This is a genomic window from Pantoea sp. B_9 (assembly GCF_008632015.1).
Lineage (GTDB): Bacteria > Pseudomonadota > Gammaproteobacteria > Enterobacterales > Enterobacteriaceae > Pantoea > Pantoea dispersa.
Map to the genome: position 1 here is coordinate 508249 of NZ_VWVL01000003.1, position 57671 is coordinate 565919.

Consider the following 57671-nt stretch of genomic DNA (forward strand, 5'->3'; position numbering starts at 1 on the left):
TAAAACGCATAACCTCAAAAGGTGTTTATTAACCCTACCGGCATGATGATTCACCGTGCGCTTTGCCGGAATGTATAAACCAATAAACAACGATCTCAGGATCGGTTAATTCACTTCCGGCTCTGTTGTTATTTTTGAGGAGTAAGACCATGAAAGCGTTAATTAACGATGTGATTTCCATTTTTACGCCGCAAAATGTTAAACCGGTTTTAATTCGCGCCGATTTGACGCACCGCGAATTATCTTCAATCCATCCAGCGGGTGTGACCTCCGTAAGCTGGGCCACGTCAATGGAAGAGTTAACAGACGCCATTGTGAAAAAAGCCCAGGCGGCCGGAGCCGTCGGTTATCACATCACCGACGTTGAATCACATGAGCCGGGCCACGACGGCCAGCACGTGATGGCTGCCACCGCCACGCTGTATCACATCAATGACAAGGTGGCTTACGGCTGATGCTCGGATTAACACGTTTTTCTGCTTATGGCCTGCCCGTCATTTCCGGCAGGCTTTTTTTCATTAAAATAGGCAGCGAGAAAATCGAGAAAAACTTTAATACGCTGCGATTCTGCGGCGCGTTGCGTATACACCGCCCAGATATTGGCTTCCTGATACCACTGCGGTAATACCGCCACCAGCTCGCCCGTGGCCAGATACGGCGCCACATCCCACGCTGAACGCAGCGCAATACCATGCCCCTGCAACGCCCAGTGCAGAATCACCTTGCCGCTATTGGAAGAGTAATGGCTGTTCAGGCGACACAACACCTGCTGCTCGCCATTGGTCAATGCCCAGTTACCAAATGAATTATCGCGTTCATTAATGATCAGACAGCTGTGATGAATTAACGCATCCAGCGAGGCTGGCATACCGGCGCGGGATAAATACGCCGGCGCGGCACATAAAATACGCCGGTTAGCAATCAGCCGGCGGGCAATATAGGAAGGATTGAGATCGTCGCCAACGCAGATTTCCACATCCGTGCCGCTCTGTAGCAGGTCGAATGCCCGATCGCTTAGCATCAGTTTAATATTCAGCGACGGATGCTGGTGAATAAATGCCGAAACCGCATCCGATAAATAGTCCTGACCGAAACCAAATGAGCAGCCGACGGTAATTTCCCCGGTCAGCTCGCCGCGCCACTGACGGAAATTATTGAGAAAGCCATCCATTTCCTGCACTACCTGCAGCGCGCCCTCCAGCGCTTTTTCACCTTCCGGCGTCAGGCGCATCACGCGGTTAGTGCGGAAAAACAGCCGCGTCTCCAGCTGTTTTTCCAGAATGGCGATGCGTTTACTGATGTAAGACGGTGACTGACCCAGCTCAATCGCCGCGCGGCCGAAACCGTCATGCCGCGCCACGCTGATAAACACGTACAGGTCTTCGATCGACGGCCAACCCTGTAACGGCTTCTGATAACTTTTTCCGGCAAGCAGTATTTTCATAACAGCACATGGTGAGTGAACGCCACGTGGTTATAACACAGATCCCAGAAAGCGCTGAAGCGAGTGCAGAAACCGCTCTGGCACCTCTTCCTGCGGTGAATGGCCGCACGGTAACGCCTCGCCCTGCACCTGCAACGCCTTGTCCTGCCAGGTGTGCACCACATCATACAGCTGACCGACCGTGCCCTTTTCGCCCCACAGCAGAAACAGCGGACAGGCAATGCGCCGGTCGCTGTCAGCGGCATCGTGTTGCAAATCGATGCTGGCGGCGGCGCGATAATCTTCACACACCGCGTGGATCATCGCCGGATCCCGATAGCAGCGCAGATAATCTTCGAATATCGCCGGTTCGGTCGCATCCGGCGTTTTCAGCTGGCCATCAATGTGTTTACGCAAAAAGAACGCCGGATCGTGACTAATCATGGTTTCCGGCAGCGGATGCGGCTGAATCAGGAAGAACCACCAGAAGTAGCGCGTGGCGAACGCCTGATCGGTCAGCGCGTACATGGTGGCAGTCGGTGCGATATCGACAAACACGCAGCAGCTGACTTTCTCCGGATGATCGAGCGCCAGCCGGTGCCCGACGCGCCCGCCGCGATCGTGGCCGACAAACGCCACGCGCTGCAGGCCGAGCGCGTCGATCAGCTGACTGATATCCTGCGCCATGCTGCGTTTGGCATACGGCAGATGTTCAGCGTCACTGGCGGGCTTGTCGCTGTCACCGTAGCCGCGCAAATCCGGCAGGATCACCTGATATTGCTGCGCCAGCTGCGGTGCGATTTTACGCCAGGCCAGATGATTTTGCGGATGGCCGTGCAGCATCAGCAAGGGCGTGCCCTTGCCGCCGCTGGCCACGCGTAGCGTAACGCCATTATCCAGCGTCACATCCTGCAGGGTAAAACCGGCGATAAACGGCGACGGGCCGCGGTCGATAATCTTACTCATGGTTGCTCCCTGGTGCGCTGTAGCCACGGACGCTGCGCAAAGTGCTGCGCTTCAAACTGGCTGATATCCGCTTCATATTGCAGCGTCCAGTCCACCGCGCTGCCGCCACCGATCAGCATTTCGCGCTTCAGGGCACTCACCGTAAAGTGAATCACTTCATCCGCGAACTGAATGGTTTGCTGCTCCAGCGACACGCTGATGGTGTTGCGCTGCGCATCGGCGGCCACCGCGCTCAGACGCTGATAATCCGCCTCGCTCAGGCTCAGCGTCAGCACGCCGTTACGCTGGCAGTTGTCGTCAAAAATGCCGGCGAAGCTGGTGCCGATAATCGCGCGAATGCCCAGCTGATTCAGCCCCCACACCGCATGTTCGCGGCTGGAGCCGCAGCCAAAATTGGCGCCAACCAGCAAAAACGTCGCGTTCTGCCAGCCCGGCTGATTAAGGATGAAATCAGGGTTTGGCGCACCGTCGGCCAGAAAGCGCAGGTCAAAGAACACGCCGCGATCCAGCCCCTGCCGGTCAATGCCTTTGAGAAACTGCTTGGGCATAATCACATCGGTATCGATGTTAGCAGCCGGCAGCGGTGCCAGCTTGCCGGTGATGGTAGTGAAAGCTTGCATATTACACCCCGGATTGCAGATAGTGACGAACATCAACCAGATGGCCCGCCAGCGCAGCGGCGGCGACCATCGCCGGACTCATCAAGTGAGTACGCGCGCCCGCGCCCTGACGGCCGGCAAAGTTGCGATTGGTGCCCGATGCGCAGCGATCGCCCGGTGCCAGCACATCCTCGTTCATCGCCAGACACATCGAACAGCCCGACTGACGCCACTCGAAGCCAGCGTCGATAAAGATGGCCGCCAGCCCTTCCGCCTCCGCCTGCTGCCGTACCTGGGTTGAGCCCGGAACGATGATGCCGCGCACGTGCGGCGCGATTTTGCGGGTACCAATCACCGCTGCCGCAGCGCGCAAATCTTCAATGCGCCCGTTGGTGCAGGAGCCGATAAACGCGTGGGTGATGGCAATGTCGGCCAGCGGCGTGCCGGCTTGCAGCCCCATGTAGTGCAGTGCATTTTTTATCGCCTGCTGTTTCACCAGATCGGGTTCGTCAGCCGGATTAGGCACGTGGCCGCTGATGGCGCAGGCCTGATCCGGGCTGATGCCCCAGGTGACTTTCGGTTCCAGATCGCTGCAATCAATGGTCAGTTGCCGGTCAAATACCGCATCATCATCGCTGCGCAACGTGCGCCACTCGGCCAGCGCCTGCTGCCACAGTTCGCCCACCGGCATTTGCGGTTTGCCGGCAATGTAAGCGTAGACCTTGTCATCCGGCGCGATAATCGCCCCGCGCGCACCGGCTTCCACTGCCATGTTACACAGCGTCATACGCCCTTCCATGCTCAGCGCATCGATCGCGCTGCCGGTAAACTCAATCGCATATCCCGTAGCGCCGGATGCGCCAATCTGTTCGATCAACGCCAGCACGATGTCTTTGGCGGCACAGCCAAACGGCAGCTCGCCGGTGACTTCAACGCGCATGGTTTTCAGCGTGCGATAAATCAATGTCTGTGTCGCCAGCAGGTGCTCGATTTCCGAGGTGCCGATGCCGAACCCCAGCGCGCCAAACGCCCCGTAAGTGGTGGTATGGCTGTCACCGGCGGCAATCACCATCCCCGGCATCACCAGCCCCTGTTCGTGTGCCACCACATGTTCAATGCCCTGTCGCGGGTCGAGCACGTCAAACAGCTCAATGCCAAAGTGCTCCGCATTTTTGCGGAAGTAATCGACCTGCAGCTGACCGCCTGCGTCGGTCATCGCCGCATCGCGCACTGGCCGCGTCGGGTTCACGTGATCAACGTTGAGTAGAATGGTGGCCGGATGGCGCACGCGACGCGACCGGTCGCGCAGACCGCTAAACGCCTGCGGGCTGGTGTATTCATTGAGGATTGACCGGTCGATATAGAGCAGCACGTGCCCCTCATCGTCCAGGTGACGTACCACATGCTGTTCGATCAGCTTTTCATACAGGGTTTTGCCCGCCATGCTCATGTCCACGCGAAAGTTAAACAAGTCATCAGAGACCTTAGGGTAAACCCATTCGGCGTCAGATCATCAACACGCTCCGTGCAGTGATAGTGCATGATTTGTCATCGCGCCGGCGGATTTAATTTGACCTAAGTCTTGCCCGTGGTTATAAATAATAACCGCGCTCCGTTAGCGGATATATTGTTGCTTTTTCCCGCACTGCTGCTGTATTCCTGCCGTTTATTTCGCCATCCCGCTTTTATGAAAGTTAATTAATTGCCATCAATAGTTAATTAACTAAAAACAAGTTAATCTTTTCGTAACAATCTTTTAATTTGCCAACCGAATTTTTAACGTTCATCTGCAAAGAATAAACAGGACTGGCATGACTCAGACCAAAAAACTTGTGTCCGCGCTTTCGCTGACGGCACTGCTTGTCTCTTCAGCGGTTCACGCTGAGAACGCACCAGAAAAAACCGACGTGCTGCTGATTGGCGGCGGTATCATGAGCGCCTCGCTCGGTACCTGGCTGCAGGAGCTGCAACCGGGCTGGAAACAACTGATGGTTGAGCGTCTCGACGGCGTCGCGCTGGAATCCTCCAACGGCTGGAATAACGCCGGTACTGGCCACTCTGCCAACATGGAGCTGAACTACACGCCAGAGCGTGCAGACGGTTCCATCGATGTGAGCAAAGCGCTGGAAATCAATGAATCGTTCATGATTACCCGCCAGTTCCTGACCAGCCAGGTACAGCGTGGCGTGCTGCACGATCCGCGTTCGTTCATCAACTCCACCCCGCACATGAGCTTTGTCTGGGGCGACAAAAATGTCGAATACCTGACCAAACGCTATGCGGCGCTGCAGAAAACCACCCTGTTCCAGGGCATGAAGTTCTCTACCGATCACAAACAGATCGAGCAGTGGGCACCGCTGGTGATGGAAGGTCGCGATCCGAATCAGAAAGTGGCCGCCACCTGGACGCCGGTGGGTACCGATGTGAACTACGGTGAAATTACCCGTCAGCTGATCGGCAGCCTGCAGAAAGATCAGAACTTCAAGCTGGAAACTTCCTCTGAAGTCACCGATTTCAAACGCAACAGCGACAACTCCTGGCACGTCACCATCAAAGACGTGAAGAGCGGCGCAAACCGTGAAGTGGATGCGAAATACGTATTCATCGGCGCGGGCGGTGCGGCGATTAAGCTGCTGCAAAAAACCGGTATTCCTGAAGCCGATAACTACGGCGGTTTCCCGGTGGGCGGTTCGTTCCTGATGACCGAAAACCCGGAAATCACCAGCCGTCACCTGCAGAAAGTGTATGGTCAGGCTTCCGTAGGCGCACCGCCAATGTCGGTACCGCACATTGATGCCCGTAACCTCGACGGTAAAAAAGTGGTGCTGTTTGGGCCGTTCGCCACGTTCTCGACCAAATACCTGAAGAACGGTTCGCTGTTCGATCTGCTGAGCGCTACCACCACCAGCAACTTCATGCCGATGACGCACGTGGGCATCGATAACTTTGACCTGGTGAAATACCTGATTGGTCAGGTGATGCTGAACGATGATGACCGCTTTGCCGCGCTGAAAGAGTACTACCCGAACGCGCGTAAAGAGGACTGGAAACTGATTCAGGCCGGCCAGCGTGTGCAGATCATCAAGAAAGATGCTGAGAAAGGCGGCGTGCTGAAGCTGGGTACCGAAATCGTGACCGATCAGCAGAAAACCGTGGCGGCCCTGCTGGGTGCTTCACCGGGTGCATCTACCGCGGCACCGATCACCCTGAACGTGATGCAGAAGCTGTTCCCGCAGCAGTTCGCGTCACCGGAGTGGCAGCAGAAGATCCGCGCTATCGTGCCAAGCTTCGGCCAGAAGCTGAACGGCAACACCGCGCTGACCCAGCAGGTATGGGATAACACCGCATCCGTGCTGCAGCTGACCAAACCGCCAGTGATTAACATGGACGATCAGCAGTCGGCACCTGCGCAGGCCAAACCGCGCGAAGAGTCCGCGAAGCAGGATATGGCGCTGTAATAGCGCCATCGCTGAGTCAATCGAACCGATGCCGGTGCGCGAGCCATCGCCCACCGGCATTTTTTTGTCTGAGGATTGGCTGATTGCGGTGTCAGGTTGCGCAATAAATTGCGCCGCTACGGTTTGTGCGCGTTGTGATTACTGCACCCTCCAGCCGCACCTTATGTAGCGGCACGATTTATCGTGCTAATTCAAAGGTTGCAAGGCAACAGTACGTGCGGGCTTTGTGAATCTTCCGTAAGGTGCGCATTCATGCGCACCTGGAAAATAATTACGACTTCACGTAATCCGAATAGGCATTTTGCAGCGCGATGTGGTCGGCAATATATTTCGCATCGTGCCACACGCCGTAAATAAACGACGACGCCCGGTTGACCAGATTGGGCAGGCCAAGGAAATAAATACCGCGCTCGGCAGAAATACCGCGCTTGTGGAATGGCAGGCCCTGTTCATCAAACGCATCCACCTGCAGCCAGCTGAAATCAAATTTAAACCCGGTAGCCCAGATAATGGTGCTGATGCCCGCCGCCTGCACTTCCAGCTGCATCAGCGGATTTAACAGGCATTCCGGATCCGGCAACAGCTCCCACGCCTGCGGCTCGGCCGGTAAATCCAGCCCGTTGCGTTCTATGTACGCATCCGCATCGCGCAGCACCTCGAAATAAGCTCTGTCACCTTCGGCGATATTCTCTGCCAGCCCCGGCGCAAAGCGCAGCACGCCGTTATCCCAGCGCTCGGTGATGCCGACCAGCGTAATGCCCATATGGGCCAGCCGGCGGAAATCCACGGTTTTACCGCCTTCATAGCCGCTGACGGCAAAGGCCACGTGCTGTTTCTTCGGCTTGATTTTCACTTCGTCCCACAGCCCCAGCGCGCCAAGCCACCAGCAGTAATCACGGTCGCGATAGGCGCGTGGCGGGCGGTAGTGCTCACCGACCGACAGAAACACCTCGCGGCCGGCCTGACGCAGCTCCTCGGCAATCTGGGTGCCGGACGCACCCGCACCCACCACCAGCACCGCTCCGGGCGCCAGCTGCTGTGGATTTTTGTACGCCGATGAGTGGATCTGCTGCGGCACCGCGCCTTCAGGCACGATGGCCGGGAACGCGGGCTTCTGAAACGGCCCGGTGGCAGCCACCACATTGTCCGCGTCGAATTCTCCCACCGACGTCACCACCCGGAAGCCACTGCGTCCGGGCAGCCGCGTCACCTGCTGTACTTCAACCCCGGTGCGCACCGGCGCGTTGAGCATCTTTGCGTAATCCTCGAAATACTGCGCCATGCGCTCTTTCGGCGGAAACGCCTCCGGTGAAATGTTATCAAACTTCAGCGAAGGAAAGCGGTCGTGCCACGCCGGGCCGTTGGCCACCAGCGAGTCCCAGCGTTCGGAGCGCCAGCGCTCGGCAATGCGGCTGCGCTCCAGCACCACGTGCGGGATCTGCATCTGCGCCAGATGTTCGCTCATGGCGATACCCGCCTGGCCCGCTCCGACAATCACGGTATTGATTTTTTCTACTGACATAGGTCATCCCCGAATAGTTGGCATGCCACCAGCGCGGCGCAAATATTACGCCGCTGGCGATTAACACCAGGTTGTCATGTTTAACGGCGGCCCGATGGCACAGCGAATTTAATGCCCGGCCTCAACGTTTAATATTTTTCCCAGCCCGAAAAATTTATTGGCGATTATTAACATCGCGGCGGTCACCACAATATAAATAACCGACAGCGCCGCCAGCGTCGGGTCGGCAAATTCACGCACGTAGTTGTACATCGCCACCGGCAGCGTCTGCGTCGCCTGGGTGGTAATAAACAGCGAGGCGGTAAATTCATTGAAAGAGAGAATCGCCGCGAACAGCCAGCCACCAAACAGGCCCGGCAGAATCAGCGGCACGGTAATGGTCCATACCACGCGCAACGGCGATGCGCCGAGGCTGGCCGCCGCCAGTTCTATCCGCTGCTCGAGATTTTTCAGCGATACATAGACGCTGCGCAGCACGAACGGCAGCACCAGCACCACGTGGCAGAAAATCACCAGCGCGTAGCCGCGTCCCAGATTGAGCTGCGACACCAGCATCAGCAGGCCGAGGCCAATGGTGAAATGCGGAATAAACAGCGGCGACAGCAGAATACTCTCCAGCACCTGTTTGCAGGGAAAGCGATAGCGCTCGATGGCAATCGCCAGCGTGGCACCGATGACCACCGCCAGCGTTGACGCCCATGCCGTGACAATCAGTCCGGACCAGAAGCCGTGACGAAAATCGTCGTAGCTCAGCGCCCGCTCAAACCAGCGCAGCGACCAGCCTTTCGGCGGGAAGAACAGCACGGAGGTGCTGCTGAACGACGAAATAAACACCACGACGGTGGGCAACATGACAAACGTCAGAATGGCGATCACCAGCAGTTTACCCAGCAGCGCAATCAGTTTGTCGTTGTGAGAACGGGTCATATTAGTGCCCTCCCATGGCGTGCAGGAAGCGCGTCATGCGCTTCAGCGCCAGCAGCAGCAGAATGGTCAGCAGCAGGCCAGCAATGCTCAGCGCTGCGGCAAACGGGAAGTTCATCGAGGAGAAACCCAGCTGATACACCAGCGTAGCCACGGTACTGACGCGCCCGCCGCCAATCAGTTGTGGCGTCGCGAAAGCGCTGAAGGTCCAGGCAAACGCGGTGGTCAGGCTGGCGATGATGCCGGGAATCGACAGCGGAATGGTCACCGTCAGCAGCGCGCGTACCGGCCCGGCACCAAGGCTGGTGGCGGCTTTTTCGTAGTCCGGATTGATATGTGACAGCGCCGTCGCCAGCATCAGCACCATGATCGGCATGGTGACATGCACCAGCGCGACCACCACGCCGGTCTGGGTAAACATAAACTGGATTGGCTGGCTGATGATGCCCAGCGCCAGCAGCAGGCTATTAAGAAAGCCGCTGTTACCCAGCACGATAATCCACGAATAGGTGCGCACCACTTCCCCCAGAAACAGCGGGGTAATCGCGATGATCAGAATGGTGGATTTGATCCACGCAGTGCGGGTGCGCACCAGCGCATAGGCCAGTGGGTAACTCATCAGCAAACCAAATAAAGCCGTTTTGGCGCTGAGCAGCACGGTATTGAGAAACGCATCGCCGTAGATGCGTTTAAACAGGCCACTGAAATTGGCCAGCGTAAAGCCGCCGACATCCAGCGAGCCGGGGATGTATGCACGCACGCTGAACTGCATCACCGCAAACATCGCGACGACCAGCCCCATCGCGGTCAGCGTGGCGGGAAGAATGAACCAGGGTAAAAATGTCGGTTTTTTCGTCATGGACGTTACTGCCTGCATAGGTGTTACCGGCTACGGCGAGGCACCCGCCCCGCCGCAGCACCAGGACAATCAGTGAGACATGATGTTTTCAGAGAACCACTGACGCCACTCGGCGGTTTTCTCCGCACGCAGTTGGGGATCGGTATTGATGGTGGCATTCCACTGCGCCGGCGTGGTCAGCATGCCTGGCAGTTTCGCCAGCTCCGGATCGATATGCGCGTTGGTCACCGTCGGGCTACCGCGATAGATCTTCGCCACCTGCTGCTGAATTTCCGGTTTCAGTGCGATGTTGATGAACTTGTACGCCAGATCGGCATGTTTGCTGCCTTTATTGATGCCGACGGTATCCACGCCGAGGATCGCGCCCTCTTTCGGTATCGCCAGCTTAATGTTGACCCCTTCCGCAATCATGCTGTAGGCGTTCATTGACAGCATCACCTGCACCGGCGTTTCTCCGGTGGAGATCAGCTGCTGGCTGTTGGCATCATCGGTGTAGAACGATTTGATGTTAGGAATCAGCGCTTTCAGCTTCGCCTGGCCCTGCTGCCAGTGCGCCGCATCGCTGCCGGAGAGTTTGGCGGCCACGGCGATGATGTGGCTTGGATCCCAGTCGGGCAGCGCCAGCGTACCTTTCAGCTCCGGCTTCCACAGGTCGTTCCAGCTGGTGAAAGTTTCCCCTTTTGGCACCAGATCCGGTCGGTAGCCGATGGTGTAGACGTAGCCCCACACGCCCAGATGATACGGGCTGACTTTCGCCTGCTGCACCAGATTGACCGCATTAGGAATTTTGCTCATGTCGAGCTTCTCGAACAGGCCGCTGTTGGCATACAGATAGCCGACGTGCGCGGTGGTAAAGGTCACGTCAGTTTCCGGCGAACCGCCCGCCAGTTTGGCTTTGTTGAGGCGATCGATGGTGCCGCCGGTGACGAACTGCACTTCGACGCCGGTCTCTTTGGTGAACTCCTTAGCGATGGTTTGATCGATCAGATCTTTAAAGCTGCCGCCCCAGGTGCTGACAATCAGCTTGTCGGCGGCCATGGCATTCCCTGCGCTCAGAATTCCCGTGGTTAACAACGTTAAGGCACACATCTTACGCAACATATTTTTGTCCCCAGTCAATGAAAAGGCTGTTATCGCTGCTCTGAACCACCGTTGATTCGCCACGGCGCGCTGCGCCAAAACAGTGCGAAAGTGAAAAGCAGGTGTCACAGCGATTCTGCCGCTGGCCGATGCTGCGGTAAAACAGCCTTTTCCTCGCCGTTGCATCGGAATTTCTGACGCTAAAAAAGTCGCTGCTTTGCAACGGATTTTCTTAAGCCCTGGTGAGGCAGAAGCGAATGGGCGTGAAGCGTCAGGCAGGGGATTATGCTGCTATTCGCTGTCCGGCATGATAAATGCATGGAAACAGGGGTAAATAGAAAAGCCGGCGCGACAAGATCGCGCTGGCGACACCAGGAGAATCTGCATGCTCAGTCGCATCACCCAGCGCCAGCTGGAATACTTCGTCGCGTCCGGCGAAGCCGGCAGCATTATTGGCGCATCCGAACGTATTCACGTGTCGTCACCGTCGATCTCTGCCGCCATTACCCACATCGAATCCGAGCTGGGGGTGCAGCTGTTTGTGCGCCACCACGCGCAGGGCGTATCGCTCACCGCCATTGGCCATCAGGTATTAAAAGAGGCGAAGCTGATCCTGGAACAGATGTCGAATCTGTATACCATCGCCTCAGAGTCGCTGAATAACGTGCGCGGCCCGCTGCGCGTCGGCTGTCTCGACACGCTGGCCCCGATGCTGACGCCGGAGCTGGTGTTTGGCTTTGGCCGTGCCTTCCCCGGCGTGCGCATCACGCTGGTGGAGGGCAATCATGAACAGCTGCTGAAACAGCTGCGCGCCGCCGATATCGATATCGCGCTGACCTACGATCTGGTGCCGGCCAGCGACATCGCGTTTCAGTCGCTGGCGCAGCTGCCACCGTATGTGATGGTCGGCGAACATCATCCGTTTGCCAGTCAGTCTGCGGTGACCATTCAGGATCTCGCTACGGTGCCGATGGTGCTGCTGGATATGCCATGGAGCCGCGAATATTTTCTCAGCCTGTTTAGCGAAGCGGGCGTGACGCCCAACATTGTGATGCGCTCCGGCAATATGGAAGTGGTACGCGCGATGGTGGCCAACGGCGTGGGATTTGGCATCGCCAATGTGCGGCCCAAAGCCAATCTGTCGCAGGATGGCAAACGGGTGATCCGTGTGCGCCTTGCCGGCGTGAACCGGCCGATGTTGCTGGGATACGCCACGGTGGCCCACGTGCAGCAGTCAATGGTGGTCAACGCCTTCGCCGAACGCTGCCGCATGTTCATCTCCGATCAATACATTCCCGGTATGGCCGCGCCAAGCTACTTCGACCCGCAGGTGGTGCGCGTCGCCTGACGCGCTCAGTAACCCCGCGCGGGAAACACCTGGTTGAGCACCGGCTCGCCGCGCATCACTCGCTGGATGTTATCAGCCACCTGACGCGCGGCGCTGGCCGGGATCGCCACCGACGCCAGATGCGGGGTGATCAGCACATTCTCCATGCCCCACAGCGCATCGTCGGGCGGCAGCGGCTCACGATCGAACACGTCTAATGTGGCGTGGGCGATCTGTCCGCTCTGCAGCGCCGCGGTCAGCGCGGGCTGATCGACAATCGCGCCGCGCGACACGTTGATCAGTGCGCAGCCCGGCGGCAACCGTGCCAGACGCTGCGCATCCAGCAATCCGTGGGTTTGCGGCGTGAGCGGCAGCATCACCACCAGAATGTCGCTGCTGGCCAGAAACGCATCCAGCGCCTGCATACCTCTGACGCAGTGAATGCCGTCCAGCGCTTTGGGCGACCGTGACCAGCCGCGCACGTCGAAGCCCTGACGCGCCAGCTCGCGCGCCGCGTACGCACCCAGTTCGCCCAGCCCCAACACGCCCACGCGAATCGACGCCGGCTCGCGCGGATGCAGATAATGCCAGCGACGTTCACGCTGTGCGCGCTCAAATGCCGGTATGTCACGCGCGTAACGCAGCACGGCAAACAGCACGTAACCGGCCATCATGCGCGCCATATCCGGGTCCGATAGCCGGACGATCGGGATGTCAGGCAGGTCGTCGCGCCCCACCAGCGAGTCGACGCCCGCGCCCAGATTCACCAGCAGTTTCAGCTGGCGATACGGGGCAAAAAAGCCGCGCGGCGGCTTCCACGCCAGCGCAAACTGCACGCTATCGGCATCCGCAACCTGATCGGCACGGCAGATAGTGACATCCGGTAATTGTGGTGCCAGCAGCGCCGACCACGCCTCGAAGCTGTCGAACTCGCTATAAAACACCAGCGTCGTCATGCGCTGGGCTCCTGTAGCAGCGTCGCCAGCGCATCGATAGCCAGTTCATAACCCAGCGCGCCCAGCCCGGCGATCACGCCGGTGGCGGCTTTCGACACCAGCGACTGATGACGAAACGGCTCGCGCTGCCAGATATTGCTCATGTGCGCTTCGATGATCGGGCCATCAAACATCAGCAGCGCATCCAGAATCGGTACTGATCGGTACGATAATCCGGCGGCATTGATGATCAGCCCGTTTGCCTGCTGGCGCGCTTCCTGAATCCAGTCCACCAGCACCCCTTCATGGTTGCTCTGACGAAACTGCAGCCTGAGGCCGTGCGCGTCGGCGCGCCGCTGACAGCGCTCGCCGATGCTGGCGAAACTGTCGCTGCCGTAAGTGCCGTGGCGATCCATGCCGTAAAGATTGGCATTGGGCCCATTAAGAAAGAAAATCTGAGACATGGCGGCTCCGTTACAGGTGCGGGCGCGTCGCGGCCATTGCCGGGTGCGCGTCAAAAAGGGCAAACCAGGCGGCGCTCTGCGGATGTGTGGCGCGCCAGTTGAGTTCAGCAAAACGAAAGTCGAGATAGCCCAATCCGCAGCCGATGGCGATCAACCCGAGATCGTCGGGCGTGCGGCTGAACGCCTCCGCCTTCTGCTCAATGGCCGCCAGCGCCGCCGCCACTTTGGTCAGCTGCGCATCGCGCCACGCTGACCACTGCTTTTCCAGCGGGCGGGCGCTGGTTTCGTAGCGCGCCAGCAGCGCGGCGTCCAGCAGCCCATCACCCAGCGCCTGGCGCGTGAGGCACAGCCAGCGCGCCTCGCCGTCTGCCGGCAGCAACTGGCCCGCGGCGCGGTGGTTAAGGTATTCGCAGATCACCCGGCTGTCGTACAAACATAGTCCCTGTTCGGTGCGCAGCGCCGGCACTTTGGCCAGCGGATTAAACGCGGCAATGCGCGCATCGCGCTCGACGGGGTGCGCCGCCGACGCCAGCAGAGTGATCTCCGGCGCCAGACCCAGCAGCTGGGCGCACACCATCACTTTTCGCACGTAAGCCGAGGTAGAGGCGTAATAGAGTTCCATCATGGCATGGCCTCCGCATCTGGCAGCAGCAGCACTTTGCCGATATTGGCATTGGCTTCAAGGATGTGGTGCGCCTGCGCGGCGGCCGTCAGCGGCAATCGCTGATGCACCTGCGGCGTGATGCGCCCGGCGGCCAGTAAAGGCAGCAGATGGGCGCGCACGCACTGCGCCAGACGCGCTTTTTCCGCCGCGCTTTTCGGTCGCAGCGTGGAAGAGGTCAGGCTTAAGCCTTTGCGCATGATTAATTGTAAATCGATCTCCACCGTGGCCCGCTGCATAAAGGCGAGGCTGACGTGCCGCCCGCCCGCTGCCAGCACGCTGAGGTTGCGCGCAATGTAGTCGCCGCCGACGTTATCCAGCACCACATCCACGCCGCGTTCCCGGGTCAGCGTCTGAATCACCGCCACAAAATCTTCGCTATGGCGATCGATGGCGCGCCACACGCCCAGCTGCTGCAGCGCGGCAATTTTTTCCGCACCGCCGGCGGTGGCAATCACCCGCGCGCCACAAGCCTGGGCGCACTGGATCGCCAGCGTGCCCACGCCGCTGGCCGCGCCGTGAATCAGCACGCTGTCGCCCGGCATCAGACGCCCCAGCTCAAACAGGTTGTGCCAGACGGTAAACGCGGCTTCGGGAAACCCCGCCGCGTGGCTGAGCGGCAGCGTGTCCGGCACCGACAGGCACAGGTCGGCGCGCGCCACGCAGTATTGTGCATAACCGCCGCCGCTCAGCAGCGCCATCACCGCCATGCCCGGCTGCAGTTCGCTGACGCCTGCGCCGAGTGCAACGATGACGCCCGCCGCTTCCAGCCCGAGAATATCGCTGCAGCCTGGCGGCGGTGGCATGCCGTTGCGCTGCAGAATATCGGGCCGGTTAACCCCTGCGCTGACGACGCGCAGCAGCACTTCGCCCGGTCCCGGCTGCGGCACCGGGCGCTGCACCGCAGTCAGCACCTCTGCACCACCCGGCTGTGCGGCGATGATCGCCGTCATGGTTTCCGTTGCCATGCGCTAACCCTGTGCGTCGCTGGCGAAGGCGCAAACGCCCTCGTCATCAAACGTCAGCCCTACCACGCTGCCGACCGGCCAGCGCGTCAGCGCCTCCAGTCCGGACTGCCGGGCAAACAGTGAGGCACTGCCGAGCGCCGGAATGTCGAGGTGCACGTCAACGTGATCGCCCTGAAACACATGCGTCAGCACCGTGGCGCTGAGCAGCGCCTGCGGACCGAGCGGCGCCAGCTGCACATTTTCCGGACGCACATACACATCGAGCCGGTCGCCGACGCTGGCCTGCACCCGTTTGGCCGGCAGGCGCAGCGTGTTACCGCCCAGCTCCAGCAGCGCGCTGGTGTCGCGGCCGGCGTAGCGGCCCGGCAGAATGTTCACGTCACCGACGAAGCTGGCGACAAACGGATCCTGCGGGCGGCGATAGATCTCATCCGGCGGACCGATCTGGCGCACGTGCCCGGCCGACATCACTACCACGCGGTCGCTCATGCTCAGCGCTTCGCCCTGATCGTGGGTGACGAAGACCGTGGTCACGCCAAGTTTGCGCTGAATCGCTTTCAGCTCGACCTGCATGGATAACCGCAAATTTTTGTCCAGTGCGGAGAACGGCTCATCCAGCAGCAACACTTTCGGGCGAATCACCAGTGCACGCGCCAGCGCCACGCGCTGCTGCTGCCCGCCGGACAGTTCACGCGGCTTGCGCTGGCCGTAACCCGCCAGCTTTACCAGCGCCAGCGCCTGCCCGACCCGCTCGGCGATTTCCGCTTTCGGCACGCCGCGCATACGCAAGCCGTAGCCGACGTTTTTCTCCACCGTCATGTGCGGAAACAGCGCGTAGTTCTGAAACACGATGCCGATCTCACGCTGATAAGGCGGGATTTCTGTCACCAGGTCGCCATCGATAAAAATCTCACCGCCGTCGGCTTCGGCAAAGCCGGCCATCAGGTTCAGCAGCGTGGTTTTGCCGCAGCCGGACGGGCCGAGCAGCGTAATGAACTCACCTTCGTGGATGGTGAGAGAAATTTTATGCAGCGCGATGGCATCACCAAAGCGCTTCAGGACGCCATCCAGCTGCACCGCCACGTTGGCCTTATGCGGCGCCGATGACAGCGGCTGCGGAAACGGGGTTACTTCTGCACTGACCATACAATCTCCGGATTCGGACGGGGTGGCTCGTCGCGGGTTCATTCGCACATCCAGGTCGCCAGCCGGCGTAACAGGCTGTCACAGGCGTCCAGCTGTGCGAGGGTGATAAATTCGTCGGGCTTATGGCCCTGCTCCATACTGCCGGGACCACACACCACACAGGGGATGCCGGCGGCGGCAAACAGTCCGCCTTCAGTGCCAAACGCCACGGTGCCGAAGCTGTCGCTGCCGCTCAACCGGGCAATCAGCTGTGCCGCGGCACTGTGCGCGGCGGTATCCAGTCCGGGATAGGCGCTGAGCGGCGAGAAGCGGATGGCGCTGGCGGGCTGCACCGCGCGCATCTGCGGCTCCAGCGTCTGCTGCGCATACGCCACCAGCTCCTCTGCCACCTGCTGCGCATCCTCCTGCGGCAGCGTGCGCACTTCGAAATCAAAACTGCAGGCGTCTGGCACGATATTCAGCGCGCGTCCGCCGTGGATCACCCCGGTTTGCACGGTGGTAAATGGCGGATCGAAGCGCGCATCCTGTCGTTCCGGCGCCGCCAGACGTTCACCGATGACGGTTAAGCGCTGGATCAGCTTCGCGGCGTATTCAATCGCATTGACGCCCTGCGGCGCGTACGCCGAGTGGCAGGCCGCGCCCTGCACTTCGCAGCGCATTGCCAGCTTGCCTTTGTGGCCCAGCACCGGACGCAGTTCTGTCGGCTCGCCAATCAGGCAGATCGCCGGTCGATCGCTGCGCTGCGCCAGCGAATCCACCAGCGAGCGCACGCCGAGGCAACCCACCTCTTCGTCATAGGAGATAGCCAGATGCAGCGGCTGACGCAGCGGCTGGGCGAGAAAATGCGGCACCGCAGCCAGCATGCAGGCGAGGAAGCCTTTCATGTCTGCCGTGCCGCGTCCGTACAGCTTGCCGTCACGTTCGGTGAGCGCAAACGGCGGCACCGTCCACGTCTGGCCATCAACCGGCACCACATCGCTGTGGCCCGATAGCATCACCCCGCCGCTGCCGGCTGGCCCGAGCCGCGCATAGAGATTGGCCTTGCTGCGTTCTGCGTTGTGCATCAGTTCACAGGTCACGCCCAGCCCGCTGAGGTAGCGCCAGCAGAAATCGATCAGCGCCAGGTTGGATTCGCGGCTGGTGGTGTCGAAAGCCACCAGATGTTCGAGCAGGTTACGGCTGGTCAGCATCGCGTCTCCTCTCGCTTATTCATCGCCCGGCACGCCGTAACGGGGTGCCAGCGTAGGATTGAGCGCGCGCGTCAGGTAATCCTGCATCTGCGGCTGATAGGCCAGCCACAGCTGATGAAGTTCCGCGATGGGATCGCCCTCCGTCCAGTCAACGCGCAGATCAACCAGCGGCCACGACGGTTCGCCCACCACTGCCAGCGCCGCCGAATGAACCGGCCCGGCTTCGCCTCCGGCGGCCATCCCGGCCTGCATGGCCGCGATTAACCGTGCGGCCAGTTCGCCCGGCTGCTGCGTAAACGCGCTGACCATCGCCGCAATCACCTCGGGATTCGCCAGCAAATTACCGGCCGCTACGCAGTCGCTGCCGCACAGCGCGTGATTCACCCCCAGCGTGTGCGTTCCGCTGAAGCAGGCACTGCTGCCGTCGGCCGCCAGCACCGTAAGCTGGCGATAATCAAAAAAGTCATCGCTGGCAAGGCCGCTCTGCAGCGCCTGCTGCGCCGTCTCGCCCTGACTCAGCCGATCAAGAATGCGCGGGCCCAGCGCCGGCAGCGTGATGTTCTGTGTGGAGACCGCGCCGACGCCGGCGCGCAGCCACGGACAGCGTGCGCCGACCGCAATACTCGACGAGCTGACCGCAATGCCCAGCTGGCCGGTTTTCGCACAGCGTCCAACAATCGATAACGTCATGATGCGGCGCTCCTTATTGCGGCTGCCAGTCGTCGGGGATCACCGCAATCACGTCGATCTCCATCAGCCACTGCGGCTGGCCCAGTCCCGAGATCACCAGACCGGTGGAGATGGGAAACACGCCTTTCAGCCACTTGCCCACCACCTGATACACCGGCTCGCGATAGCGCGGGTCGATGATGTAGGTGGTGGTTTTCACGATGTGCGACAGGTCGCTGCCCGCTTCTTCGAGCAGTTGCTTCACGTTTTTCATCGCCTGCTCGGCCTGCGCTGCCGGATCGCCCAGCCCCACCAGGTTGCCTTCGAAGTCGGTGCCAATCTGGCCACGCACGTAAACGGTGTTGCCGGCGCGCACTGCCTGACACAGGTCGTTGTCCAGCGACTGATTAGGATAGGTATCTTTGGTGTTGAATTTGCGGATGCGGGTATGGGTGCTCATGATGCCTGCCAGCGTTTAATTGGTTTCCGCAAGGTATACCGGGCTTAGCGCAGCAGGGAAAACAGCATTAACTGAGGTGTTGCTTTGAAAAATCCGAAGGAGTGCGGCAGGCCTGCTGGCCCGCCGATGAGTGATTAATGCGCAGCCTTACTTAGCCGCATAAACCGCATCACAAAATGCTTTGCGCGCGCCCAGTTTGGCTGACAGGCGTGCAGCCGCTTCGCGCATCAACACGCCTAACTCTTCATCTTTGCGATTCAGCGTCAGACGCGAAACCGGGCCGGTCAGCGCCAGCGCAGCGGTTAGCCGGTCATTTTCGGCGAATACCGGTACGGCAAAGGCCGCGATGTGCGGATCGCGCGCGCCCGAACTGAATATCGGCAGCGACGGCAGCGCATCGAAGAGATTTTCATTCATGCCCCAGAAACGCAGCACCTTACTGATGGCTGAGTTATCGAGCGGAAAAATTGTCCCCGGCAGGCGCGTATGACGCAGGCCATCAGACGATTCAGCACGAAACAGGCACAGACGCTGGCCGTTATCCAGTACGTACCAGCTGGCGCTCTCGTTGGTCGCCGTTGCCAGCGCCTGCAATTCCGGCTGCACCACGCTGGCCAGATGGAATGATTGCTCATAAAGCTTGCCGAGGTATAACAGACGCGGGCCGAGCGTGTAGACACCGCTGTCACTGCGCACCACATAGCCCATCCTTTCCAGCGAGTTCATCAGACGATAGACAGTGGTTTTGTGATAGCCGGAAAGCTGCGACAGCGCCGTCAGCGACAGGCTCTCTTCGCCCGGCTTAAAACAATCCAGCAGCGACAACGCCTTCTCCACCGCATTAACGCCTTCATTTCCCATTTTTTCCTCCTGATTTGTGCCGTCCTGAGTGTACCTGAAAACTGTGAGTCACATCGTGTTTACATCACAAACACCTTCGTAACACTGGCATGCGGCGTCAGATCGTCGATATAGTTGTTTTATATTGTACAACAATGTTGTACCAGGTAAAACAAACCACGAGGTGAATTATGTCTGTGTCTGCAAATAACCTGATCAACCGCAACATCGAGCGCGTCAGCGCCCTGTCCGTCAGCCAGGCCGCCGCATTTCAGGCGGCGATTCTGGCCGATGTCGCCGGTCGTCGCGGCACCCTGCATGGCCGCGTTAAGCCGCTGTCGCCGCAGATGAAAGTCGCCGGGCCGGCCATCACGGTGGAAGTGCGTCCGGGCGATAACCTGGCGATTCACGCGGCGCTGGCGATTGCCCAGCCGGGTGATGTGCTGGTAGTAGACGGCAAAGGCGACATCAGTTGCGCGCTGCTGGGTGAAATCATGGCAACCCAGGCCGAAGCGTCCGGCATCGCCGGCATCATCATTGATGGTGCGGTGCGTGATGCTGACGCCCTCGCGCAGGGCAGCTATCCGGTGTTTGCTGCCGGCCTCAACCCAAGCGGCCCCACCAAAAGTATTCCCGGACGCGTGAACCATCCGGTGTCGGTGGCCGGTGCGTCGATTGAGCCGGGCGACCTGGTGGTCGGCGATGCCGATGGCGTGGTGGTGATCGCTAAACAGGATGTGGAACGCATCATTGCCCTGGCGGCGAAGAAGCTGGACGCCGAAACGCGCCGCATCGCGGGTATTAAGCAGGGCGATTTACGTCCGGGCTGGCTGGAAGGTGCCCTGCGCGCGGCGGGTATGTTAGCAGAAGGAGAATCGCTGTAATGAGCAACGTAAAAACTATCCTCATCACCGGCAGCGACCTGGCTGCTGAAGCCGTCGAGCTGCTGCAGGACTATCAGCTGATTTATGCCGGACGCCAGCCGCAGGAAGCCGATTTGATCGCGCTATGCGAGCGCCATAATCCTCAGGCGATCATTGTGCGCTATGGCAAAATCAACGGGCGCATCATGGACGCCGCGCCGGCGCTGCGCGTGATCTCCAAGCACGGCAGCGGTATTGACGTTATCGATCAGCAGGCAGCGGCGGAACGCCAGATTGCGGTCCGCGCGGCAGTGGGCGCCAATGCCGCTGCCGTGTCGGAGCATGCCTGGGCGCTGATCCTCGCCTGTGCTAAATCCGTGCCGCAGCTGGACCGCCGGATGCGCGACGGACACTGGGATAAAGCGCAGCATAAATCACTGGAGCTGGAAGGACGCACGCTCGGCCTGGTCGGCCTGGGTGCCATCGGCAGCCGCGTGGCGCGCATTGGTCAGGCCTTCGGTATGCAGGTGCTGGCCTACGATCCTTATGCGCAAACCTTGCCGGCTGGCTGTGAAGCGGTTGAATCACTGGATGAACTGTACAGCCGTGCCGATGTGGTGTCGCTGCACTGTCCGCTGACGGACAGCAATCACCAGATGATCAACGCGGCCGCCCTCGCCCGTTTTAAGCCTGGCGCGATTCTGGTCAACACCGCACGCGGCGGACTGATTGACGATCAGGCGGTGGCGACCGCGCTGCAAAACGGCACGCTGCGTGCCGCCGGACTGGACAGCTTCACCAGCGAGCCGCTGACTGCACCGCATCTGTGGCAGTCGCTCAACAATGTGATTATCACGCCGCACATTGGTGGCGTGAGCGACAATGCTTACGTGCGCATGGGCACCGGTGCCGCGCGCAACGCGTTGCAGGTTCTGCAGGAGCAGGAGGCGGTATCATGACCGTGCTCACCGTACCGGAGGTGCGCGAGTTAACGCTGTTTTCGCGCCTGCCGGAAGCGTTTCGCCGGCCGGACGCCGGCAATGTCTGGGCTGCCGCCAATCGCGGCGGCCAGCTTACCGACTCCTTTCTCGAAGGCCCGGTGTGGCATCCCTCCGGCTGTCTGTATGTCACCGACATTCCCTATGGCCGCATCTTTCGCGTTGATATGAGCGGCAACTGGGAGCTGGTGGTGCAGTATGACGGTGAGCCCAACGGCATGAAGCTGACCGATCCGGACACGCTGATCATCACCGATTACCGTAACGGCCTGATGAAGCTGTCAATCAGCAGCGCCACTATCACGCCGTGGCTGACGCGGCGTAATAGCGAAAGCTTTCGCGGCGTCAACGATTTAACGCCTGACAGTCGCGGCAATCTCTATTTTACCGATCAGGGCCAGACCGGGCTGCACGATGCCAGCGGACGCGTCTATCGGCTCAGTCCGGATGGCCGGCTGGACCTGCTGCTGGATAACTGCCCGAGCCCGAACGGCCTGGTGCTGTCGCCGGATGAGAAAATCCTCTACGTGGCGATGACGCGCGGCAACTGCGTGTGGCGCGTGCCGTTGCTGGCGGATGGTTCGGTGAGCAAAGTTGGACTGTTCTTTACCTCGCACGGACCCAGCGGGCCGGACGGGCTGACCATCAATCAGCGCGGCGAACTGCTGATCGCCAATCCCGGCCTGGGGCGCGTCTGGCGTCTTAACGATCTGGCTGAACCGGAAGAGATTCTGCTCAGTCCGCTGGGTCGCTCCACCACCAACCTGTGCTTCGGCGGGGCCGACCTTAACCAGCTGTTTATCACCGAATCGGTCAGCGGCAGCATCCTGACCTGTACCCAGAACACGCCAGGCCGCGCGTTGCCGGCCATCGATACCTCGTTTCTCTGACTACAACTCTGCGTCATCCGAACGCACCGGAGATTACTATGACCCTGCACTCAACATCCAGCCCTGCGCCGGCTCAGCCGGCTGCGTTGCCACCCCGCCATGAAACGCTCAGTGAACAGGATTTCCAGGACAGTGAGCAGGCGGCCGCCAAAGCCTTTCGTCGCATTCTGCCGTTTATCTTTATCTGCTATGTGGTCAGCTACCTTGACCGCACCAACGTCAGCTTTGCTGCGCTGGGCATGAACGCCGATCTCGGCATCACCGCCGAACAGTTTGGCTTCGGCGCAGGCATGTTTTTTATCGGCTATTTCCTGTTTGAAATTCCCAGCAACCTGATCATGCAAAAAGTGGGCGCGCGCATCTGGATCGCGCGCATCATGATTTCGTGGGGATTGATTTCGATGGCGACCGCGTTCATCAGTGGCCCCGTCAGCTTTGCCGTTGCGCGCTTCTGTCTCGGCGTAGCAGAGGCCGGCTTTACCCCCGGCATCTATCTGTTCTTTACCTACTGGTTCCCCGGCAGCTGGCGCGCCAAAATCACCGCCGCGTTCCTGGTCGGCATTCCGGTGGCCAATATCATCGGCTCACCGATTTCCGGCGCGCTGATGCAGATCACCGGCCATGAGCATATCCGTAACTGGCAGTGGCTGCTGTTGATTGAAGGCTTACCGGCGGTGATCCTCGGCGTCATGTGCCTGTTTGTGCTGAGCGACCGGCCGGAGAAAGCGCGCTGGCTGGCGCCGCGTGAACAGCAGTTGCTGAGCCGCCGGCTGGCCGATGAGCAGCAGCAAATCGCGGCAACGCACGGTTCCCAGATGCGCGACGCGCTGCGCAATCCGCTGCTGTATCTGCTGGCGTTTATTAACTTTTGCGGCATTGTGGGTTCGATCGGCGTGGGACTGTGGATGCCGCAGATCATTAAACAGCTCGGTGTGAGCCATACGGCAACCGGCTTTCTTGCCGCGCTGCCCTATGTCTGCGGTGCCGTGAGCATGCTGTTGTGGGCGCGCCGCGCTAATGCATCAGCGCATCGTATTCGCTGGATCAGCGGCGCGCTGGTGATCGCCGCCTTAGCCCTGATGTGCAGCGCGCTGAGCGATGCGCCGGTGATCAAAATGCTGGCGCTGTGCTGCACCGTCAGCGGTATTCTGGCGTTTCAGGCCTCGTTCTGGGCGCTGCCTTCCGGCTTTTTAACCGGCAATGCCGCAGCAGGCGGCTTAGCCATGATTGTCTCGATTGGTAATCTCGGCGGCTTCTTCGGCCCGTCGCTGATCGGCTATGTGCGTCAGTCTACCGGCGGCTTTATGTGGGCGCTGCTGGCGGTGGCGGCAGTCCTGATGATTGGCGCACTGGCGGTCGCCATGGTGAAAGATCCGTGGCGCCAGCGCAGCGCTGAGCAGAGATAATAACGCCGTGTTTCCCGGTGTGCCTGTGGCGCATCGGGAAACGGATGTTTTAAAGGATGAAAGCAGGATAACGGCAGACGTGATGAGCCAGATGCGTGCCCTCCCTGGCACAGGCTCATGAGATTATTTCCCGGTGCTGGCCACCGGCTGTTCCGCTTCAACGTGCAGCTTTTTGCTGCGTCCCATCAGCAATACCGCAATGCCGCCCGCCGCGCACAGCAGCGCCAGAGGAATCATCGCCATCGCATGGCTGCCGGTTTTCTCATTAATGATGCCGTAAACGTTCACCATCAGCCCGCCACCAATCAGGTTGGCCATCGCGCCGATAGCAGCCAGACCGGCCGCTGCGGTGGTTGAGGACATCCAGCCCGAGGCCAGCGCCCAGAACGGCCCTTTCATCGAGTAGGCACCAATCAGCACCAGTGACAGAATCACCACGCTGCCCGCCAGCGTATCGGTCAGGAACGCCGCCAGCAGTCCACCGGCAATCAGGAACAGCGTCAGCGCGGTGTGCCAGCGACGCTCACCGCTGCGGTCAGAGCTGCGGCCCCAGACAATCATCAGAATCGATGCCAGACCGTACGGAATCGCATTCATCAAACCGGTGGTGAAGTTATCCAGACCAAATGATTTCAGCAGCTGCGGTGACCAGACGCTCAGCGTCGAACCCGCTGCCGACGCGCCGGCGTAAATCAGCGCCATCACCCAGATATGCTTGTGGCGCAGCAGCTGCCACAGGGTGATATGACCAATTGCTTTACGCTGGGCATTCTCTTCAGCCAGTTTGCCGCTCAGCCAGTTGCGCTGTTCGCTGGTCAGCCAGTGGGCATTTTCCGGACGGTTGCTGAGCAGGAAGAAAGCCAGCACCCCCAGCACAATCGCCGGGAATCCTTCGATGATAAATAGCCAGTGCCAGCCGCGCAGGCCGAACCAGCCGTCCATCGTCAGGATTGCACCCGAGATCGGCGAGCCAATAAAGTTGGCTGCCGGGATCGCCACCATAAAGGTCGCAATCACGCGCGCGCGATATTTCGCCGGAATCCAGTAAGTCAGATATAGGATCACGCCGGGAAAGAAGCCGGCTTCGGCAGCGCCCAGCAGAAAGCGCAGCACGTACAGCATTTCCGCACTGCTGACGAACGCGGTGCACACCGAGACAATGCCCCAGGTCACCATGATGCGCGAAATCCAGATTTTGGCGCCAATCTTCTGCATCGCGAGGTTGCTTGGCACCTCAAACAGAAAATAGCCAACAAAAAACAGGCTGCTGGCCAGGCCAAACACCGCTTTGCTCAGCCCGAGGTCTTCATTCATTTGCAGGGACGCCATGCCGATGTTGCCGCGATCAATAATGGCGATCAGATAGCAGACGATCAGGAACGGCAGAATGCGCCAGATGACGCGTTTTACGGTCTGCTGCTCAATATCGGGCACAGCGGCCGCGCGGGTTATCTTGTCAGACATAGAGTTCCTCACAGAGTCATGGCTTAACGCAAATCGGCCAGTGTTGTTGTTTTACTCTGTACAACATGCGTGTACATAGTAAAACTATTATGTTTGGCCGCGCGACCCTGCGCAGAAAAATGTGTCCGGGCTGCGTGATTTGTCACAAAAAGGTAGCCAGTTGATTATGGATATGTGATGCAACTGTCAGTTTCTGCTGCAGCACGGGAAAATACCAGCATTCATTCTGCCAGGCGACAGTGGAATTACTTTGCAACATCTTGCCGTTTACCCGCGGCGTCATTCTGCGGTATACCCATTGCCTCACCGCGTAACGCGCTTATCAGGATACAAAAATGTTCGTAAAGCACTATGACGTAGATGAAAGCCATATCGATTTTCAGGGCGTGGTCGACGGGCTGTACTACCCGTTTTACATGGAGTGGACGCGCCACGCTTACATGCGCGAGGCGCTGGGTATCGACATTGAAGAAGAGTTCAGTCAGGGCAAGATTTACATGGTGCTGGAGTACACGCTGCGCTTCCGCAAGAGCCTGGTGAAAGGCGATAAGGTGGAAGTCACCTGCGCGCTGGAGCAGAATGAGAAGCGCAACCGCGTGAACTTCGTGCAGCAAATCAAGGTCGACGGCGTGGTGTATGCCGAGGCCACGTTTGTCGCCACCTGCCTCGCCAATGGGCGCCCGTCAATGCCGGAAGCGGTAACGCGCGCGCTCGGCCTGTAACGTTACACACTATGTGGCAGCAGCCTGCTTTATGCCTGCTGCCACTCTGCAATCAGCGTCTCCACCAGCTGTGCCGCCGGCAGCGCGCGCACCCGCGCCACGCCCTGACCGGCCCACTGGGCACCGAAGCCGTCCTCGCCGTGCGCAGCCGCCGCTGCCGCCAGGGCTTTTCCCAGCGCATAGGTCAGCGGATAGTCGGGAATCTCCTCCGGCGTTACGTCATGGCACAATTCACAAAATGCGTTGCGCACGCAGCGCGCCTGACGCCCGGAGATCGCCGCCGTCATTACCGTGCCGCGCTCGCCAGCCGCCAGCAGCGCGCGACGATAGGCCGCACTGGCCGCCGACTCCGGACACAGCACAAACGCCGTACCGAGCTGTACACCGCTGGCACCGAGTTTCATCATCGTCGCGATGTCGGCACCGTCCATTACGCCGCCCGCTGCCACCACCGGCAGCGCGGTGTGCTGACGAATCGCCTGCACCAGCGCAACGGTCGAAAGCTGCTGGTCTGGCGCGCCCGGATCAAAATGGCCGCGATGGCCACCGGCTTCATAGCCCTGCGCCACAATGATATCGATACCGCTGCGGGCAATTGCCCGCGCTTCCTGCGGACTGGAGGCGGTCGCCAGCGTGACAATGTCACGTTGTTTAAGCCGGGCGATGGCCGTGGCATCGGGAATGCCGAAATGGAAACTGACCGCCGCCGGCCGCGCCTGCTCCAGTACCGCCAGCATCGCCTCATTGTGCAAAAAGCTCTGATAGATCTCCATTAGCGCTGGCGGCAGTGCTGTCTGGTACTGCGCAAACTGCGGACTGAACCGGCTGATCCACGCCGCCTCGCGCGCGGCATCCCGCCTTGCCGGCGCGTGACAAAATACGTTGACGTTGATCGGGCCACGCGTCAGCGCCTTGGTGTGGGCAATCATTTCTGCCGCCTGCTGCGGTGTCACCGCGCCAACGCTAATCGATCCCAGCGCCCCGGCATTGGATACCGCTGCGGCCAGCTGCGGCGTGGCGACACCGGCCATCGGTGCCTGAATCAGCGGATACTGCAGTTTTAACAGCTGGCACAGCGCGGTCGTCATGGTGGTTTTTCTCCAGGCCGTCATCGGGCGTTGATTGCGTCACGTCTCGGGCATTAACATACATTTAACATGCATCTTTTAACAAGTCCGCTGGGCACTTTTCTTACCCGCACGCGCGGCGTTGATCACTTTTTTCTCACATTTTTAACGCTACGGTCGATAATCAAAGTTGCATAGCAAAATCAGCTTTCAGCTTGCGCTGTAACAACATCAGGCAGGTAACACTATTACACACCCCACCTGCGCACATCGGTGCGCAGCGAGACAGCAGCCTGTGCCTGTGGCACGGCTGTAATGGACAACCGGGGAAATCATGCGGTGCCGTCCACTGGACGCGCCGAATGCGTTAGCACGCGCGCATCTGCGCCTGCATTTCGTTCAACAGCATACCAAGCGCCTGAGGTCTCTCATGTTCGGGGTGAAAAAATCGAGCCTTTCTCTGCCATTTGCCAAAAGTGGCGACATTGCTAAGGATATTGAAGCGATAAAGCAGCATGTTGCGTGGATTGAGTTTTCACCGGCCGGTGAAATCCTCAGCGCCAATGCACAATTTTTACAGGTCACCGGCTATCAGCTGCATGAAATTCAGGGACAGCATCACCGGATTTTCTGCAGCCCTGCTTACAGCCAGTCTTCCGACTATTACGCCTTCTGGCAAACGCTGGCCGCCGGCGAATCGGTGAACGGCATTTTTGAGCGTTTCAACAAGCAGCATCAGCGCTTCTGGCTCAGCGCGACCTATTTTCCGGTGAGCGATGAGCGCGGCAAAGTGTACAAAGTGATCAAGGTCGCGAGCGACATCACTGCGCGCCATCAGGAGCTGGAGCATAAAGAGGCGGTGATAACGGCGCTGGATCGATCGATGGCGGTGATTGAATTCACGCCAGACGGTCACATCATTACCGCCAACGCCAACTTTCTCACCCATATGGGCTATACCCTGCCAGCCATCGCCGGCCAGCATCATCGCCTGTTCTGCTTCGACAATTTTTACCGCGAGAATCCGGACTTCTGGCGCAAAATCGGCAACGGTCAGCATTTTGTCGGTCGTTTTGAGCGTAAGACCGCCAGCGGCGAGCGCATCTGGCTGGAGGCGAGCTACAACCCGGTATTTGACGGCGGCGGTAAGGTCTACAAAGTGATCAAGATCGCCTCGGATATCACCGCGCGCGTCGAGGCGGCGAAGCGCGTGGCGGATATCGCACTGACCACCTCTGAGCAGACCTCACAAATTACCGATAACGCCAATGAAGTGCTGGATGAAACGGTGCGCAACTCCGGGCTGGTGGCGCAGCAGGTGAATGCCGCCGCCGAAATTGGCGCGCAGCTCACCGCCTCGGCCAGGAGCATCAGCGACGTGGTGGAAACCATCAACCTGATTGCCTCACAGACCAACATTCTGGCACTGAATGCCGCCATCGAATCCGCACGTGCCGGCGAGGCCGGACGTGGCTTCAGCGTGGTGGCAGGTGAAGTGCGCCGCCTGGCGGCCTCGACCGCCAGCGCCACCAAACAGATATCCGTGGTCGTGGAGCAAAATGCCGACCTGATCCAGCAGATGTATCAGCAGCTGGATGAGGTCAGGCAATTTGTGGTGACCGAACAGGAGAAGATCAGCGTGCTGTCGCGCAGCCTGCGGGAAATCAACAGTGGCGTACACGAGTTTGTGAACGTCATTCACCGGCTGGATGTGTGACAGCGTACGCGGGAGCGCTGGCTCCCGCGCGATTACAGCCCGCTGCCCGCCTGCGGCGCGGGCTGCCGCTTCCACTTCAGCGCATTACGCAGCGCCGGTTCGGCATATTTGCTGATCAGCCAGGCAACGTAATACAGTACGCTGGCCACCATCACCGGCAGCATCGTCATCACCGCCTCACTTTTGATATAGCCATTAAGCTTAATCAATATCGCGATCATTAAATTTTCATGAATCAGATACAGGGCGTAACTGACAAATCCGATGGCGGTGAAAAAGCGCAGGGAAAGCCAGCGCTCAATCTGTCTGGAATAAAAGCTGGCGATAAAAAACAGCATCACCAGTAGCAGCGGTATCACGGCGACCACGCCGCTGTTTTTAACGTAGTAGCTGAAATTAATCAGCAAGGCCAGCGCGGTCAGCGCGTAGTGATAACGTTTATCGCGCCCGTGCAGACGTTCATAAACCAGACAGCCGACCATAAACCAGGCATAGTGAATAAAACCGAATTTTGAAATGACATCGATTAATAACGGATGGCCGAGTGATTTCAATACCGATGAGGCGGAAAGTAATAACATCGGCACAATCAGCGCCGGCAGACAATATTTACGTCCGAAGGTAAAATAAACCGCGCCAATAATCAGATAAAACAGCGCTTCAACATAGAGAGACCAGAACGATCCGGCCATGGAGCGGAATTCAATGCCGGTGAGCTGCGTCAGCGTCTCAGGATTAATAAATATCAGGCCGGGCAGCAGGTTGCGGCTTTCCGGTGTCATCAGCGACCACTCCGGAAAAAAGCCGCCGGCAACGTACAGCAGCAGACTGGCTATCAGCATAGCCGGAAACAGGCGCAGCCAGCGTTTTTTGAGAAAGCTGAGGTAGCCGGATGATTTATCCAGCGTCATAAATATGACAAAGCCGGAGATCATAAAAAACAACTGCACGCCGACCCAGCCAAAAGCCAGCAGCGGAATATGCTGGGTAGTGGCGGCATACGGCAAGAGTTCGGGCCAGCGAGCATAGGCGTGATAAGCAATCACCAGCAGGATCGCTAATCCGCGCATGCCATCAAGATGCGTGATACGTGGTTGCATAAGTGGTCTCTGGAAAGAGGAGCAGATGGGTTTCAGCAAATTAGCACTGACAAAGATTTACACTCAACAAGAATAGTCCTGGATAACGCATCATCATTTAACCCGGAAATTCTTCAGGTCCAGAACGTTAAATCACGCTCTGATAAATTATGGCTGTAATATATTTATCGTCATCAGCATGAAATAAACACTAAGCTATTAGCGCAACGGGAAAAGTTTACCGGCATTCGCCGTATTGTACTGGCGGAAACGCAGCGGCAGGGCCTGTTATTAACAGACCTTATACAGATCTGATTACACCACGGCATCGTCGGGCTTCTGGCCGAATATGCGATCCGTTTTTGCCGCTCCGCTCACGCTTTTTTTACTTTTTCGCCCAGGTTCGGCGCAGTCATGCCGATACTCATAACGTACTTATGAAATATCATTTTACTGGTTTGTGATAAGTCTATGATGGCGAAACGTTCACTGATGGATTTCCCGACCGATGGTCGGATGCGCGGACTGATGCGCCAGCCGATGCTGCTGATGGTGCTGCTGATTTTTCTCTCCTTTATGGTGGCGCTGGTGACGCTGTGCTTTATCGCCAGCGATCTCAACCAGCAGGAGGCGCGGCAAAACCGCCTGTTGCTGGAGAAGGCGTTGCAGACGCGTCAGGAAGTGATGCAGTTTCACCTCTCCGATAATGCAGAATGGGGCGAAGCCTACCAAAACCTGCACCGCACGTTGAATACTGACTGGGCGTGGACGCGGCAGAATCTGGGTGAGTCGCTGTTCCAGACCTTTGCTTATGAGGGCGTGTTTGTCATCGCGCCGCGCGGCGACACGGTCTACAGCGTGATCGAGGGTCAGCTGCAGCAACGCGATTTCACCGGCTGGCTCGGTCGCCAGCAACTGCCCGCGCTGCGTCAGCAATTACAGCACAATGACGGTAAGGCGCTGTCGCGCTTTGTGGTGGTAAATCAGCAGTTAGTGCTGCTGTGCGCCGCATGGATCACTACCGGTGGCGATAACAGCGTGCCGCAGGAGCCCGGCCCGCCATCGCTGATGATCTTTGCCGATCGCCTGACGCCGCAAAAATTACAGCAGCTGGGGCACGAGTACGGCATCAACGCGCTGCGGGTGGAATTCGCTGCACCCCGCGCGCCAGTGGCGGAAAGCCTGCGCCTCGCCGCCGACGGCCATGACGCTACGCTGCGCTGGACCAGCAGCAACCCCGGCGGTAAATTGCTGACCGCCCTGCTGCCGCTGCTGGTGATCGCCATGCTGATCACCCTGTATGGCGCCATCATGCTGATGCGCAACGCGCTGCGTAAGGCGCAGCTCAATGATGAAAATACGCTGCTGCTGGCGCAAAGCCAGCGGGCGCTCAGCGCCAGCGAACGCCGCTTCCGTGATATCGCCGAAATTACCACCGACTGGATTTGGGAGATGGACGACCAGCTGCGCTTCAGCTGGGTTTCCGGCCGTTTCCCGGTAGTGACCGGGTTTACCAGCGAGGAGTGGCTGCAGCGCACGCTACTGGATTTCCTGCTGTGCGATGAGCACCAGCGCGCCCGGCTTTTGCAGCTGGCAGACTCGGGCGCTCAGCTCACGCTGAACGGCTGCCGCTATCTCTCCGCCCAGCATCAGCCGCGCTACTGCAATCTGACCCTCAAGCGCGTCAGCCTGGCGCACGGCGTCAGCGGCTTTCGCGGCAGCGCCAGCGACGTAACGCTGGAAGTTGAAGCGCAGGCACGCGCGCACTATCTGTCGCACTTCGATGAACTGACCGGACTGGCCAACCGCGTGCAGATGCGCGAATTCCTCACGGGGCAGCTGAGCCTGCCACTGCCGGCGCAGCCGCTGCTGGCGATGATCATGATCGACCTGGATAAATTCAAACCGGTCAATGATCTCTACGGTCATGCAGCGGGCGATCAGGTGCTGCATGCGGTATCAGATCGTATCCGGCGCACGCTCAACGGCAATGGCCTGGTGGCGCGGCTCGGCGGCGATGAGTTTGTGGTGATTCTGCCGGAGGCGGGCAGCCGCGAGCAGGTCGACGCGCTGTGTCAGCAGCTCATCGCCCAGCTCAATCTGCCGTTTCCGGTGTACGACAACGACATCCACATCGGCGGCAGTCTCGGCATCGCGCTGGCACCACAGGATGCCGACAACGCCAGCGATCTGCTGCGCTTTGCCGACATCGCGCTGTATAAAGCGAAAAACAGCGGCCGCAACCAGTGGATATTTTTCGACCGTGACATGGAAGAGAAAATTGTGCAGCGGCGCGAAATGGAGCATGAGCTGCGCGCAGCGCTGCAGGAGAACCAGCTGCGGCTGGTGTATCAGACGCGCTATGACCTGATCGCGCAGCGCATCAGCGCGGTCGAGGCGCTGGTACGCTGGCAGCATCCGCGGCTGGGCTTACTGATGCCCGATCAGTTTATTCCGCTGGCCGAAGAGACCGGCCTGATCAGCGCGCTGAGCGACTGGGTGCTGCTCAATGCCTGCGAGGACATCGCCCGTTACCGACCGGAAATGGCGGTTTCAGTGAATATTTCCGCCAGCGAGTTACAGGATAGCGCCTTAGCCGAACGCATCACCCGGGTGCTGCAGCTCAGCGGTCTGCCGAGCCAGCGGCTGGAAATTGAAGTCACGGAAAACGCGCTGCTGAGCGATCCGGACAAAACCCTGGCGGTGATGCAGGCGGTGAAAGCGCTGGGGGTGAGATTTCTGATTGATGATTTTGGCACCGGCTATGCGTCGCTGTGCTACCTGCGCGCCTTCCCGTTCGATGGCATCAAAATCGATAAATCCTTTATTTTTCCGCTGGCCGATTCGCCCCAGGCGCGCCAGGTGGTGGAAAACATGATTGGACTCGGCAAAGCCTATTCCCTGTCGGTAACTGCGGAAGGCGTGGAAACGCCGGTGCAGATGTCGCAACTACAGGAACTGGCGTGCGATGCCATTCAGGGTTACTACATCGGACGACCGCTGCCGCTGCCGCAAATCTCCACCGAGCCACCGCACAGTGAACCGGCGCTGCACATGAATATTTAATAAAAGGTGGCGATCCTTCGCCAGAGGTGATTACAGCGACTGGTGCGCGGTTTCTTTGGCTTTCCATAAGGCAAACAGCGTGATCGCCAGCGCCAGGGTCACATACAGTGACACCCACAGCGTGCTGCCCAGCTCTTTGTACAGCGAGGTAATGATCAGCGGGGCAAAACCGCCGCCGATGATGCCGGCCAGCGTATAGGCCAGGGACGAACCGGCATAGCGCACGTGGCTGGGGAACTGCTCGGTGACAAACGCCGCCTGCGGACCGTACATCATGGCGTGAATCAGCAGGCCAATCACCACCGCCAGCACAATCAGCCACGGCTGGGTGCTGTCGAGCAGGACAAAAAACACAAACGACCAGACAATAGCCAGCAGCGCGCCGGCAATGTACACCGGACGGCGGCCCAGGCGGTCGGACAGCGCGCCAAACAGCGGCACCGTCAACGCGTTGCCAATCGCGCCGACCATCGTCGCCATCAGCGCCAGCGGACGCGGCAGCTGTAACACGGTGGTGACGTATGTCAGGGTGAACACCACCACCAGCGCGTACAGCACATCAGAGCCGATGCGCGAGCCGCCGGCGATCAGCAGTTCACGTGGATAGCGCAGGAACACCTCTTTCAGCGGCATGTGGCTGGTTTTCTCCGCCTGCTGCATCGCCACGAAAGTCGGGGTTTCTTCCACGCCGCGCCGCAGCCACAGGCCAAACATCACCAGCAGCAGACTGAGCAGGAACGGGATGCGCCAGCCCCACTCCTGAAACTGCTCGCCGCTGAGTGACAACGTCACTAAAGTGATAAACCCGGTGCCAATCAGCGTGCCGCAGGAAGGCCCGACCTGGGCGAACGAGGCGTTACGCCCGCGCTTACTGGCTTCGCCGTGCTCCATGGAGAGCAACACCGCGCCGGCCCATTCGCCGCCCAGCGCGATGCCCTGCACAAAGCGCAGCGCCACCAGCAGAATCGGGCTCCAGATGCCCCATAGCGCATAACCGGGCAGCAGGCCCATCAGCGCCGTGGTCACGCCCATGATCACCAGCGTGGTGATCAAGACCGCCTTGCGCCCGGCGACATCCCCGAGATGGCCAAAGATAAAACCGCCTACCGGACGCGACACATAACCCACGGCGTAAGTTGAAAACGCCAGAATGGTGCCGACCAGCGGATCGAAGCTGGGGAAAAACACATGGTTAAACACCAGCGCCGCCATGATGTTGTAAACGGTAAAGTCGTACCACTCCAGCGCGGTGCCGATGGAGCTGGCCGCGGCAAGTCGGCCGGTGTGGGTTTTCCCTGCTGCGGCACGCGCGGCATGCGGCAGAGTAGAATCAGTATTCGCCATGAGCCATCTCCTGTTTAGTGAGCTGCCAGCTAAGCGCATAAAATTCAGCGCGGGCATTGAGCGCCTGTGACGCGGCGGCCGCCAGTGTCTGGCAGGCATCGGCGCACGAACAGCTGAGCAGCAGCATCGGCTGCATGGCGCGCTGCGCCCGATCTTCCTGTGGCAGCGGCGTGCTCAGCGTGGTGTCCGGCGTAAGTAAGCGCGAGGCGATATAGCCCGGCACCGTGGCAACCTGCTGCTGCCAGGCGTTGAGCGTTGCAGTTTCAATGCCAGCCTGTAGCGTCAGCACCGCGAGGTGGCTGCCGCTGCCCTGACCGTGCTGCTGAGTGATGGCGCACACGCGGCGCATCGGTTTGATCATCCGCTCCAGGTTTTTTACCGACCACGGCGTCTGGCGCGTGAAGGCGGCGTAGTAATCGGCGCTGGTGAAGGTTTCCAGCGAGCGGGTTTCATACAGTCCGAGGTACTTGCGTTCAGCATCCAGCGCCTGATAGCGCGTGCCGCTGAGAAAGCCGTCGATGGCGACGCGCTCGGCGACATGTTCATGGTCATACCATTGATTGAAATCAGCTTCGTTTTCAGCGGCGACGTTGGTGGCGACGAACAGCATGCCGTGAGGATGTGTCATTTTCAGAGACTCCGTTGCAGGATGGATTCAAGCGCCAGCGCCCAGCTGAGCAGCGCGGCATCGTGGCCATGGGTGGCGGCCAGCATCAGACCCACCGGCGCACTGCCGGGCTGATGACAAGGCAGGGAGATGGCGCAGCCGTCCAGCATGTTGATCACGCTGGTGTTGCGCAGCATCAGCAGGTTGACCTGGCGATAGCGCTCCGGGTCGTCGAGTTCGGCGATGGTCGGCGCAATCAGCGGCACGGTGGGCAGCAGCAGGCCATCGAACGGTGCCACCGCCTGCTCCACCCGCTGCCGCCAGTCGGCGCGCTGCTGATACAACAGTTGTGCGTCGGCCTCGTTCAGCAACGCGCCGCGCTCAATGCGCATCCGTACCTGCGGGTCATAACCCGTCGCGTGCGACTGCAGCAGCGACTGATGCCACTGCCAGGCTTCCCAGGCAGTGATGCCGCCACGGGCGTTCATGGTTTCCAGTTCTGCCAGTTCAGACAGCGGCAGCTCGGTGAGCGTGGCACCTTGCGCGCGCAGCTGTGCCAGCGCGTGGTGCCACGCCTGGCTGACCGCGAGATCCAGCCCGTCCAGCACCCGGGTCTGTGGAATCGCAAAGTGCGCCCGCTTGATATCACGCTCTGTCAGCGGCAAAGGCCGATCGGCGATGACGCTGTCGAGCAGCCAGCAGCTGCGCACGTCATGGGCAATTACGCCAATACTGTCGAGTGCCGCCGATAACGGTAGCGTGCCGGCCTGATTGATGCGGCTGGCGCTGGGTTTGAAGCCGGTCAGCCCACACAGCGCCGCCGGTATCCGCACCGAGCCGCCGGTGTCCGTGCCGACCGCCGCGAGGCACATGCCGTCGGCCACCGCCACCGCCGCGCCGGATGAAGAACCGCCGGGAATGCGTTTTTCGCCGCGCTGCCATGGGTTAGCCGGCGTGCCGTAGTGCGGATTAATACCGAGCCCGGAAAAAGCGAACTCGGTCATGTTGGTTTTGCCGGTGATAGCGGCACCGGCCTGTTTCAGCTGCTGCACGATATGCGCGTCGTGCGCGGCGGGCGGCGCATCCGCCAGCACGCGCGAGCCGGCGCAGGTGGGTTCGCCCGCCACATCAAACAGGTCTTTGATGCTGACTGGCAGTCCATCAATCGGGCTGCGCGGCTGCTGCTGTTGCCAGCGCGCATCAGCCTGCTGCGCCTGCTGAACGGCGCTGTCGGCGCAGGTCCGCGTAAACACGCGTGCGCCTTCGCCCGATGGCTGCTCAGCGGCGCGTAGTGCCTGTTGCGTCGCGGCGCTTGCGGTGAGGTCTCCGGCGCGCAGTTGCTGGCTCGCCTGCCATAAGGTGGTCATACGCGTCTCCTCAGGCAATCACCGGCAGCGTGCCGGTGATATAGTGGTGTTCCAGCGTGCGATTCAGCAGCGGATCGTGCAGCGCCATGCGGAACTCGCTGGCCGGACGGATGCCGCCAATCGCGCTCAACGTGCCGCATGACATCGCAAAGCCTTCGCTGACCGGGCGATCGCCAAAGTAGCGCGCCAGCAGATCCCTCGGCGTGAGCAGAGAGTCGAGCGTGCCCTGCTGATAAGTCACCCAGTCGCCATTGACTTTGATCCACGCGCGCAGCTCCAGCCGATCCCAGTGCGGCTCAACCTCTGCCATACGCCACGCATGACCGGCGACCGGCTTAACGCAGGCCTGCTTCGACAGTGCCACGCTGAAGGTTTCCAGGTGACGGTCGGTGTGATCGGAAATCAGCGACACCCAGTATTCGCCGCGATGGAAAAACACAAACGGCTCGGCTTCGCCGGAGGTTTGCTCGCCCACCACTTCCAGCGGGCTGTGCTGCGCCAGCTGCTGGGTGGCTACGCGATAAAACAGCGGGACTGCACCAGGTGCGGGCACGCCCAGCGCCTCCAGCTCCCTGATATGGTGCAGCACCGCCGCCTGGTCGCGGCCAACCCATCCGGCAATGACCAGCTGCTTAATGTCGACATCCAGCACCGGGGCGGCTTGTGAGTCGGTTGTAAAGCGTAAATGCATGCGATGATCTCCTGATGAAAAATGCGTGTGAAATTTCACTGCAATTTCAAGATAGCCATTTTCATGCCAGGTTTTTGTGTAAGATGTCTCAGTACCCCAATAAGGATCTGCGTGATGAGTGATTCAATTGCTGAAAATGTGAAGTCACAGGCCGGACAAAAAAGCGTTTCATTGAATGAACAGGCCTATCTGGCGTTCAGGCATCGCCTGATTACGCTGCGCTATAAGCCAGGTGAATATCTCAATACCGCGCAGGTGATGGAGGATCTGGCAATGGGCCGCACGCCGGTTAACCAGGCGGTACACCGGCTGGCGACCGAAGGGTTACTGCAGATTATCCCGCGTAAAGGGGTGATGGTGGCACCGCTGTCGATTGACGATGCGCTGGAGCTGATTGAAGTGCGGCTGGTAAATGAAGCGCTGTGCCTGCGGCTGGCGACGCAGCGCGTGAATCCGGCGCAGATTGCCCAGCTACAGGCGCTGAATCAGCGCATCGCCGCCGCCAGCGTGGCGCGCGATCGTGAGCAGATGATGCTGCTGGACCGCGAGTTTCATCAGGTGCTGGCTGACATCGCCGGCAACGGTCGTCTGTCAGATATTCTCAGCATCATCCATGCCCAGGCGCAGCGCTTCTGGGCAACCACGCTGTCGAGCGCGCAGCACATGCAGGAGGTGATCGCCGAGCATGACGCAATCATTGCGGCGCTGGCGCAGGGTGACGTAACACGGGCAGAAGACGCCGCGCGCGTGCACATCTATTCGTTCAAGCAGGCGCTGCTGAACGCCTGATTTCAGCCAGGGTAAAACGGGCCGGGACCAACGGATTCACGCATAATCAGCTCGCCGGCAAAGGTTTTGCGGTTACGCATTTCGCCGCCGTCGAGCATCGACACCAGGCGTTCAATGGTCTCCTCGATCATGCCGGTCACCGGCATGCGCACGCTGGCCAGCGCCGGAATGGTATAGGGCGCCAGCGGAATATCGTCGAAACCCAGCACCGCCACCTGCTGCGGCACGCGGATGTTATGCGCCGCCAGCGCTTTCAGCGCGCCCACCGCCATCTCATCGTTACTGGCGACCAGCGCGCTGAACGGTTTACCACGCGCCAGCAGCGTTTCCACTGCCGCCGCCCCGTGCTGCGCCTGCCATTTTCCCTCCACCACCAGTGCGTCATCCGCCACCAGCTGATGCTGCGCCAGTGCCGCGTGATAACCCGCCAGCCGCTCGCGCCCGGTCGGCGAGTCGAGCGATCCGGTGATAAAAGCGATATCGCGATGGCCGAGTGCAATCAGCTGCGCCACCGCCTCGGCGCTGGTGCGCTGCTGATCGGAGTAGATGCAGTAACTGTCGTGCTGACGCAGCCGCCGGTTGATTACCAGAATCGGATGGCGGTGCTGGGCAATGATGCTGTCCATTTCATCAATGGTGAGAAAACGCGGATAGATGATCACGCCATCGCAGCGCAGATCGAGCAGAAACTGAATCGCCGCACGCTCCTCTTCGGCGCTGTGTTTGCCGTCCACCAGCAGTAGCTGACGGCCCTGCTGCTCAAGAATGCGCGCCGAATGCTGCATCATTTCACTGAAATAGCTGCCGGTATACAGCGTGTTGGTGATCACCAGGCCGATGGTCTGGCTGGATTTAGTCGCCAGATTGCGCGCCAGCAAATTCGGCCGGAAGCCGGTCTCGGCAATCGCCTGGTACACCCGATCGCGCTTCTCCTGGCTGACGTAGCCGTTGCCGGACAACACGCGCGACACCGTCGCTTTTGACACGCCGGCCTTTTTTGCCACCTCAAGTATGGTTGCCATGCTTCACTCTGCTTCGCTGCTCATCGCCTCAGTGTACCTAAGCGATGAATAAGACGGGGAATTTTCTTGTCGCCCTGCGCCTGCGGGTGAAGATCCCGTCGCCCGCCAGCCGATCAACATCACAAAATTAAAACGAAGATAGCGATTTTTCTTGTCTGAATGAATGCGCCTGTTCATGATTTTGTGAAACCGGTTTCTCATGAACACATAACAGCCAGACGAAACCGACGTTTCCTCTACCCTACAATCAGAGACAAACATTCATGGCGACCAACTACGCTGACGCCGCACGAGCCATTGTGGCCTCGCTCGGCGGATTAGAGAATATTGAAGCCGTTACCCACTGCATGACACGCCTGCGCTTCGTGGTGAAAGACAGCACGCGCGTCGACAACGCCACACTGAAAGCCATTCCCGGCGTGATGGGCGTGGTGCACACCGACAGTCAGTGTCAGGTGATCATCGGCAACAACGTCAATCTCGCCTTTCAGGAAGTGATGAAACTCGGCACGCCGGGCAACAGCGGCAGCGCGCCGGTGAAACGTAAAATCACGCTGCGCAGTATCGGCGCGGGCATTCTCGATGCGCTGGTCGGCACCATGTCACCGCTGATCCCGGCGATCATTGGCGGATCGATGGTGAAACTGCTGGCGATGATGCTGGAGATGAGCGGTGTGCTGCCCAAAGGCTCGTCGACGCTGATCATCCTGAATGTGATTGGTGATGGCGCCTTCTTCTTCCTGCCGGTGATGGTGGCGGCTTCGGCAGCGCTGAAATTTAAAACCAATATGTCGCTGGCGATTGCCATTGCCGGCGTGCTGGTGCATCCCAATTTTATCGACCTGATGGCCAAAGCGGCGCAGGGTCAGGTGGTGGAATTCGCCTCAGTGCCGGTCACCGCGGTGAAATACACCTACACGGTAATCCCCGCGCTGGTGATGACGTGGATTCTGTCGCACATCGAATACTGGGTCGATCGCTTTACCCCGGCGGTGACCAAAAACTTCCTTAAACCGATGCTGATTGTGCTGATTGCTGCCCCCATCGCCATCGTCTTTATTGGCCCGCTCGGTATCTGGATCGGTAGCGGCATCTCGGCGCTGGTGTACACCATTCACGGTTATCTCGGCTGGCTGTCGGTGGCGATCATGGGCGGTCTGTGGCCGCTGCTGGTAATGACCGGCATGCATCGCGTGTTTACCCCGACCATTATTCAGACCATCGCTGAGACCGGCAAAGAAGGCATGGTGATGCCGTCGGAAATTGGCGCCAACCTGTCACTGGGCGGCTCATCGCTGGCGGTGGCGTTCAAAACCAAAAATCCGGAACTGCGGCAGACGGCATTCGCGGCGGCAGCTTCCGCCATCGTCGCCGGCATTTCCGAACCGGCGCTGTACGGCGTGGCGGTGCGCCTGAAGCGTCCGCTGATTGCCAGCCTGATCAGCGGCTTTATCTGTGGCGCGGTGGCCGGCATTGGCGGCCTCGCCAGCCACTCGATGGCCTCACCGGGCTTGTTTACCAGCGTCCAGTTTTTCGATCCCACCAACCCGATGAGCATCGTCTGGGTGGCTGGCGTGATGGTGCTGTCAGTGGTGCTGTCGTTCATTCTGACGCTGATTCTTGGCTTTGAAGATATTCCGGTGACGGAAACCGCGCCGCGCCCCGGTACGCCGGAAGCGGCAAAGCCGGTCAGCGCGAATTAATAATGGACTGTGATTGAGGTGAGTGATGTCTGAAGTGACATTTCCTGCGGGATTTTTATGGGGCGGCGCGTTAGCCGCCAACCAGTCAGAGGGGAGCTATCGCGCCGGCGGTAAAGGCTTAACCACGGTGGACATGATTCCCCACGGCGAGCACCGCATGGCGGTTAAGCTGGGACTGGAGCCGCGCTTTACGCTGCGCGACGATGAGTTCTATCCGAGCCACGACGCCATCGATTTTTATCACCGCTATAAAGAAGATATCGCCCTGATGGCGGAGATGGGCTTCACGGTGTTTCGCACCTCCATCGCCTGGAGCCGCATTTATCCCAACGGCGATGAGCTGACGCCGAACGCGGCAGGCATTGCCTTCTATCGCAGCGTATTTGAAGAGTGCCGCAAGTACGGCATCGAACCGCTGGTCACGCTGTGTCACTTCGATGTACCGATGCATCTGGTCACCGAATATGGCTCATGGCGCAACCGTAAAATGATCGATTTCTTCGCCCGCTACGCCCGCACCTGCTTCGAAGCGTTTGATGGGCTGGTGAAGTACTGGCTGACCTTTAACGAGATCAACATTCTGCTGCACAGCCCGTTCTCCGGTGCCGGTCTGGTGTTCGCGCCGGATGAGCATCACGAACAGGTGAAATATCAGGCAGCGCATCATGAACTGGTCGCCAGCGCGCTGGTGACCAAAATCGCCCATGAGATCAATCCGCAGAATCAGATTGGCTGCATGCTGGCCGGCGGCAACTTTTATCCGTGGTCCTGCAAGCCGGAAGATGTGTGGGCCGCGTTACAGAAAGATCGCGAGAACTTATTCTTTATCGATGTCCAGGCGCGCGGCGCTTATCCCGCTTACGCCGCCCGGGTATTCCGCGAGAAAGGCGTGGAGATTGTCATGGCGGAGGGCGATAGCGAACTGCTGCGCCACACCGTCGATTTCATCTCCTTCAGCTATTACGCCTCGCGCTGCGCGTCGGCAGAGATGAATGAACAGAACAGCAGCGCCGCCAACGTGGTGAAGTCACTGACCAATCCGCATCTGGCGCGCAGCGCCTGGGGCTGGGGCATTGATCCCCTTGGCCTGCGCATCACCATGAATATGATGTACGACCGCTATCAGAAACCGCTGTTTCTGGTGGAAAACGGTCTCGGCGCGCACGATGAAATCAATGCCAGCGGGGAAATTGCAGACGATTACCGCATCAGCTACCTGCAACAGCACATTCGCGCCATGGGTGAAGCGATTGCTGACGGGGTGCCGGTGATGGGCTACACCACCTGGGGCTGCATCGATCTGGTCGCGGCGTCGACCGGTGAAATGAGTAAACGCTACGGATTTGTCTATGTCGATCGCGACGACCACGGCAACGGCACGCTCAACCGCCTGCGCAAAAAATCCTTCTGGTGGTATCAGCGGGTCATTGCCAGCAATGGCCGGGATTTGGATTTTTAATTAAAAAAATGCGGTGAATGGCGCTGAATGATTGTTCAATTCAGGGCCATTACGCCACCAAGGGAATATCCGGCGGCGCCAGGCAAATCTTTTTGCGAAAAATCTCGCCGCTGCGCTAATTTTGCTGCGGGAATATCCGGCAGAAGCCAGCCTTAATACGCTTATTCTGCTGCGTTTTTATTCATTCCTCTTTTAACTCTCTATTTAAATCCGGTCCTGACGAATTTATTCTACCCTTCCCGATCGCGGTATCAGCGCCTGTACGGCGGTACTCTTTTGTACAGCGCGATGGTACTATTTTCCGGTTGCTGTTCAGAGATAGCGCTATGTTACAACTACAATTAAAGGTGAAGGGCGACAGCCAGCTGCTCTATTTATTGCAGGGCTTACGCGCATTTCTTCCCGTATTTTCTCTCATTTATCTCCTCTGTTTTCCTGCTGCTCAGGCGGCAAACAGTGCGGTTCAGCGTGACGATCAGGCTAACCGCATCGTCAGCGGCATCATCAGTTTTAGCCACTGGCCACAGTTAACACAGCCGCCACAGCTGTGCGTATTCGCGTCAGCACAGCACCTTGCGCAGCCTCAGGGCCCGACGCCGTTCAGCGTGGTGTGGATTAACCAGACCAGCGAACTCAGCCGCCAGCGCTGCGATGCCATTTACTTCGGCGATCAGACGCCGCAGCAGCAAACTGAACTGCTGGCGATGCTACAGGGTAAAGCCGTCCTGTCCATCGCGGAAAACAACCCGGACTGTGCGGTTGGCGCGGCCTTTTGTCTGATCTTTAACCGCGATCACACTGCATTTTCCGTCAACCTTGACTCGCTGGCGCGCAGCGGTGTCAGAGTGAGCCCGGACGTGTTGTTGCTGTCCCGCAAAGGAAGCAAATAAGATGAAGTTTGATAGCATAAAAAAAGATAAATCATCGATTCGCAATAAGTTGCGTCGTATCAGCACCGTCAATGCCGCCGTGATATTACTGCTGTGCTGGCTGCTGCTGACATCGACGTCTTTACTGTTTATTAAACGCTATGAGAAAAGAAACCTCGAACTCATTGCCGCCACACTCAGCACCAGCCTGACCGCCGCGACGGTATTTGAAGACAGCTATGATGCCCGCAACAAAATAGCCCTGCTCGGCAATGAAGGGATGTTTGCCTCCGCGAAGCTGGTCACGGCGGGCAATACCGTACTGGTGGACTGGCACGATCGCCAGCAAGAGAGCGGCTGGTATGAAACGCTACTGCGTCGCTGGATCTATCAGCAGCCGCTGGCGGTGGAAATTAACCACGCCGAAACCCAGGTGGGCCATTTAATGCTGGCCGGCACCGTCAGCGGTGCGGCCGATTTTATTCGCTATTCGGTGATGATTTTATCCATCGGTATGCTGTGCGTGCTGGTGATTTCCTGCCTGCTGAGTGAATTTCTGCATCGCGGTATTTTGCGCTCGCTGCGCAATATCACCAGCGCCATCCATTACGTGATTCGCTCTGGCGATTTCTCGACGCGCGTACCGCAAAATCCGACCAAAGAGTTTCAGCTGTTTTCTGAAGATCTCAACTCGCTGCTGAGTGAAATGCAGACGCTAAAAGCCTCGCTGCTGCGCGATAACCGTTCACTGGCGGCCAAAGCGCTGGAGGATCCGTTAACCGGACTGGCCAACCGCTCGGCGTTTGTTGGCCGCCTGTCGCAGCTGCTGGATCAGCAGCTGGCGCATGAGAATTTTGTGCTGCTGTTTCTCGACGGCGATCGCTTCAAGAGCATTAACGACAACTGGGGCCATGCCGCCGGTGATGAAGTGTTGAAGGCCATCGCGGCGCGCCTCAGCGCGCTGGCGTATCAGGACGATCTGGTGGCGCGGCTGGGCGGTGACGAGTTTGCCATGCTGATCACCAGCCGCACCTCAGAAGCCGATCTGCAGCAGCTGACGGAAGATATTCGTACCGCAATCGCGCAATCGATTGTGATTTCGGAAGGCACGCAGATCACCACATCGGTGACCATCGGCTACGCCTGGTCGCAGCATGGCGATTCGGTGGCGTCGATTCTGGAACGCGCCGATATGCACATGTATAAAAACAAAGGAATGAGTAAGGTACGCGTATGAAACTGAAATCATGTTTGCTGGTTATGGTGCTGGCCTGTGTCGGCTGTCAGTCAACCGGGCGTTTTAGCGACGCGCAGATTAAAGCGATGCGCGACGCCGGCTTCAGCGAAAACACCGAAGGCTGGGGGCTGGGCCTGTCCGATAAAATCCTGTTTGGCATCAATGAATCTGACCTGACGCCCGCCAGCAAAGCCAGCATTGCGCAGATGGCGAAAAGCCTGGCCGCCACCGGCATTGAACATCTGCGCGTTGACGGCCACACCGATAACTACGGCAAAGCGGATTATAACCAGCAGCTGTCGCTGAAACGCGCCAACGCGGTGGCCGATCAGTGGGCCGCCGGCGCGGCGATTCCACGACAAAACATCGTGACGCGCGGGCTGGGCATGAGCGCGCCGGTCGCCAGCAATAACACTGCGCAGGGCCGGGCGCAAAATCGCCGCGTCGCCATTGTGATCACGGCGCCGTAAGCGGGTAATCAGCGCGTCTGCGCATAGTCATACAGGCGATCGCGCGCGAGGTTCTTCATTTTGACTTCGCACATGATGTCGAAGCGATCAAACGACAGCGCCCAGTCATTCAGCGTCTGGTTGAAATAGTAGTCAGAATGGGCGCGCAGCTTCGGCTTTGAGGCGGCGAGTTGCTCCTGATCGGGAAAGCCGCTCTCCGGAATCAACCCTTCCTGGGCGATCGAATAGTGCAGCACCGGCCGCACACCGCGCCACGACTCCAGAATCAGCGCCACGCGCGCATCGCTGGCCTGAATAAACTGATTCTCTTTCACCCAGTGATGGTGAATATCCAGTACCACCGGACACAGCGCACGCGCCTGCAAGACGTCATCCAGCGAGCAGGAAATTTCGTCATTTTCCACCGTCAGCATATTGCGGGCTTCCGGGCTGAGGCGCATAAACGCCGCGCGAAAACCCTCTATACCGCGTTTGCCGTTCATGTGGATGTTGATTTTGAAATCCTGAAACTGCCTGCCGTAGCCCATCAGTACCGCGCACAGCGTGTGGTACTCGACATCCTCCAGCGCCCGATCCACCACGTCATCATTATCCGAAGCCAGCACCGTATACTGGCCGGGATGGAACGACAGCCGAATGTTGTGCGCGCGGGCCAATTCACCGCAGCGGCTAAACAGCGGCTGCAGCTCGGGCAGAATATCGCCATACAGTTCAGTGGCCAGCGGCACGGTGTACAGCGGCAGCAGATCGCTGCCGATGCGCATCATGCGCAACGCATCCGGCTGCTGCGCCAGCTGTTCCAGCGTCAGAGAGAGGTTCTGCAGGTTATTTTGTGCCAGTGTCAGCAGCAGCGTGGCCGCCGCGTTACGCTCCATAGCGAGAAAGCGTGTGCGGGTGGTGGTTTTAAATGGAAATGGCTGTTTAGCCTCAGAATCAAAGTACTTACACGCAAAACCCAATTTCATTATGTTCCCCTTCAGGTCAGCTAGTGAGTCTAGCTGCCGCTGGCAATTATGCGAGGAACGCCGCGTGATTAAACGGGCAGCCGCCTTGCACGGCTGCCCGCACTGTTACACGCTCGGGTAAGTGATATTGCTGCCCGGCGCTTCACGATGCAGATGGATAAAGTTCAGGTGACGCTCGTACTGATCAAGAATGTCGATGATCACCTGCTCCTTGTTGTAGTCCATCAAATCGTTGCCCTGGCTGCCCTCCAGCAGGAAGGTTTCCAGCCGGTAATAGTGCGACTTACCGCTGCGGGCGCGATAGGTAAAGCCCGGCACCGAGTACTGCTGCGGCCACACCTGATAGACGAAATCCTGCTCCTCGCCGAGGTGCACGCGCAGATCAAGGTAGCCCAGCGGCTGGCCCTCTTCCGGCGCAACGCTCTCCAGTGATACGCGACCGCCGCGCAGCTCCAGCTCTTTGGCGACATCCTGCATTGCCGGATAGATCACGGTTTCCATCATCTGCTGGGTATAGCGCGTGCCCGGGTAGTTCATCAGGCGCGACAGCCGCTTTTTCCAGCTCAGACGGTCATTGCTCGCCGGAATATAGGGCGCGGTATCACGGCTGGCGCTGGCGCGGCGGTGATCTTCCACTTTGAGTGATTTATACAGCCCTGCCATCACAAAGAAAATTACGAAGCTGAACGGCAGGCCCATGATCACCGTGGTGTTTTGCAGCGCAGAGATGCCGTTGGTCATCAGCATGCCCATGGTCAGCACGCCAATCGCCACCGACCAGAAAATGCGCAGCCAGTTTGGCGCATCGCTGTTGATGTCTTTCAGCTTCGAGGTGAAGTTCCCCAGCACCAGCGAGCCGGAATCCGCCGAGGTAACATAAAACAGCATGCCGGTAATGGTGGCGACCGAGGCGCTGAACTTAAACGCCGGGTACTGCGCCAGCAGGCTGTAGAACCCGCGCTCGGCATGCGCCATCACTTCCTGGGCAAAACCGGCATCGCCGTGGATGATCTCGTACAGCGCCGCGTTACCGAACACCGACAGCCACAGCAGCGTGAAGGTGAACGGGATAATCAGCGTGCCGAGCACAAACTCACGGATGGTGCGGCCACGGGAAATACGGGCGAGGAACAGGCCGACAAACGGCGACCACGCCACCCACCACGCCCAGAAAAACAGCGTCCAGCTGTTCATCCACTGCGTCGGACGATCAAACGCAAAGGTGTTGAGTGTCATGCCCATAAAGCGGTTGATGTAATCACCGACGTTCAGCACCAGCGCGTTGAGCAGGAAATCCGTCTTGCCCATAAACAGCACAAACAGAATCAGACCAAGCGCCAGCGCGACATTCAGCTCCGACAGGATGCGGATGCCTTTATCCACGCCCGAGGTCACCGAAATGGTGGCGATCACCACCGACAGTACAATCAACGCCATCTGCGCCGTCAGCCCTTCCGGCACATCAAATAACACTTTCAGCCCGTAGTTGAGCTGTACCACGCCGATACCCAGCGTGGTGGCGATACCAAAAATGGTACCGATCACCGCCGCGATATCCACCGTGTGGCCAATCGGGCCGTTAATGCGTTTGCCGAAGATCGGATAGAGCGCGGAGCGAATGGTGAGCGGCAGATTATAGCGGTAGCTGAAGTAGCCGAGCGCGATGCCCATCAGCGCATACATCGACCAGCCGGTCAGACCGTAGTGAAACAGCGTCCACACCATCGCCTGACGCGCCGCTTCCAGGGTCTGCCCGGCGCCTTCCGGCGGCTGCATATACTGGGTGACCGGTTCCGCCACCGAGAAGAACATCAAATCGATGCCGATACCGGCGGCAAACAGCATCGCCGACCAGCTCAGCAGACTGAATTCGGGTTTGGACTGCTCCGGGCCCAGCTTGATGGCGCCGTAGCGTGAACAGGCCATATAGATGACAAAGACGATATACAGCGTCGCGGCCAGCATGTAGTACCAGCCAAAAGTGGACGACACCCAGTTGACGGCGCTTTGAATCCAGCCGGCAGCGAGATCGCTGTACAAAATGGTGACAAGTGAAAATGTCAGAATCAGTCCGGCAGAGGTGTAAAACACCACGGGATTGATTCTGTCTTTTTCACTGGCAGGTGGATTAATCATCGGTTACCTCTGGTTAATTTCCTGTAATTATTCAATGAAGTAGCAGGGCCGTAGCGATCGGCCTTATCGGTATCGTTCTCCTGTTTTCCCTCCTGATTGTCCGGCACGGTTAAGTATTCACCTTCCCGTTGCGCTTTCATAACAACCGAAGCACAGTATCCTAACAAGTTTCTTTTTTATATTGAACGTGCAATCAAAAAAAGTTTTAATAGGGGCCTTACATTGCGGTGGAGCTGGAGTCATGCCAAAGGTGGGAATGCAGCCGATACGTCGTCGGCAACTGATTGATGCGACCCTGAGTACCATTAACGAAGTCGGGATTAATGACGCGACCATTGCGCAGATTGCGCGGCGCGCCGGCGTCTCGACCGGCATCATCAGCCACTACTTCAAAGACAAAAACGGTTTGCTGGAAGCCACCATGCGCGACGTGACGCGTCAGCTGCGTGATGCGGTGGCGGCACGACTGAAACCGCTGACGGGAGCCGGCACCGAAGCGCGCCTGCTGGCGATTGTCGAAGGTAACTTCGACGACACCCAGGTGCACAGCGCGGCGATGAAAGCGTGGCTGGACTTCTGGGCCAGCAGCATGCATCAGCCGCAGCTGGGTCGCCTGGAACGCGTCAGCAGCCGTCGCCTGTTTTCCACGCTCGCTGCCGAGTTTCGCCGCGAGCTGCCGCGTGAGCAGGCGCGGCTGGCCGCGCACGGTCTGGCCTCGCTGATTGATGGCCTGTGGCTGCGCGCCGCGCTGAGCGGCAAACCGTTTGATCTGGCGATTGCCAGAACGCTCACCACCCAATTCATTCGCCAGCAGCTGGCTGGCGCCGCGAATCACTGAGGAAGGAGCAACCATGTCCCGATTCACCGAGCAGCATTTATACATTGATGGTCAATACGTTGCCGCAGCAGCGGGCGACACATTCCAGACCATCAACCCGGCCAATGGCGAAGTGCTGGCCGAGGTCCATGAAGCCGCGCAGGCGGATGTCGATCGCGCGGTCGCCGCCGCGCAAAAAGGCCAGAAAATCTGGGCGGCCATGACGGCGATGGAGCGGTCACGCATCCTGCGCCGTGCGGTGGATATCCTGCGCGAGCGTAACGATGAGCTGGCGGCGCTGGAAACCCTCGACACCGGTAAACCGTTGAGTGAAACCCAGGCGGTGGACATTGTTACCGGTGCCGATGTGCTGGAGTACTACGCCGGCCTGATCCCGGCGCTGGAAGGCCAGCAGATCCCGCTGCGTGATACCTCTTTCGTCTATACGCGGCGCGAACCGCTTGGCGTGGTCGCCGGAATTGGCGCATGGAACTATCCGATCCAGATCGCGCTGTGGAAATCTGCGCCGGCGCTGGCGGCTGGTAACGCGATGATCTTTAAACCCAGCGAAGTGACGCCGCTGAGCGCGCTGAAGCTGGCAGAAATCTACAGCGAAGCCGGCGTACCGGACGGCGTGTTCAACGTGCTGAACGGACGCGGCGCGGTGACCGGTCAGCTGCTGACCGACCATCCGGGCATCGACAAAATCTCCTTCACCGGTGGTGTGGCCAGCGGCAAAAAAGTGATGGCCAACGCGGCCGGCTCCACGCTGAAAGAGGTGACCATGGAGCTGGGCGGCAAATCGCCGCTGATCGTGTTTGACGACGCCGACCTCGATCTCGCCGCCGACATCGCCATGATGGCGAACTTCTACAGCTCCGGCCAGGTGTGCACCAACGGCACGCGCGTATTTGTGCCGACGGCATTGCAGCAGGCGTTTGAAGCAAAAATCGCTGAACGCGTGGCGCGCATCAAAGCTGGCGATGTCAACGATCCGGCCACCAACTTCGGCCCGCTGGTGAGCTTCCCGCACCGTGACAATGTGTTGCGCTATATCGAATCCGGCATCAGCGAAGGCGCGCGCCTGCTGTGCGGCGGTAAACGCATGAGCGGCGCGGCGTTTGATAACGGTGCCTGGGTAGAACCGACCGTGTTCACCGATTGCCGTGATGAGATGACCATCGTACGCGAAGAGATTTTCGGACCGGTGATGTCGATCCTGACCTACGACAGCGAGGAGGAAGTGGTGCGCCGCGCCAATGCCACCGAATACGGCCTGGCGGCAGGTCTGGTCACCCGGGATCTGAATCGCGCGCACCGCGTCATTCACCAGATTGAAGCGGGCATTTGCTGGATCAACACCTGGGGTGAATCCGCCGCTGAAATGCCGGTGGGCGGTTACAAGCACTCCGGTATCGGCCGTGAGAATGGCCTGATGACGCTGCAGAGCTATACCCAGGTGAAATCTGTGCAGGTCGAACTGACCCGTTTTCAGTCGGTATTTTAATCAAGCTTAACCTGAGGAGCGACTAATGGAATTTGATTACATCATTATCGGAGCCGGATCCGCAGGGAACGTTTTGGCAACAAGACTGACCGAAGACAGCAGCGTTAACGTCCTGCTGCTGGAGGCCGGCGGTCCCGATTACCGCTTTGATTTCCGCACGCAAATGCCGGCGGCGCTGGCCTGGCCGTTACAGGGCAAACGCTACAACTGGGCGTACGAAACCGAGCCTGAGCCACACATGAATAACCGCCGCATGGAGTGCGGACGCGGTAAAGGGCTGGGCGGTTCGTCGCTGATCAACGGCATGTGCTACATCCGTGGTAACGCCATGGATCTCGACAACTGGGCGCAGCAGCCGGGTCTGGAAAACTGGACTTACCGCGACTGCCTGCCCTACTACCGCAAGTCGGAAACGCGCGATATCGGTGCTAATGATTATCACGGCGGCGAAGGCCCGGTGAGCATCACCACCTGTAAGCCTGGCAACAACCCGCTGTTCGCCGCGATGATTGAAGCCGGTGTGCAGGCGGGCTATCCGCGCACCGACGATCTCAACGGTTATCAGCAGGAAGGATTTGGTCCGATGGACCGTTTCGTGACGCCGCAGGGCCGCCGCTCCAGCACCGCGCGCGGTTATCTGGATACGGCGAAACAGCGTCCGAACCTGAAAATCATCACCCACGCCACCACCGATCGTATTTTGTTCGACGGAAAACGCGCGGTCGGCGTGCAGTATCTGCACGGCGCCAGCGATACGTCGCACACCGTGCATGCGCGGCGTGAAGTGCTGCTGTGCGCCGGTGCTATCGCCTCGCCGCAGATTCTGCAGCGTTCCGGCGTTGGCGCGGCGGCATTGCTGAAGCAGCACGACATCCCGCTGGTGCATGATCTGCCGGGCGTCGGTGAAAACCTGCAGGATCATCTGGAGATGTACCTGCAGTACGAGTGCAAAGAGCCGGTATCGCTCTATCCGGCCCTGAAGTGGTGGAACCAGCCGAAAATTGGTGCCGAGTGGCTGTTCAAAGGCACCGGTATCGGCGCCAGCAACCAGTTTGAAGGCGGTGGCTTTATCCGCAGCCGGGAAGAGTTTGCCTGGCCCAACATTCAGTACCACTTCCTGCCGGTGGCGATTAACTACAACGGCTCGAATGCGGTAGAAGCGCACGGTTTCCAGTGTCACGTCGGTTCGATGCGTTCGCCCAGCCGCGGTCACGTGCGCATTAAGTCGCGCGATCCGCGCCGTCATCCGGCGATTCTGTTCAACTACATGGCGCACGAGCAGGACTGGCATGAGTTCCGCGATGCCATCCGCATCACGCGGCAAATCATCAACCAGCCGGCGCTGGATAAGTATCGCGGCAAAGAGATCAGTCCGGGGCTGGAGTGCCAGAGCGACGAGCAACTGGATGAGTTTGTGCGCAACCATGCTGAGACCGCTTACCATCCGTGCGGCACCTGTAAAATGGGCAGCGATGAGATGGCGGTCGTGGATGGCGAAGGTCGCGTACACGGCCTGCAGGGGCTGCGCGTAGTCGACGCCTCAATTATGCCGCTGATCATCACCGGTAACCTGAACGCCACCACCATCATGATTGGTGAGAAGATCGCCGACAACATTCGTGGTCGCCAGCCGCTGCCGCGCAGCGAAGCAGACTACTTCGTGGCGGGCGATCGCCCGGTGCGCGGCGAGCCGCTGCGCGCATAAAGCAGTGATATCTCAGGGGGAGAACGTACGGTTCTCCCCTTTTTTTCGCCCTCTTATCTCTCGTCACCCCGCCTGCCATCAAGGCCTGTCAGACTTTACGCCGCACGGTGCTGGCACCCGGGTTGATGTAGCAAACTAACAGTATGTTGTAACTAGAATGCCTTAGCGCCTCTGCTAAGCGCCGGGCTCGTCCAGCGCCAGCGCCTGCAAAAAGCGTTGCAGGATGGTGTTGTGACGCGGGCCCTGGCGCGTAACGAGCGCGATTTGACTGTGGTAATGGAACTGCTGCGGCGCGAGGGCGCGCATCTGCTGTTTCTCCACCCACTGCGCGGCGTAGTGGTCCGGCAGGAAACCGATATAGCGCCCGGTGAGAATGAGAAACGCGATCCCTTCGCGATCGGAAGCGGTGGCACTGCAGTTCAGCTGCTGATGCAGCACAATCGCCTCCGCCGGCATGCGAAACAGCGGCGCTATTGCATCGCAGGCCGCCAGCGCGTGGTGTTCCGGCCGCTCCGCCTGGTTAAACAGCGGGTGCGCGTGGCTGCAATAGAGCTGCGCATGTTCATCATACAGCTGTGCGTACGCCAGCCCGGAGACCGGCGCCGCCATCGGCAGCGCGCCCACGTGCAGGCGTCCTTCCAGCAGGCCACGCTCGATGTCCGCTGCGGTTAACATACTGATGTTGATACGGATCCCTGCCCCGCTCTCCCGCAGCGCCGCCAGTGCATGGGTGAGACGCATGCGCGGCTGCGTCACCAGATTATTGATGATGCCGATGTTGAACTCTCCGCGCAGCTGCTGATGCATCTGGTTCACCTGCTGGCGAAAATCTTCCACCGCCGCCATCATGGTCTCGCTGTGTCGTAAAATTTCACGCCCTTCCTCAGTGAGCGCAAACCCGGCACGGCCGCGCTGGCACAGGCGCATGCCCAGCCGTTTTTCCAGATCGCTCATGTGCAGGCTGATGGCCGAGCGCGTAATGCCGAGCAGGCTTTCGGCGGCAGAAAAGCTGCCGCACTCGCTGACGGTTTTGAAAACGCGCAGCAGTTTGAGGTCAAAGTCGGTCACCTGGGCCAGCGCTTTCTTTTTCATTCAGGTGAGTAAATCCATAAGTGAAGACAAGTTAATTAGCATTTAACTTAACCGGCGGCGGATTGCAAACTCTGCTTAACACATGCCGGAGAAAACCCGATGTCACAGCCGATCAATACCGCCGACCTGAATTTACAGGCGCACTGGATGCCGTTTACTGCTAACCGCTATTTTCAGCAGGATCCCCGTTTTATTGTCGCCGCGCACGGCCACTGGCTGACCGATGGCGACGGCCGCCAGATTTTCGATAGTCTGTCCGGTTTATGGACCTGCGGCGCGGGCCACACGCGCCGTGAAATCCAGCAGGCAGTCGCGCAGCAACTCGGTACGCTGGATTACTCGCCGGGCTTTCAGTACGGCCATCCGCTGTCGTTTCAGCTGGCCGAGCGCATCGCCAGCCTGATGCCCGGCCATCTCAACCATGTGTTCTTTACCGGTTCGGGGTCGGAGTCGGCGGATACTGCGGTGAAAATGGCGCGCGCCTGGTGGCGGGCCAAAGGCCAGCCCAATAAAACCCGGCTGATTGGTCGCGCGCGCGGCTATCACGGCGTGAACATTGGCGGCACCAGCCTTGGAGGAATCGGCGGCAACCGTAAGGCCTTTGGTCAGCTGCTGGAGGTTGATCACTTGCCGCATACGCTGCAGCCAGATCTGGCGTTCACCCCCGGCCAGCCCGCCACGGGCGGCGAGGCGCTGGCGGATGAGATGCTGAAGCTGATTGAACTGCATGATGCTTCGACTATTGCCGCGCTGATTGTTGAACCGCTGTCCGGTTCCGCCGGCGCGATTATTCCGCCGCACGGCTACCTGCAGCGCCTGCGTGAGATCTGTACGCAGCACGATATTTTGCTGATTTTTGACGAGGTGATCACCGGCTTTGGCCGCATGGGACGCTGGAGCGGCGCGGAGTATTTTGGCGTCACACCGGATCTGCTCAACTTCGCCAAACAGATTACCAACGGTGCCATTCCGCTGGGCGGCGTGGTGGCCAGCAGCGAAATCTATCACACCTTTATGTCTCAGCCGCTGCCGCAGCATGCGGTTGAGTTTGCGCACGGCTACACCTATTCGGCGCATCCGGTGGCCTGCGCGGCCGCGCTGGCGACGCTGGACGTGCTGGAAAACGAGGCGCTGATTAGCCAGTCGGCCGAACTGGCACCGCATTTTGAACGTGCGCTGCACGGGCTGCGCGATTGTCCGCAGGTGGTGGATATCCGCAACTGCGGGCTGGTCGGTGCCATTCAGCTGGCACCCCGTGAAGGTGACGCGACCGTGCGGCCGTTTGAAGCGGGCATGGCGCTGTGGAAAGCCGGCTTTTACGTCCGCTTTGGCGGCGATACGCTGCAGTTCGGCCCGATGTTTGATACCCAGCCGGCCGAACTGGACCGGCTATTTGATGCGGTAGGCGAAGCCCTGCACGGCCTCAGATAATCTCAGTGCTGTAGCTGACCGGCTGCGGCGGAATAAATGCCTGCACCGGCGTCAGTTCGCCGCGGTATTTGCGCAGCTGCACCACGGTGATTTGTCCGCTACAGCCCTGCGCCAGCGATGAAGTGCCGATATCCAGCGTCAGCACATTCGGATTGCCGTGGCGACACAGTGGTCGCAGCGCGGTGGGATCGACCGGATCGTACCAGGCGCCGGTCGGCAGCTGCACCACACCCGGCATAATGCTTTCGGTGACGCGAGCGCTGGCCAGCACGTGACCGCGCTGATTGTACAACTCGATAATGTCGCCGTCGGTAATGCCGCGCGCGGCGGCATCGTGCGGATGCAGGCTGCACACCTCACGTCCTTCGCGTTTGCCGCTCAGGCTGTAGTCACCAAAATCCAGCTGGCTGTGCAGACGCGTGGCCGGCTGATTAGCGATCAACCACAGCGGATGCTCCGCATCCGGCTGCTGCTGCGGCGCGCGCCACACCGGATGGCCGGGGCAATTTTCATAGCCAAAGCTGGCGATGGTGGCGGAAAAGATTTCGATTTTGCCGCTCGGTGTCGGTAGCGGTGCCGCCGCCGGATCGGCCCGAAACGCATTGATCATCCGCCCGCCATCTTTCAGCTGCGGCAGTTCAATCACGCCTTGCAGCCAGAACTGGTCGAAGTCAGGAATCGTCACCTGATGCGCGGCCAGTTTTTCCTGCAGCTGCGCATAGTGATGGCGCAGCCAGCCGCGGGCGTCGCGTCCTTCGGTGAATGCCTCTTCACGGCCTAAACGACGCGCCAGTTCAGCAAAAATGGTGTAGTCATCCTGCGCCTGCGCGTAAGGTTGCGCCACCGGCTGCATGGCAAACAGATGACGATCGGTCGGCGCACCGCCGATATCTTCACGCTCCAGCGTCATGGTGGCAGGCAGCACGATATCCGCATGGCGCGCGCTGGCGGTCCACGCGGTCTCGTGCACAATCAGCGTATCCAGCTGGCAAAACGCCTGCCGCAGCCGCGCCAGATCCTGATGATGATGGAATGGATTGCCGCCCGCCCAGTAGGCCAGACGGATGTGCGGATAGGTTAAGCGCCGGCCGTTGTAATCAAATTGCGTGCCGGGATGCAGCAGCATATCGGCGATGCGCGCCACCGGAATCAGCCGGTCAATCCCGTTCCTGCCCTGCGGCAGCGCCGGGAAACTCACCAGATTATGATGCTTACCGTAATGGCCGAGCGCGCCGAGCGCATAGGTGTATCCTCCGCCCGGCAGCCCCGGCTGTCCCAGCGCAGCCGCCAGCACCAGCCCCAGCCATACCGGTTGCTCACCGTGTTCCGCGCGCTGCAACGCGTGCGCCACGGTAACCAGCACGCGCTTGCCGTGCAGCTGGCGGGCAAAATCGGTGATTGTTGCCGCGCTGACGCCACAAATCTCAGCCGCCCACTGCGCGTCGCGCCGCGTACCATCCTCTTCGCCGCGAATATAGGCGACCATTTGCGGCCAGCCGACGGTGTAACGCGCGAGGAAAGCCTCATCGGTGCGCTGCTCGTCAATCAGCACCGACAGCAGACCGAGAATGAAGGCCGCATCGGTACCGGGGCGCAGCGCCAGCCACTCTCCCTGCGCCTCATCGGGCAGATCGCTCTGCAACGGGCTCACCGAAATAAAGCGTGCGCCGCGCTCTGCCGCCTGCTGCATAAAGCCGCGTTCGGTGTGTTCGCTCAGACCTCCGCTTGCCACCTGCGAATTTTTCAGCGCCAGGCCGCCGAACGCCAGCACGATCTCGCTATGCCGGGCGATCTCTTCCCAGCTGACGCCGCGGCGGGCGATCTCATTCATGTCGCCAACGATATGCGGTAACAGCACCGAAGCCGAACCGGAACTGTAGCTGTTCACCGAGCGCACATAGCCGCCCATCACCGTGTTAAGAAAGCGGTGCACCTGGCTCTGCGCGTGGTGAAAGCGGCCGGCACTTGACCAGCCATATGAGCCACCAAAAATGCCTTCCGGCCCATACGCGTCACCGACGCGCTGCAGTTCGCGCGCTACCAGCGTGTAAGCCTGCTCCCAGCTCACCGCCACATAGTCGTCATTACCGCGACGTGGATCTGCGCCGGGCCCATTTTCCAGCCAGCCACGGCGCACCATCGGTTGCGCCACGCGCGCCGGGTGATGCAGGACGTTGTGAAAGTTTTGCAGCAGCGGGCTGGGATCGGGATCGCCGTGAAACGGTTCGATGGTCAGCCGATCGCCCTGCTGGCGGGCAGTAAAAGCACCCCAGTGGGCGCTGTGCATCACCGGTTTTTGCGTCATCATGCTTCCTGGAGTCAAAAATGAAAAACGGTGCTTACAGCACCGTTGCAATAAAGTTTCTTACCCGTCCGTTTTCCGGATCGTCGAGCACCTGCTGCGTCGGCCCCGCCGCCACAATCCGCCCGCCTTCCATAAACACGATGTTATCGGCCACCTCGCGCGCAAAACCGATCTCGTGTGTCACGATCACCATGGTGATGCCGGAGTGCGCCAGCTGTTTGATCACCTGCAGCACTTCACCCACCAGTTCCGGATCGAGCGCAGACGTGGGCTCATCAAACAACATCACGCCGGGATCCATTGCCAGCGCACGGGCGATCGCCACGCGCTGCTGCTGACCACCGGAGAGATTCTGCGGCCACTCTTCTTCGCGCCCGGCCAGCCCCACCTGCTTAAGCAGCGACAGCGCTTTGCTGGTCGCCTGCTGGCGGCTCTGTTTTTTCACCCGCATCGGCGCATCGACAATGTTTTGCAGTACGGTGCGGTGCGGGAACAGGTTGAACTGCTGAAACACCATGCCGATTTCGGCACGCTGACGCGCAATCTCGCTGCTGCTCAGCTCGTGCAGCGCATGGCCTTTCTGCTTGTAACCAATGATCTCGCCACCGATACGAATCGTGCCGCCATCCAGTTTTTCCAGATGATTAATGCAGCGCAACAGCGTCGATTTGCCTGAGCCGGACGGTCCGAGGATCACCGTCACCGAGCCGGCCGGGATATCAAGATTAACTTCATCCAGAATAGTGACGCCGGAAAAACGTTTGGTCACCTTACGTAAGGCGATCGCTTCAGCCATTGCTTACGCTCCTTTCGGCTTTAGGCGCGGAGAAACCGGGCAGCGACTTGAGTAAACTGCGCTTTTCGCGGCGCGTGACGCCACGGCCAAAGTAGCGCTCGACATAGAACTGACCAACCGACAGTACCGAAGTCATCAGCAGATACCACAGCGTCGCCACCAGCAGCAGCGGGATCACTTCATAGGTGCGCTGATAGATGATCTGCGCCGAAAACAGCACATCCTGCAGGGAGATCACCGATACCACCGCCGTGGTTTTCAGCTGGCCGATGATTTCGTTACCGGCCGGCGGCATGATGGCGCGCATCGCCTGCGGCAGTACGGTATGACGGAAAATCTGCGCCGGACGGTAACCCAGTGCACGGGCGGCTTCCAGCTGGCCGTTGCCAACGCTCTGAATCCCGGCGCGCACGATCTCAGCCGCATAGGCAGACTGATGCATTACCAGCGCGATCACCGCCGCGCTGAACGGGCTGACCAGCGCATTGGACTGAGTACTCCAGATCTCACCCAGACCCGGCAGCGACAGCGAAATGGTCGGGTACAGCGCCGCGATGTTGTACCAAAGGAACAGCTGTACCAGCATCGGCACGCCG

The 57671-nt window shown here is 59.4% G+C and carries 51 protein-coding genes (1 of these 51 running past the window's edge); 20 read left to right on the forward strand and 31 right to left on the reverse strand.

The window, feature by feature from the left end:
• Positions 1-149 precede the first annotated feature (149 nt).
• Entirely contained in the window at positions 150-455 is a 306-nt protein-coding gene (locus tag F3I21_RS12600; RefSeq protein ID WP_021509483.1) for a DUF1471 domain-containing protein, read from the forward strand.
• 8 nt (positions 456-463) lie between these two features.
• On the opposite strand, the gene F3I21_RS12605 is transcribed toward F3I21_RS12600, so the two are convergent.
• Genes F3I21_RS12605 through leuC form a run of 4 tightly spaced genes read right to left on the reverse strand, consistent with a single transcriptional unit; the run spans position 464 to position 4432 of the window.
• Positions 464-1444 carry a LysR family transcriptional regulator gene (locus F3I21_RS12605; RefSeq protein WP_150059057.1) on the reverse strand — a complete coding sequence of 327 codons (981 nt, stop codon included), beginning with the start codon at positions 1442-1444 and terminating at the stop codon, positions 464-466.
• 30 nt (positions 1445-1474) lie between these two features.
• Positions 1475-2389, reverse strand: coding sequence for an alpha/beta fold hydrolase (locus F3I21_RS12610; RefSeq protein WP_150059058.1), 915 nt, complete (start codon positions 2387-2389; stop codon positions 1475-1477).
• Positions 2386-3009 (reverse strand): 3-isopropylmalate dehydratase small subunit, encoded by a 624-nt coding sequence (gene leuD, locus F3I21_RS12615; protein ID WP_058775054.1) that lies wholly within the window; start codon positions 3007-3009, stop codon positions 2386-2388. The genes F3I21_RS12610 and leuD overlap by 4 nt, the downstream gene beginning before the upstream one ends.
• A 1-nt stretch (position 3010) precedes the next feature.
• Positions 3011-4432, reverse strand: a complete 1422-nt coding sequence (gene leuC / locus F3I21_RS12620) for a 3-isopropylmalate dehydratase large subunit (protein WP_058775055.1) — start codon at positions 4430-4432, stop codon at positions 3011-3013.
• A gap of 367 nt (positions 4433-4799) precedes the next feature.
• Between leuC and mqo the strand changes: the two genes are divergently transcribed.
• The gene (mqo, locus tag F3I21_RS12625; protein ID WP_021509488.1) at positions 4800-6446 is read left to right on the forward strand and encodes a malate dehydrogenase (quinone); all 1647 of its coding nucleotides are present in this window, start codon (positions 4800-4802) and stop codon (positions 6444-6446) included.
• A gap of 271 nt (positions 6447-6717) precedes the next feature.
• On the opposite strand, the gene F3I21_RS12630 is transcribed toward mqo, so the two are convergent.
• The 4 genes from F3I21_RS12630 to F3I21_RS12645 form a co-directional block, all read right to left on the reverse strand.
• The gene (locus F3I21_RS12630; RefSeq protein WP_150059059.1) at positions 6718-7968 is read right to left on the reverse strand and encodes an NAD(P)/FAD-dependent oxidoreductase; all 1251 of its coding nucleotides are present in this window, start codon (positions 7966-7968) and stop codon (positions 6718-6720) included.
• Positions 7969-8076: 108 nt separating this feature from the next.
• A complete protein-coding gene (locus tag F3I21_RS12635; protein ID WP_058775057.1) occupies positions 8077-8895 on the reverse strand; it encodes an ABC transporter permease in 819 nt (272 codons plus the stop codon).
• Between the two features lies 1 nt (position 8896).
• Entirely contained in the window at positions 8897-9751 is an 855-nt protein-coding gene (locus F3I21_RS12640; RefSeq protein WP_021509491.1) for an ABC transporter permease, read from the reverse strand.
• Positions 9752-9820: 69 nt separating this feature from the next.
• The gene (locus F3I21_RS12645) at positions 9821-10852 is read right to left on the reverse strand and encodes a polyamine ABC transporter substrate-binding protein (protein ID WP_058758799.1); all 1032 of its coding nucleotides are present in this window, start codon (positions 10850-10852) and stop codon (positions 9821-9823) included.
• Between the two features lie 364 nt (positions 10853-11216).
• Here F3I21_RS12645 and F3I21_RS12650 point away from each other — a divergent pair, with 364 nt between their 5' ends.
• Positions 11217-12179: a LysR family transcriptional regulator gene (locus F3I21_RS12650; RefSeq protein WP_021509493.1), complete on the forward strand. Its 963-nt coding sequence runs from the start codon at positions 11217-11219 to the stop codon at positions 12177-12179.
• A 5-nt stretch (positions 12180-12184) separates the two neighbouring features.
• Here the strand turns inward: F3I21_RS12650 and F3I21_RS12655 are convergent, their stop codons facing one another.
• The 9 genes from F3I21_RS12655 to F3I21_RS12695 all read right to left on the reverse strand — a co-directional run bounded on the left by F3I21_RS12655 (position 12185) and on the right by F3I21_RS12695 (position 19512).
• Positions 12185-13114, reverse strand: coding sequence for a glyoxylate/hydroxypyruvate reductase A (locus F3I21_RS12655; protein ID WP_190286093.1), 930 nt, complete (start codon positions 13112-13114; stop codon positions 12185-12187).
• Positions 13111-13557: a type II 3-dehydroquinate dehydratase gene (locus tag F3I21_RS12660; protein ID WP_088517647.1), complete on the reverse strand. Its 447-nt coding sequence runs from the start codon at positions 13555-13557 to the stop codon at positions 13111-13113. The genes F3I21_RS12655 and F3I21_RS12660 overlap by 4 nt, the downstream gene beginning before the upstream one ends.
• 10 nt (positions 13558-13567) lie before the next feature.
• Positions 13568-14182, reverse strand: a complete 615-nt coding sequence (locus tag F3I21_RS12665; protein ID WP_150059060.1) for a glutathione S-transferase N-terminal domain-containing protein — start codon at positions 14180-14182, stop codon at positions 13568-13570.
• A complete protein-coding gene (locus tag F3I21_RS12670) occupies positions 14179-15186 on the reverse strand; it encodes an NAD(P)H-quinone oxidoreductase (protein ID WP_150059061.1) in 1008 nt (335 codons plus the stop codon). The genes F3I21_RS12665 and F3I21_RS12670 overlap by 4 nt, the downstream gene beginning before the upstream one ends.
• Positions 15187-15189: 3 nt before the next feature.
• Positions 15190-16332, reverse strand: coding sequence for an ABC transporter ATP-binding protein (locus F3I21_RS12675; RefSeq protein WP_058758803.1), 1143 nt, complete (start codon positions 16330-16332; stop codon positions 15190-15192).
• Between the two features lie 38 nt (positions 16333-16370).
• Positions 16371-17522, reverse strand: a complete 1152-nt coding sequence (argE, locus tag F3I21_RS12680) for an acetylornithine deacetylase (protein WP_058758804.1) — start codon at positions 17520-17522, stop codon at positions 16371-16373.
• A 15-nt stretch (positions 17523-17537) separates the two neighbouring features.
• Positions 17538-18212 (reverse strand): DUF1028 domain-containing protein, encoded by a 675-nt coding sequence (locus F3I21_RS12685; RefSeq protein ID WP_058758805.1) that lies wholly within the window; start codon positions 18210-18212, stop codon positions 17538-17540.
• Positions 18213-18225: 13 nt separating this feature from the next.
• Complete coding sequence (locus tag F3I21_RS12690) at positions 18226-18651, reverse strand: RidA family protein (protein WP_021509501.1); 426 nt, start codon at positions 18649-18651, stop codon at positions 18226-18228.
• A 147-nt stretch (positions 18652-18798) separates the two neighbouring features.
• A complete protein-coding gene (locus F3I21_RS12695; RefSeq protein ID WP_021509502.1) occupies positions 18799-19512 on the reverse strand; it encodes an IclR family transcriptional regulator in 714 nt (237 codons plus the stop codon).
• A 170-nt stretch (positions 19513-19682) separates the two neighbouring features.
• Between F3I21_RS12695 and F3I21_RS12700 the strand changes: the two genes are divergently transcribed.
• Genes F3I21_RS12700 through F3I21_RS12715 form a run of 4 tightly spaced genes read left to right on the forward strand, consistent with a single transcriptional unit; the run spans position 19683 to position 23648 of the window.
• Positions 19683-20375: a diguanylate cyclase gene (locus F3I21_RS12700; RefSeq protein ID WP_021509503.1), complete on the forward strand. Its 693-nt coding sequence runs from the start codon at positions 19683-19685 to the stop codon at positions 20373-20375.
• Positions 20375-21313: a hydroxyacid dehydrogenase gene (locus F3I21_RS12705; protein ID WP_104187238.1), complete on the forward strand. Its 939-nt coding sequence runs from the start codon at positions 20375-20377 to the stop codon at positions 21311-21313. Before F3I21_RS12700 ends, F3I21_RS12705 begins: the two co-directional genes overlap by 1 nt.
• Entirely contained in the window at positions 21310-22242 is a 933-nt protein-coding gene (locus F3I21_RS12710; protein ID WP_021509505.1) for an SMP-30/gluconolactonase/LRE family protein, read from the forward strand. Before F3I21_RS12705 ends, F3I21_RS12710 begins: the two co-directional genes overlap by 4 nt.
• 38 nt (positions 22243-22280) lie before the next feature.
• Positions 22281-23648 (forward strand): MFS transporter, encoded by a 1368-nt coding sequence (locus F3I21_RS12715; RefSeq protein WP_150059062.1) that lies wholly within the window; start codon positions 22281-22283, stop codon positions 23646-23648.
• A 123-nt stretch (positions 23649-23771) separates the two neighbouring features.
• Here the strand turns inward: F3I21_RS12715 and F3I21_RS12720 are convergent, their stop codons facing one another.
• Positions 23772-25112, reverse strand: coding sequence for an MFS transporter (locus F3I21_RS12720; protein WP_021509507.1), 1341 nt, complete (start codon positions 25110-25112; stop codon positions 23772-23774).
• 335 nt (positions 25113-25447) lie between these two features.
• Here F3I21_RS12720 and F3I21_RS12725 point away from each other — a divergent pair, with 335 nt between their 5' ends.
• Positions 25448-25834: a thioesterase family protein gene (locus F3I21_RS12725; RefSeq protein WP_021509508.1), complete on the forward strand. Its 387-nt coding sequence runs from the start codon at positions 25448-25450 to the stop codon at positions 25832-25834.
• 29 nt (positions 25835-25863) lie between these two features.
• Here F3I21_RS12725 and F3I21_RS12730 read toward each other — a convergent pair whose 3' ends face one another.
• Positions 25864-26922, reverse strand: a complete 1059-nt coding sequence (locus F3I21_RS12730; protein ID WP_150059122.1) for a nitronate monooxygenase family protein — start codon at positions 26920-26922, stop codon at positions 25864-25866.
• A 409-nt stretch (positions 26923-27331) separates the two neighbouring features.
• Here F3I21_RS12730 and F3I21_RS23560 point away from each other — a divergent pair, with 409 nt between their 5' ends.
• A complete protein-coding gene (locus F3I21_RS23560) occupies positions 27332-28618 on the forward strand; it encodes a PAS domain-containing methyl-accepting chemotaxis protein (protein ID WP_150059063.1) in 1287 nt (428 codons plus the stop codon).
• A 32-nt stretch (positions 28619-28650) separates the two neighbouring features.
• Here the strand turns inward: F3I21_RS23560 and F3I21_RS12740 are convergent, their stop codons facing one another.
• Positions 28651-29718 carry an acyltransferase gene (locus tag F3I21_RS12740; RefSeq protein WP_150059064.1) on the reverse strand — a complete coding sequence of 356 codons (1068 nt, stop codon included), beginning with the start codon at positions 29716-29718 and terminating at the stop codon, positions 28651-28653.
• Between the two features lie 450 nt (positions 29719-30168).
• Here F3I21_RS12740 and F3I21_RS12745 point away from each other — a divergent pair, with 450 nt between their 5' ends.
• Positions 30169-32763: an EAL domain-containing protein gene (locus F3I21_RS12745; RefSeq protein ID WP_304622866.1), complete on the forward strand. Its 2595-nt coding sequence runs from the start codon at positions 30169-30171 to the stop codon at positions 32761-32763.
• Positions 32764-32793: 30 nt separating this feature from the next.
• Here F3I21_RS12745 and F3I21_RS12750 read toward each other — a convergent pair whose 3' ends face one another.
• From F3I21_RS12750 to F3I21_RS12765, 4 genes are read right to left on the reverse strand one after another with little or no spacing between them, the layout of a single operon-like run.
• Positions 32794-34107 (reverse strand): MFS transporter, encoded by a 1314-nt coding sequence (locus F3I21_RS12750; RefSeq protein ID WP_150059065.1) that lies wholly within the window; start codon positions 34105-34107, stop codon positions 32794-32796.
• The gene (locus tag F3I21_RS12755) at positions 34094-34735 is read right to left on the reverse strand and encodes a DUF4286 family protein (RefSeq protein ID WP_141496047.1); all 642 of its coding nucleotides are present in this window, start codon (positions 34733-34735) and stop codon (positions 34094-34096) included. The genes F3I21_RS12750 and F3I21_RS12755 overlap by 14 nt, the downstream gene beginning before the upstream one ends.
• Positions 34736-34737: 2 nt before the next feature.
• Complete coding sequence (locus F3I21_RS12760) at positions 34738-36081, reverse strand: amidase (protein WP_150059066.1); 1344 nt, start codon at positions 36079-36081, stop codon at positions 34738-34740.
• Between the two features lie 10 nt (positions 36082-36091).
• A complete protein-coding gene (locus F3I21_RS12765) occupies positions 36092-36772 on the reverse strand; it encodes a DUF2848 domain-containing protein (RefSeq protein ID WP_058758814.1) in 681 nt (226 codons plus the stop codon).
• Positions 36773-36886: 114 nt separating this feature from the next.
• On the opposite strand from F3I21_RS12765, the gene F3I21_RS12770 reads away from it, so the two are divergent.
• Positions 36887-37561: a GntR family transcriptional regulator gene (locus F3I21_RS12770; RefSeq protein WP_150059067.1), complete on the forward strand. Its 675-nt coding sequence runs from the start codon at positions 36887-36889 to the stop codon at positions 37559-37561.
• Between the two features lie 2 nt (positions 37562-37563).
• Here F3I21_RS12770 and F3I21_RS12775 read toward each other — a convergent pair whose 3' ends face one another.
• Positions 37564-38583, reverse strand: a complete 1020-nt coding sequence (locus F3I21_RS12775) for a LacI family DNA-binding transcriptional regulator (protein ID WP_150059068.1) — start codon at positions 38581-38583, stop codon at positions 37564-37566.
• 263 nt (positions 38584-38846) lie between these two features.
• On the opposite strand from F3I21_RS12775, the gene ascF reads away from it, so the two are divergent.
• From ascF to F3I21_RS12800, 5 genes are all read left to right on the forward strand, one after another.
• Positions 38847-40286 carry a PTS cellobiose/arbutin/salicin transporter subunit IIBC gene (gene ascF, locus F3I21_RS12780; protein ID WP_150059069.1) on the forward strand — a complete coding sequence of 480 codons (1440 nt, stop codon included), beginning with the start codon at positions 38847-38849 and terminating at the stop codon, positions 40284-40286.
• A 25-nt stretch (positions 40287-40311) separates the two neighbouring features.
• Positions 40312-41745: a 6-phospho-beta-glucosidase gene (locus F3I21_RS12785; RefSeq protein ID WP_021509520.1), complete on the forward strand. Its 1434-nt coding sequence runs from the start codon at positions 40312-40314 to the stop codon at positions 41743-41745.
• Between the two features lie 326 nt (positions 41746-42071).
• Complete coding sequence (locus F3I21_RS12790) at positions 42072-42635, forward strand: YfiR family protein (protein WP_058775074.1); 564 nt, start codon at positions 42072-42074, stop codon at positions 42633-42635.
• Between the two features lies 1 nt (position 42636).
• Complete coding sequence (locus F3I21_RS12795; RefSeq protein WP_058770539.1) at positions 42637-43851, forward strand: diguanylate cyclase domain-containing protein; 1215 nt, start codon at positions 42637-42639, stop codon at positions 43849-43851.
• On the forward strand, positions 43848-44321 hold the full coding sequence (locus F3I21_RS12800) for an OmpA family protein (protein ID WP_150059070.1): 474 nt from the start codon (positions 43848-43850) through the stop codon (positions 44319-44321). The genes F3I21_RS12795 and F3I21_RS12800 overlap by 4 nt, the downstream gene beginning before the upstream one ends.
• A gap of 8 nt (positions 44322-44329) precedes the next feature.
• Here F3I21_RS12800 and F3I21_RS12805 read toward each other — a convergent pair whose 3' ends face one another.
• Entirely contained in the window at positions 44330-45286 is a 957-nt protein-coding gene (locus tag F3I21_RS12805) for a UV damage endonuclease UvsE (protein ID WP_058758822.1), read from the reverse strand.
• A 105-nt stretch (positions 45287-45391) separates the two neighbouring features.
• A complete protein-coding gene (locus F3I21_RS12810) occupies positions 45392-47422 on the reverse strand; it encodes a choline transporter (RefSeq protein WP_021509525.1) in 2031 nt (676 codons plus the stop codon).
• A gap of 241 nt (positions 47423-47663) precedes the next feature.
• On the opposite strand from F3I21_RS12810, the gene betI reads away from it, so the two are divergent.
• The 3 genes from betI to betA are packed head-to-tail and all read left to right on the forward strand — an operon-like array spanning position 47664 to position 51451.
• Positions 47664-48260: a transcriptional regulator BetI gene (betI, locus tag F3I21_RS12815; RefSeq protein WP_150059071.1), complete on the forward strand. Its 597-nt coding sequence runs from the start codon at positions 47664-47666 to the stop codon at positions 48258-48260.
• A gap of 13 nt (positions 48261-48273) precedes the next feature.
• Positions 48274-49746: a betaine-aldehyde dehydrogenase gene (gene betB / locus F3I21_RS12820; protein WP_104187214.1), complete on the forward strand. Its 1473-nt coding sequence runs from the start codon at positions 48274-48276 to the stop codon at positions 49744-49746.
• Between the two features lie 25 nt (positions 49747-49771).
• Entirely contained in the window at positions 49772-51451 is a 1680-nt protein-coding gene (gene betA, locus F3I21_RS12825) for a choline dehydrogenase (RefSeq protein ID WP_150059072.1), read from the forward strand.
• Between the two features lie 174 nt (positions 51452-51625).
• On the opposite strand, the gene F3I21_RS12830 is transcribed toward betA, so the two are convergent.
• Positions 51626-52543 carry a LysR family transcriptional regulator gene (locus F3I21_RS12830; RefSeq protein ID WP_150059073.1) on the reverse strand — a complete coding sequence of 306 codons (918 nt, stop codon included), beginning with the start codon at positions 52541-52543 and terminating at the stop codon, positions 51626-51628.
• A gap of 99 nt (positions 52544-52642) precedes the next feature.
• On the opposite strand from F3I21_RS12830, the gene F3I21_RS12835 reads away from it, so the two are divergent.
• Entirely contained in the window at positions 52643-53974 is a 1332-nt protein-coding gene (locus F3I21_RS12835; RefSeq protein WP_150059074.1) for an aspartate aminotransferase family protein, read from the forward strand.
• On the opposite strand, the gene F3I21_RS12840 is transcribed toward F3I21_RS12835, so the two are convergent.
• The 3 genes in view from F3I21_RS12840 to F3I21_RS12850 are tightly spaced (at most 34 nt apart) and all read right to left on the reverse strand, a layout consistent with a single transcriptional unit that may run on beyond the window.
• The gene (locus F3I21_RS12840; RefSeq protein WP_058758828.1) at positions 53967-56279 is read right to left on the reverse strand and encodes a molybdopterin-dependent oxidoreductase; all 2313 of its coding nucleotides are present in this window, start codon (positions 56277-56279) and stop codon (positions 53967-53969) included. The genes F3I21_RS12835 and F3I21_RS12840 overlap by 8 nt on opposite strands.
• A gap of 34 nt (positions 56280-56313) precedes the next feature.
• The gene (locus F3I21_RS12845) at positions 56314-57075 is read right to left on the reverse strand and encodes an amino acid ABC transporter ATP-binding protein (protein WP_021509532.1); all 762 of its coding nucleotides are present in this window, start codon (positions 57073-57075) and stop codon (positions 56314-56316) included.
• Positions 57068-57671, reverse strand: partial view of an amino acid ABC transporter permease gene (locus tag F3I21_RS12850; protein ID WP_021509533.1) — the 3' portion only. 320 nt of this gene lie beyond the right edge of the window; only the last 604 of its 924 coding nucleotides appear in the window; the start codon falls outside the window, past its right edge — the gene reads right to left on this strand; its stop codon occupies positions 57068-57070. The genes F3I21_RS12845 and F3I21_RS12850 overlap by 8 nt, the downstream gene beginning before the upstream one ends.

Excerpts from the sequence above, each read along its gene's own strand:
- leuC (WP_058775055.1), bottom strand. The coding sequence starts at position 4,432 with ATGGCGGGCAAAACCCTGTATGAAAAGCTGATCGAACAGCATGTGGTA.
- F3I21_RS12770 (WP_150059067.1), top strand. The coding sequence starts at position 36,887 with ATGAGTGATTCAATTGCTGAAAATGTGAAGTCACAGGCCGGACAAAAA.
- F3I21_RS12675 (WP_058758803.1), bottom strand. The coding sequence starts at position 16,332 with ATGGTCAGTGCAGAAGTAACCCCGTTTCCGCAGCCGCTGTCATCGGCG.
- F3I21_RS12725 (WP_021509508.1), top strand. The coding sequence starts at position 25,448 with ATGTTCGTAAAGCACTATGACGTAGATGAAAGCCATATCGATTTTCAG.
- F3I21_RS12685 (WP_058758805.1), bottom strand. The coding sequence starts at position 18,212 with ATGACGTTATCGATTGTTGGACGCTGTGCGAAAACCGGCCAGCTGGGC.
- F3I21_RS12835 (WP_150059074.1), top strand. The coding sequence starts at position 52,643 with ATGTCACAGCCGATCAATACCGCCGACCTGAATTTACAGGCGCACTGG.
- F3I21_RS12640 (WP_021509491.1), bottom strand. The coding sequence starts at position 9,751 with ATGACGAAAAAACCGACATTTTTACCCTGGTTCATTCTTCCCGCCACG.
- F3I21_RS12660 (WP_088517647.1), bottom strand. The coding sequence starts at position 13,557 with ATGTCTCAGATTTTCTTTCTTAATGGGCCCAATGCCAATCTTTACGGC.
- F3I21_RS12700 (WP_021509503.1), top strand. The coding sequence starts at position 19,683 with ATGTCTGTGTCTGCAAATAACCTGATCAACCGCAACATCGAGCGCGTC.
- F3I21_RS12605 (WP_150059057.1), bottom strand. The coding sequence starts at position 1,444 with ATGAAAATACTGCTTGCCGGAAAAAGTTATCAGAAGCCGTTACAGGGT.
- ascF (WP_150059069.1), top strand. The coding sequence starts at position 38,847 with ATGGCGACCAACTACGCTGACGCCGCACGAGCCATTGTGGCCTCGCTC.
- F3I21_RS12745 (WP_304622866.1), top strand. The coding sequence starts at position 30,169 with ATGATGGCGAAACGTTCACTGATGGATTTCCCGACCGATGGTCGGATG.
- argE (WP_058758804.1), bottom strand. The coding sequence starts at position 17,522 with ATGCTGACCAGCCGTAACCTGCTCGAACATCTGGTGGCTTTCGACACC.
- F3I21_RS12795 (WP_058770539.1), top strand. The coding sequence starts at position 42,637 with ATGAAGTTTGATAGCATAAAAAAAGATAAATCATCGATTCGCAATAAG.
- F3I21_RS12645 (WP_058758799.1), bottom strand. The coding sequence starts at position 10,852 with ATGTTGCGTAAGATGTGTGCCTTAACGTTGTTAACCACGGGAATTCTG.
- F3I21_RS12715 (WP_150059062.1), top strand. The coding sequence starts at position 22,281 with ATGACCCTGCACTCAACATCCAGCCCTGCGCCGGCTCAGCCGGCTGCG.
- F3I21_RS12655 (WP_190286093.1), bottom strand. The coding sequence starts at position 13,114 with ATGACGACGCTGGTGTTTTATAGCGAGTTCGACAGCTTCGAGGCGTGG.
- F3I21_RS12800 (WP_150059070.1), top strand. The coding sequence starts at position 43,848 with ATGAAACTGAAATCATGTTTGCTGGTTATGGTGCTGGCCTGTGTCGGC.
- F3I21_RS12810 (WP_021509525.1), bottom strand. The coding sequence starts at position 47,422 with ATGATTAATCCACCTGCCAGTGAAAAAGACAGAATCAATCCCGTGGTG.
- F3I21_RS12775 (WP_150059068.1), bottom strand. The coding sequence starts at position 38,583 with ATGGCAACCATACTTGAGGTGGCAAAAAAGGCCGGCGTGTCAAAAGCG.
- F3I21_RS12765 (WP_058758814.1), bottom strand. The coding sequence starts at position 36,772 with ATGCATTTACGCTTTACAACCGACTCACAAGCCGCCCCGGTGCTGGAT.
- F3I21_RS12750 (WP_150059065.1), bottom strand. The coding sequence starts at position 34,107 with ATGGCGAATACTGATTCTACTCTGCCGCATGCCGCGCGTGCCGCAGCA.
- F3I21_RS12805 (WP_058758822.1), bottom strand. The coding sequence starts at position 45,286 with ATGAAATTGGGTTTTGCGTGTAAGTACTTTGATTCTGAGGCTAAACAG.
- F3I21_RS12755 (WP_141496047.1), bottom strand. The coding sequence starts at position 34,735 with ATGACACATCCTCACGGCATGCTGTTCGTCGCCACCAACGTCGCCGCT.
- F3I21_RS12705 (WP_104187238.1), top strand. The coding sequence starts at position 20,375 with ATGAGCAACGTAAAAACTATCCTCATCACCGGCAGCGACCTGGCTGCT.
- F3I21_RS12760 (WP_150059066.1), bottom strand. The coding sequence starts at position 36,081 with ATGACCACCTTATGGCAGGCGAGCCAGCAACTGCGCGCCGGAGACCTC.
- F3I21_RS12690 (WP_021509501.1), bottom strand. The coding sequence starts at position 18,651 with ATGAGCACCCATACCCGCATCCGCAAATTCAACACCAAAGATACCTAT.
- F3I21_RS12670 (WP_150059061.1), bottom strand. The coding sequence starts at position 15,186 with ATGGCAACGGAAACCATGACGGCGATCATCGCCGCACAGCCGGGTGGT.
- F3I21_RS12600 (WP_021509483.1), top strand. The coding sequence starts at position 150 with ATGAAAGCGTTAATTAACGATGTGATTTCCATTTTTACGCCGCAAAAT.
- F3I21_RS12720 (WP_021509507.1), bottom strand. The coding sequence starts at position 25,112 with ATGTCTGACAAGATAACCCGCGCGGCCGCTGTGCCCGATATTGAGCAG.
- F3I21_RS12665 (WP_150059060.1), bottom strand. The coding sequence starts at position 14,182 with ATGATGGAACTCTATTACGCCTCTACCTCGGCTTACGTGCGAAAAGTG.
- F3I21_RS23560 (WP_150059063.1), top strand. The coding sequence starts at position 27,332 with ATGTTCGGGGTGAAAAAATCGAGCCTTTCTCTGCCATTTGCCAAAAGT.
- F3I21_RS12695 (WP_021509502.1), bottom strand. The coding sequence starts at position 19,512 with ATGGGAAATGAAGGCGTTAATGCGGTGGAGAAGGCGTTGTCGCTGCTG.
- F3I21_RS12740 (WP_150059064.1), bottom strand. The coding sequence starts at position 29,718 with ATGCAACCACGTATCACGCATCTTGATGGCATGCGCGGATTAGCGATC.
- F3I21_RS12840 (WP_058758828.1), bottom strand. The coding sequence starts at position 56,279 with ATGACGCAAAAACCGGTGATGCACAGCGCCCACTGGGGTGCTTTTACT.
- mqo (WP_021509488.1), top strand. The coding sequence starts at position 4,800 with ATGACTCAGACCAAAAAACTTGTGTCCGCGCTTTCGCTGACGGCACTG.
- F3I21_RS12785 (WP_021509520.1), top strand. The coding sequence starts at position 40,312 with ATGTCTGAAGTGACATTTCCTGCGGGATTTTTATGGGGCGGCGCGTTA.
- F3I21_RS12630 (WP_150059059.1), bottom strand. The coding sequence starts at position 7,968 with ATGTCAGTAGAAAAAATCAATACCGTGATTGTCGGAGCGGGCCAGGCG.
- betI (WP_150059071.1), top strand. The coding sequence starts at position 47,664 with ATGCCAAAGGTGGGAATGCAGCCGATACGTCGTCGGCAACTGATTGAT.
- F3I21_RS12830 (WP_150059073.1), bottom strand. The coding sequence starts at position 52,543 with ATGAAAAAGAAAGCGCTGGCCCAGGTGACCGACTTTGACCTCAAACTG.
- F3I21_RS12790 (WP_058775074.1), top strand. The coding sequence starts at position 42,072 with ATGTTACAACTACAATTAAAGGTGAAGGGCGACAGCCAGCTGCTCTAT.
- F3I21_RS12650 (WP_021509493.1), top strand. The coding sequence starts at position 11,217 with ATGCTCAGTCGCATCACCCAGCGCCAGCTGGAATACTTCGTCGCGTCC.
- F3I21_RS12610 (WP_150059058.1), bottom strand. The coding sequence starts at position 2,389 with ATGAGTAAGATTATCGACCGCGGCCCGTCGCCGTTTATCGCCGGTTTT.
- leuD (WP_058775054.1), bottom strand. The coding sequence starts at position 3,009 with ATGCAAGCTTTCACTACCATCACCGGCAAGCTGGCACCGCTGCCGGCT.
- betA (WP_150059072.1), top strand. The coding sequence starts at position 49,772 with ATGGAATTTGATTACATCATTATCGGAGCCGGATCCGCAGGGAACGTT.
- F3I21_RS12730 (WP_150059122.1), bottom strand. The coding sequence starts at position 26,922 with ATGACGACCGCGCTGTGCCAGCTGTTAAAACTGCAGTATCCGCTGATT.
- F3I21_RS12710 (WP_021509505.1), top strand. The coding sequence starts at position 21,310 with ATGACCGTGCTCACCGTACCGGAGGTGCGCGAGTTAACGCTGTTTTCG.
- F3I21_RS12635 (WP_058775057.1), bottom strand. The coding sequence starts at position 8,895 with ATGACCCGTTCTCACAACGACAAACTGATTGCGCTGCTGGGTAAACTG.
- F3I21_RS12845 (WP_021509532.1), bottom strand. The coding sequence starts at position 57,075 with ATGGCTGAAGCGATCGCCTTACGTAAGGTGACCAAACGTTTTTCCGGC.
- betB (WP_104187214.1), top strand. The coding sequence starts at position 48,274 with ATGTCCCGATTCACCGAGCAGCATTTATACATTGATGGTCAATACGTT.